General features: G+C 50.7%; 57 protein-coding genes (1 of these 57 only partly in view). 41 read left to right on the forward strand and 16 right to left on the reverse strand.

The annotated features are described in order from the left end of the window. The 11 genes from P2G88_RS19440 to P2G88_RS06960 form a co-directional block, all read left to right on the forward strand. The coding region (locus P2G88_RS19440) for an IS3 family transposase (protein WP_345798877.1) at nt 1-90 on the forward strand (90 nt) is incomplete at its 5' end. A gap of 419 nt (nt 91-509) precedes the next feature. Then, nucleotides 510-2,432: a nucleoside-diphosphate sugar epimerase/dehydratase gene (locus tag P2G88_RS06915; RefSeq protein ID WP_275795081.1), complete on the forward strand. Its 1,923-nt coding sequence runs from the start codon at nt 510-512 to the stop codon at nt 2,430-2,432. A gap of 42 nt (nt 2,433-2,474) precedes the next feature. Continuing rightward, on the forward strand, nt 2,475-3,821 hold the full coding sequence (locus P2G88_RS06920; RefSeq protein WP_275795082.1) for a UDP-glucose/GDP-mannose dehydrogenase family protein: 1,347 nt from the start codon (nt 2,475-2,477) through the stop codon (nt 3,819-3,821). 8 nt (nt 3,822-3,829) lie between these two features. Continuing rightward, entirely contained in the window at nt 3,830-4,711 is an 882-nt protein-coding gene (galU, locus tag P2G88_RS06925) for a UTP--glucose-1-phosphate uridylyltransferase GalU (protein ID WP_275795324.1), read from the forward strand. A 29-nt stretch (nt 4,712-4,740) separates the two neighbouring features. Next, nucleotides 4,741-5,319, forward strand: a complete 579-nt coding sequence (locus P2G88_RS06930) for an NAD(P)H-dependent oxidoreductase (protein ID WP_275795084.1) — start codon at nt 4,741-4,743, stop codon at nt 5,317-5,319. Nucleotides 5,320-5,321: 2 nt separating this feature from the next. Next, entirely contained in the window at nt 5,322-6,290 is a 969-nt protein-coding gene (gene zntB / locus P2G88_RS06935) for a zinc transporter ZntB (protein WP_275795085.1), read from the forward strand. Nucleotides 6,291-6,727: 437 nt separating this feature from the next. After that, on the forward strand, nt 6,728-7,315 hold the full coding sequence (locus tag P2G88_RS06940; RefSeq protein WP_275795086.1) for a CBS domain-containing protein: 588 nt from the start codon (nt 6,728-6,730) through the stop codon (nt 7,313-7,315). Between the two features lie 114 nt (nt 7,316-7,429). After that, nucleotides 7,430-9,052, forward strand: coding sequence for a S41 family peptidase (locus P2G88_RS06945; RefSeq protein ID WP_275795087.1), 1,623 nt, complete (start codon nt 7,430-7,432; stop codon nt 9,050-9,052). A 122-nt stretch (nt 9,053-9,174) separates the two neighbouring features. Further along, a protein-coding gene (prfB, locus tag P2G88_RS06950; RefSeq protein ID WP_275795088.1) for a peptide chain release factor 2 occupies nt 9,175-10,273 on the forward strand; the annotation gives its coding sequence in 2 pieces (ribosomal slippage) (nt 9,175-9,249 and nt 9,251-10,273; 1,098 coding nt in all). Nucleotides 10,274-10,286: 13 nt separating this feature from the next. Next, nucleotides 10,287-11,828 (forward strand): lysine--tRNA ligase, encoded by a 1,542-nt coding sequence (lysS, locus tag P2G88_RS06955; protein ID WP_275795089.1) that lies wholly within the window; start codon nt 10,287-10,289, stop codon nt 11,826-11,828. A gap of 116 nt (nt 11,829-11,944) precedes the next feature. Then, nucleotides 11,945-12,697, forward strand: a complete 753-nt coding sequence (locus P2G88_RS06960) for a transporter substrate-binding domain-containing protein (RefSeq protein ID WP_275795090.1) — start codon at nt 11,945-11,947, stop codon at nt 12,695-12,697. Nucleotides 12,698-12,756: 59 nt separating this feature from the next. Here the strand turns inward: P2G88_RS06960 and P2G88_RS06965 are convergent, their stop codons facing one another. Further along, on the reverse strand, nt 12,757-13,242 hold the full coding sequence (locus P2G88_RS06965; protein ID WP_275795091.1) for a peptidylprolyl isomerase: 486 nt from the start codon (nt 13,240-13,242) through the stop codon (nt 12,757-12,759). A 1-nt stretch (nt 13,243) separates the two neighbouring features. Then, nucleotides 13,244-14,203: a tRNA-modifying protein YgfZ gene (ygfZ, locus tag P2G88_RS06970; protein ID WP_275795092.1), complete on the reverse strand. Its 960-nt coding sequence runs from the start codon at nt 14,201-14,203 to the stop codon at nt 13,244-13,246. A gap of 142 nt (nt 14,204-14,345) precedes the next feature. Here ygfZ and P2G88_RS06975 point away from each other — a divergent pair, with 142 nt between their 5' ends. Genes P2G88_RS06975 through P2G88_RS06985 form a run of 3 tightly spaced genes read left to right on the forward strand, consistent with a single transcriptional unit; the run spans nt 14,346 to nt 15,875 of the window. Then, nucleotides 14,346-14,597: a succinate dehydrogenase assembly factor 2 gene (locus P2G88_RS06975; RefSeq protein WP_275795093.1), complete on the forward strand. Its 252-nt coding sequence runs from the start codon at nt 14,346-14,348 to the stop codon at nt 14,595-14,597. Continuing rightward, nucleotides 14,575-15,018: a protein YgfX gene (locus P2G88_RS06980; protein WP_275795094.1), complete on the forward strand. Its 444-nt coding sequence runs from the start codon at nt 14,575-14,577 to the stop codon at nt 15,016-15,018. Before P2G88_RS06975 ends, P2G88_RS06980 begins: the two co-directional genes overlap by 23 nt. After that, the gene (locus P2G88_RS06985) at nt 15,015-15,875 is read left to right on the forward strand and encodes a MaoC/PaaZ C-terminal domain-containing protein (protein ID WP_275795096.1); all 861 of its coding nucleotides are present in this window, start codon (nt 15,015-15,017) and stop codon (nt 15,873-15,875) included. The genes P2G88_RS06980 and P2G88_RS06985 overlap by 4 nt, the downstream gene beginning before the upstream one ends. Before the next feature lie 22 nt (nt 15,876-15,897). Here P2G88_RS06985 and nadB read toward each other — a convergent pair whose 3' ends face one another. Then, on the reverse strand, nt 15,898-17,487 hold the full coding sequence (gene nadB, locus P2G88_RS06990; RefSeq protein ID WP_275795097.1) for an L-aspartate oxidase: 1,590 nt from the start codon (nt 17,485-17,487) through the stop codon (nt 15,898-15,900). A 294-nt stretch (nt 17,488-17,781) separates the two neighbouring features. On the opposite strand from nadB, the gene rpoE reads away from it, so the two are divergent. The 10 genes from rpoE (at nt 17,782) to P2G88_RS07040 (ending at nt 26,433) form a co-directional block, all read left to right on the forward strand. Beyond that, a complete protein-coding gene (rpoE, locus tag P2G88_RS06995; protein WP_275795098.1) occupies nt 17,782-18,360 on the forward strand; it encodes an RNA polymerase sigma factor RpoE in 579 nt (192 codons plus the stop codon). Between the two features lie 62 nt (nt 18,361-18,422). Next, complete coding sequence (locus tag P2G88_RS07000) at nt 18,423-19,016, forward strand: RseA family anti-sigma factor (RefSeq protein ID WP_275795099.1); 594 nt, start codon at nt 18,423-18,425, stop codon at nt 19,014-19,016. Nucleotide 19,017: 1 nt separating this feature from the next. After that, entirely contained in the window at nt 19,018-19,977 is a 960-nt protein-coding gene (locus P2G88_RS07005; RefSeq protein WP_275795100.1) for a MucB/RseB C-terminal domain-containing protein, read from the forward strand. Continuing rightward, entirely contained in the window at nt 19,970-20,434 is a 465-nt protein-coding gene (locus P2G88_RS07010; RefSeq protein WP_275795102.1) for a SoxR reducing system RseC family protein, read from the forward strand. The genes P2G88_RS07005 and P2G88_RS07010 overlap by 8 nt, the downstream gene beginning before the upstream one ends. A 189-nt stretch (nt 20,435-20,623) precedes the next feature. Beyond that, nucleotides 20,624-22,420 (forward strand): translation elongation factor 4, encoded by a 1,797-nt coding sequence (gene lepA, locus P2G88_RS07015; protein ID WP_275795325.1) that lies wholly within the window; start codon nt 20,624-20,626, stop codon nt 22,418-22,420. Then, nucleotides 22,421-23,344 carry a signal peptidase I gene (lepB, locus tag P2G88_RS07020; protein WP_275795103.1) on the forward strand — a complete coding sequence of 308 codons (924 nt, stop codon included), beginning with the start codon at nt 22,421-22,423 and terminating at the stop codon, nt 23,342-23,344. Then, on the forward strand, nt 23,345-24,022 hold the full coding sequence (gene rnc, locus P2G88_RS07025) for a ribonuclease III (protein WP_275795104.1): 678 nt from the start codon (nt 23,345-23,347) through the stop codon (nt 24,020-24,022). Continuing rightward, on the forward strand, nt 24,015-24,923 hold the full coding sequence (gene era / locus P2G88_RS07030) for a GTPase Era (protein ID WP_275795105.1): 909 nt from the start codon (nt 24,015-24,017) through the stop codon (nt 24,921-24,923). Before rnc ends, era begins: the two co-directional genes overlap by 8 nt. A gap of 75 nt (nt 24,924-24,998) precedes the next feature. Continuing rightward, entirely contained in the window at nt 24,999-25,643 is a 645-nt protein-coding gene (gene pdxH / locus P2G88_RS07035) for a pyridoxamine 5'-phosphate oxidase (RefSeq protein WP_275795106.1), read from the forward strand. Between the two features lie 13 nt (nt 25,644-25,656). Then, nucleotides 25,657-26,433: a TatD family hydrolase gene (locus tag P2G88_RS07040; protein ID WP_275795107.1), complete on the forward strand. Its 777-nt coding sequence runs from the start codon at nt 25,657-25,659 to the stop codon at nt 26,431-26,433. Here the strand turns inward: P2G88_RS07040 and P2G88_RS07045 are convergent. Then, nucleotides 26,419-27,036: an AhpA/YtjB family protein gene (locus P2G88_RS07045; protein ID WP_275795108.1), complete on the reverse strand. Its 618-nt coding sequence runs from the start codon at nt 27,034-27,036 to the stop codon at nt 26,419-26,421. The two genes, P2G88_RS07040 and P2G88_RS07045, sit on opposite strands and share 15 nt — an antisense overlap. Nucleotides 27,037-27,088: 52 nt before the next feature. Then, the gene (locus P2G88_RS07050; RefSeq protein ID WP_275795110.1) at nt 27,089-28,318 is read right to left on the reverse strand and encodes a CaiB/BaiF CoA-transferase family protein; all 1,230 of its coding nucleotides are present in this window, start codon (nt 28,316-28,318) and stop codon (nt 27,089-27,091) included. Nucleotides 28,319-28,442: 124 nt separating this feature from the next. On the opposite strand from P2G88_RS07050, the gene serB reads away from it, so the two are divergent. Both serB and P2G88_RS07060 read left to right on the forward strand, forming a co-directional pair. Continuing rightward, complete coding sequence (serB, locus tag P2G88_RS07055; protein WP_275795112.1) at nt 28,443-29,531, forward strand: phosphoserine phosphatase SerB; 1,089 nt, start codon at nt 28,443-28,445, stop codon at nt 29,529-29,531. Beyond that, the gene (locus P2G88_RS07060) at nt 29,531-30,439 is read left to right on the forward strand and encodes an alpha/beta fold hydrolase (protein WP_275795113.1); all 909 of its coding nucleotides are present in this window, start codon (nt 29,531-29,533) and stop codon (nt 30,437-30,439) included. Before serB ends, P2G88_RS07060 begins: the two co-directional genes overlap by 1 nt. Here the strand turns inward: P2G88_RS07060 and P2G88_RS07065 are convergent. Both P2G88_RS07065 and P2G88_RS07070 read right to left on the reverse strand, forming a co-directional pair. Then, a complete protein-coding gene (locus P2G88_RS07065; protein ID WP_275795114.1) occupies nt 30,427-32,919 on the reverse strand; it encodes a PilZ domain-containing protein in 2,493 nt (830 codons plus the stop codon). The genes P2G88_RS07060 and P2G88_RS07065 overlap by 13 nt on opposite strands. Beyond that, a complete protein-coding gene (locus P2G88_RS07070; RefSeq protein WP_275795115.1) occupies nt 32,874-35,396 on the reverse strand; it encodes a PilZ domain-containing protein in 2,523 nt (840 codons plus the stop codon). The genes P2G88_RS07065 and P2G88_RS07070 overlap by 46 nt, the downstream gene beginning before the upstream one ends. Before the next feature lie 165 nt (nt 35,397-35,561). On the opposite strand from P2G88_RS07070, the gene radA reads away from it, so the two are divergent. Beyond that, complete coding sequence (radA, locus tag P2G88_RS07075; protein WP_275795116.1) at nt 35,562-36,926, forward strand: DNA repair protein RadA; 1,365 nt, start codon at nt 35,562-35,564, stop codon at nt 36,924-36,926. A gap of 31 nt (nt 36,927-36,957) precedes the next feature. Here radA and P2G88_RS07080 read toward each other — a convergent pair whose 3' ends face one another. Beyond that, nucleotides 36,958-37,347 carry a PilZ domain-containing protein gene (locus P2G88_RS07080; protein ID WP_275795118.1) on the reverse strand — a complete coding sequence of 130 codons (390 nt, stop codon included), beginning with the start codon at nt 37,345-37,347 and terminating at the stop codon, nt 36,958-36,960. 285 nt (nt 37,348-37,632) lie between these two features. Continuing rightward, nucleotides 37,633-39,300, reverse strand: coding sequence for an energy-dependent translational throttle protein EttA (gene ettA / locus P2G88_RS07085; RefSeq protein WP_275795119.1), 1,668 nt, complete (start codon nt 39,298-39,300; stop codon nt 37,633-37,635). 281 nt (nt 39,301-39,581) lie between these two features. On the opposite strand from ettA, the gene glyA reads away from it, so the two are divergent. Continuing rightward, nucleotides 39,582-40,838 carry a serine hydroxymethyltransferase gene (gene glyA / locus P2G88_RS07090; RefSeq protein ID WP_275795121.1) on the forward strand — a complete coding sequence of 419 codons (1,257 nt, stop codon included), beginning with the start codon at nt 39,582-39,584 and terminating at the stop codon, nt 40,836-40,838. 73 nt (nt 40,839-40,911) lie between these two features. Further along, complete coding sequence (locus tag P2G88_RS07095) at nt 40,912-41,415, forward strand: GNAT family N-acetyltransferase (RefSeq protein ID WP_275795123.1); 504 nt, start codon at nt 40,912-40,914, stop codon at nt 41,413-41,415. Here the strand turns inward: P2G88_RS07095 and P2G88_RS07100 are convergent. Continuing rightward, on the reverse strand, nt 41,409-41,876 hold the full coding sequence (locus P2G88_RS07100; RefSeq protein ID WP_275795124.1) for a DUF6265 family protein: 468 nt from the start codon (nt 41,874-41,876) through the stop codon (nt 41,409-41,411). The two genes, P2G88_RS07095 and P2G88_RS07100, sit on opposite strands and share 7 nt — an antisense overlap. An 86-nt stretch (nt 41,877-41,962) precedes the next feature. Here P2G88_RS07100 and nrdR point away from each other — a divergent pair, with 86 nt between their 5' ends. The 8 genes from nrdR (at nt 41,963) to P2G88_RS07140 (ending at nt 47,807) form a co-directional block, all read left to right on the forward strand. After that, nucleotides 41,963-42,412, forward strand: a complete 450-nt coding sequence (gene nrdR, locus P2G88_RS07105; RefSeq protein ID WP_275795125.1) for a transcriptional regulator NrdR — start codon at nt 41,963-41,965, stop codon at nt 42,410-42,412. 1 nt (nt 42,413) lies between these two features. Continuing rightward, entirely contained in the window at nt 42,414-43,529 is a 1,116-nt protein-coding gene (ribD, locus tag P2G88_RS07110; protein WP_275795126.1) for a bifunctional diaminohydroxyphosphoribosylaminopyrimidine deaminase/5-amino-6-(5-phosphoribosylamino)uracil reductase RibD, read from the forward strand. A gap of 29 nt (nt 43,530-43,558) precedes the next feature. Beyond that, nucleotides 43,559-44,221 carry a riboflavin synthase gene (locus tag P2G88_RS07115; RefSeq protein WP_275795127.1) on the forward strand — a complete coding sequence of 221 codons (663 nt, stop codon included), beginning with the start codon at nt 43,559-43,561 and terminating at the stop codon, nt 44,219-44,221. A gap of 48 nt (nt 44,222-44,269) precedes the next feature. Continuing rightward, a complete protein-coding gene (ribBA, locus tag P2G88_RS07120; protein ID WP_275795128.1) occupies nt 44,270-45,376 on the forward strand; it encodes a bifunctional 3,4-dihydroxy-2-butanone-4-phosphate synthase/GTP cyclohydrolase II in 1,107 nt (368 codons plus the stop codon). Between the two features lie 77 nt (nt 45,377-45,453). Then, complete coding sequence (gene ribE, locus P2G88_RS07125) at nt 45,454-45,927, forward strand: 6,7-dimethyl-8-ribityllumazine synthase (RefSeq protein WP_275795129.1); 474 nt, start codon at nt 45,454-45,456, stop codon at nt 45,925-45,927. Between the two features lies 1 nt (nt 45,928). Further along, entirely contained in the window at nt 45,929-46,351 is a 423-nt protein-coding gene (gene nusB, locus P2G88_RS07130; RefSeq protein WP_275795130.1) for a transcription antitermination factor NusB, read from the forward strand. 6 nt (nt 46,352-46,357) lie between these two features. Then, the gene (thiL, locus tag P2G88_RS07135) at nt 46,358-47,320 is read left to right on the forward strand and encodes a thiamine-phosphate kinase (RefSeq protein ID WP_275795131.1); all 963 of its coding nucleotides are present in this window, start codon (nt 46,358-46,360) and stop codon (nt 47,318-47,320) included. Between the two features lie 7 nt (nt 47,321-47,327). Continuing rightward, a complete protein-coding gene (locus P2G88_RS07140) occupies nt 47,328-47,807 on the forward strand; it encodes a phosphatidylglycerophosphatase A (RefSeq protein WP_275795132.1) in 480 nt (159 codons plus the stop codon). 33 nt (nt 47,808-47,840) lie between these two features. Here the strand turns inward: P2G88_RS07140 and dxs are convergent, their stop codons facing one another. The 3 genes from dxs to xseB are packed head-to-tail and all read right to left on the reverse strand — an operon-like array spanning nt 47,841 to nt 50,858. Further along, entirely contained in the window at nt 47,841-49,709 is a 1,869-nt protein-coding gene (dxs, locus tag P2G88_RS07145; RefSeq protein WP_275795133.1) for a 1-deoxy-D-xylulose-5-phosphate synthase, read from the reverse strand. 6 nt (nt 49,710-49,715) lie between these two features. Next, nucleotides 49,716-50,612 carry a (2E,6E)-farnesyl diphosphate synthase gene (gene ispA / locus P2G88_RS07150; protein ID WP_275795134.1) on the reverse strand — a complete coding sequence of 299 codons (897 nt, stop codon included), beginning with the start codon at nt 50,610-50,612 and terminating at the stop codon, nt 49,716-49,718. Then, entirely contained in the window at nt 50,613-50,858 is a 246-nt protein-coding gene (gene xseB / locus P2G88_RS07155; protein ID WP_275795326.1) for an exodeoxyribonuclease VII small subunit, read from the reverse strand. 330 nt (nt 50,859-51,188) lie between these two features. Between xseB and pomA the strand changes: the two genes are divergently transcribed. The 3 genes from pomA (at nt 51,189) to thiI (ending at nt 54,441) form a co-directional block, all read left to right on the forward strand. Next, on the forward strand, nt 51,189-51,950 hold the full coding sequence (pomA, locus tag P2G88_RS07160) for a flagellar motor protein PomA (RefSeq protein ID WP_275795135.1): 762 nt from the start codon (nt 51,189-51,191) through the stop codon (nt 51,948-51,950). A gap of 8 nt (nt 51,951-51,958) precedes the next feature. After that, nucleotides 51,959-52,891: a flagellar motor protein MotB gene (locus tag P2G88_RS07165; protein ID WP_275795136.1), complete on the forward strand. Its 933-nt coding sequence runs from the start codon at nt 51,959-51,961 to the stop codon at nt 52,889-52,891. Between the two features lie 95 nt (nt 52,892-52,986). After that, the gene (gene thiI / locus P2G88_RS07170; protein ID WP_275795137.1) at nt 52,987-54,441 is read left to right on the forward strand and encodes a tRNA uracil 4-sulfurtransferase ThiI; all 1,455 of its coding nucleotides are present in this window, start codon (nt 52,987-52,989) and stop codon (nt 54,439-54,441) included. Here the strand turns inward: thiI and P2G88_RS07175 are convergent. The 3 genes from P2G88_RS07175 to P2G88_RS07185 are packed head-to-tail and all read right to left on the reverse strand — an operon-like array spanning nt 54,438 to nt 56,592. Next, the gene (locus P2G88_RS07175; protein WP_275795138.1) at nt 54,438-55,325 is read right to left on the reverse strand and encodes a 2-dehydropantoate 2-reductase; all 888 of its coding nucleotides are present in this window, start codon (nt 55,323-55,325) and stop codon (nt 54,438-54,440) included. The genes thiI and P2G88_RS07175 overlap by 4 nt on opposite strands. Then, nucleotides 55,322-56,041 (reverse strand): TIGR01621 family pseudouridine synthase, encoded by a 720-nt coding sequence (locus P2G88_RS07180; protein WP_275795140.1) that lies wholly within the window; start codon nt 56,039-56,041, stop codon nt 55,322-55,324. The genes P2G88_RS07175 and P2G88_RS07180 overlap by 4 nt, the downstream gene beginning before the upstream one ends. Then, nucleotides 56,038-56,592 carry an Hpt domain-containing protein gene (locus P2G88_RS07185; protein WP_275795141.1) on the reverse strand — a complete coding sequence of 185 codons (555 nt, stop codon included), beginning with the start codon at nt 56,590-56,592 and terminating at the stop codon, nt 56,038-56,040. The genes P2G88_RS07180 and P2G88_RS07185 overlap by 4 nt, the downstream gene beginning before the upstream one ends. A gap of 255 nt (nt 56,593-56,847) precedes the next feature. On the opposite strand from P2G88_RS07185, the gene P2G88_RS07190 reads away from it, so the two are divergent. After that, nucleotides 56,848-57,459: the 5' portion of a pitrilysin family protein gene (locus tag P2G88_RS07190; protein ID WP_275795142.1), read on the forward strand. Its footprint extends 2,235 nt past the window's final position; the window shows 612 of its 2,847 coding nt (coding positions 1-612); its start codon is at nt 56,848-56,850; its stop codon lies off the right edge, out of view.

The raw sequence follows: 57,459 nt of genomic DNA on the forward strand, positions 1-57,459 counted from the left end.
TACATTGAAGTTGATTACAACCGGCAAAGAAGGCACAGTGCTCTGGGCTACCTGAGCCCGGAAAACTATGAGAAAAAACTAGCAGCTTAACCGGTGTCCACTTTTACTGGTGCAGATCAAAGTAACTGATTTTCCATATCTTATTGTTGATGCATTAACTTTTGTTAGTGTCTTGTCAACTTAATTCAACATGAAAGGTTCAATCTGGAGCTAATTGTTGAGAGAGAAAAGCTACCCTGCTGCAAGGGCCGTGATAAACTACATGTACTAAAATTGCCGTGGCATAAAAATGGTGGTTACGGCGCCTCTCTGGCAATGATAATGATGTGTTGATAGCGCCCGTGCTTCAACGTCATCGCGCGAAATCCATGCGAAGTAAGACAAACCGGTTAATATTTGATTGGCAGATTGGTGTAAGAACGTGAATTGGTTATCTTAGTGCGTCCGTCAACGCCTCTTTAAAAACGTAAGTGCCAGCCTGCAAAAACATAAAGACTAAAAAGAATATGATGGACTCAATCTATAACCTGTCGAAGTCTCTAAAACAAGGGGGGTTGATAACGGTTGATATACTGCTAGTGGCCTTCTCAAGTTACTGCGTTGTCTACCTCTATTCAAAAGGTGAAGTTCCGTTTTCAGTATGGTTAACCATTGCTTCTGTCACTAGTATTATCGCCATTTATACATATCATCGGGTAGGTTTATATGATTCTGTTCTCCGATTTATAACCGATGATTTGTTCAGGTCTATTATTGTCGGAACAAGTTTTGTTTCCGCATCTTTTTTGATTGTGTCTCAGTTTATTTCTGACAGTATTCCTGTTGTCGGTAGTCTTGTTTTTGGTTCGATCGCCTTTTTATTAACCAGTGTTCTGCGGTTTCTTTTGAGAGATTATATTAAAAGCAGGAGCACTGGTCATTATCCGGTAATAGTATACGGTGCCGGGTCTGCCGGCAGACAATTGGTCTCCGCATTACATGCTGGTGATGAGTATAAGGTAGTAGCCTTCCTCGATGACGATAAGAGGGCGCAAGGTAAGCGAATTCAAGGGCTTAAAATTTATGGAATTTCTTCGATTTCACGCCTTATAAACGAGTTCGGGGTCCGAAAGGTTTTGTTGGCCATTCCTTCAGCTACGCCGAAACAACGTAAAAGGGTGATCTCTCTGTTAGAGAAATATCCTGTTGAGGTAAAAACTGTTGCCGGCGCTGCAGAGATCATTAGTGGTTCTGTTCAGATTACCCAATTGCGCGATGTGGCAATAGAGGATTTGCTTGGGCGTGAACCGGTGAAGCCCGTCAATCAGTTGATGCGGGAGTGTGTGGAAGATAAGTCTGTGATGGTCACGGGCGCAGGTGGCTCAATTGGATCGGAGTTATGCAGGCAGTTATTGCTTTGTAATCCATCCAAGCTGGTATTGTTTGAAATGTCAGAGTTCGCCTTGTATTCCATAGAAAGAGAGCTTCGACAGCGCCTAGTTTCATTGGCTTATGATGTTGAAATAGTCCCAATTTTGGGTTCAGTTCTGAATAAGCAACTCCTGGAAAGAATTATGGCCTCTGCTAGAGTCGACACTGTCTATCATGCGGCGGCCTACAAACATGTACCATTGGTAGAGTATAACGTGGCTGAGGGGGTTCAGAACAATGTCTTTGGTACTCTTTACTGTGCTCAAGCAGCTCGAGAATCAGGAGTGAGTCATTTTGTTCTGGTTTCAACTGATAAGGCAGTAAGACCTACTAACTTTATGGGAGCTACTAAGAGAACCGCTGAACTTGTTTTGCAAGCAATGGCACTGGAGAATAGCCAGACCAAGTTTTCCATGGTCAGATTTGGAAATGTATTGGGTTCCTCAGGATCTGTAGTGCCTCTGTTTAAAGAACAAATAGAAAGTGGTGGTCCGGTCACCGTTACTCACAAAGATATCACGCGCTACTTTATGACTATCCCGGAAGCCTCACAGCTAGTAATTCAAGCTGGCGCTATGACCAAGGGCGGGGATGTATTTGTTCTAGATATGGGTGAGCCAGTAAGAATTGCCGATCTGGCTGAGAAAATGATTCACCTGATGGGCTTTAAGGTTAAAGACCCTAATCTTGGGGGAGATGGCATAGAGATTGTGTATACAGGATTGCGGCCTGGTGAAAAACTTTACGAAGAACTTTTAGTTGGTACTGATGTTGAGGGAACCATTCACCCAAGAATAATGACCGCCAATGAGGTTTCGGTCAGTCTACATGACTTAAGCTTGAAGCTTGAGCAGCTATTAGCCGCATGTGAAATAAATGACTGCAACAGAATTAGAGATATATTCTTCAGTCTACCAATTGAATTTTCTCACAAGAAAATTAGTGATTACTTGTGGGATGATGATTTGCAAACCATACCAAGACGTGTTGGTAATGTTGTAACAATAAATACTCAAGGATAGGTTATATTGCCTTTAACTTGGGTGTGGTGAGGCAATGAAAGGATGAAAGTAACAGTATTTGGGGTTGGCTACGTAGGCTTGGTTCAAGGAGCGGTGCTGGCTGAAGTGGGGCACAACGTGGTTTGTGTGGATGTGGATCCGGCCAAAGTGGAACTGCTGAATAAGGGCGGCATTCCTATTTATGAACCTGGGTTGGAGAACCTGGTTAAACGCAATGCCCAGGAAGGGCGTCTGCGCTTCACCACCGACGCTCGTGAAGGTGTCGAGCATGGTGAAATTATTTTTATCGCCGTCGGAACTCCCCCCGATGAAGATGGTTCAGCTGATCTAAAGTATGTGCTGGCGGTGGCAAAGACGGTCGCCGAACAGATGAGTAAGCCCCGCATCGTCGTGAATAAAAGCACCGTACCTGTAGGTACGGCCGACAAAGTAAAAATGGTGTTGGCGGAGACGCTGGCGGCCCACGGTAAGGCGCTCGCTTTTGATGTGGTCTCCAATCCTGAATTCTTAAAAGAAGGCGCGGCGGTCAGCGATTGTATGCGTCCGGACAGGATTATCCTGGGGACCGATTCGGCAACCGCTGAAAAAAAGCTGCGTCAACTCTATGCGCCATTCAATCGTAACCATGACAAAATCTTTGTGATGGATGTTCGCAGTGCCGAACTAACAAAGTATGCGGCAAACTGTATGCTCGCCACCAAAATCAGCTTTATGAACGAAATGGCCAACCTGGCCGAGCAATTTGGTGCCGATATTGAGAACGTACGCCGTGGCATTGGCTCTGATCCCCGAATTGGCTACCACTTTATCTACGCCGGTTGTGGCTATGGAGGCTCTTGTTTTCCAAAGGACGTGCAAGCATTGGTCAGAAGCGCCACAGCAGTGGGGTATGAGTCAAAAATATTACAGGCTGTGGAAAGCGTTAACCAGGCACAGAAGCACAAGCTGTTTTCCTACATCCATAAGCACTTCGATGGTCAGTTAAAGGGTAAAACGGTAGCGTTATGGGGGCTCTCCTTTAAACCAAACACCGACGATATGCGTGAAGCATCAAGCCGTGTTTTGATGGAGCAGCTATGGCAAGCAGGTGCTAAGGTGCAGGCTTTTGATCCCCAGGCCATGGAAGAAACTCAACGAATCTATGGCCATCGGGAAGACTTAAACTTGGTTGGCACCAAGGAAGCGGCGCTGTCAGGTGCCGATATGTTGGTGGTGTGCACGGAATGGCAAATGTTTAAAGCGCCGGATTTCGATTTTATTAAAGAACGCTTGAGCCAACCTGTAATATTTGACGGCCGTAATTTGTATGAACCTGAGCAGATGCAGGAATTAGGTTTCGACTACTATGGCATTGGCCGTGGCAAGTCAATTCAAGGAGCAGTTCTGTGAAATCAAAGATGAAAGCGGTTATCCCCGTTGCCGGACTAGGCACACGCATGCTGCCAGCCACCAAAGCTATCCCCAAGGAAATGCTGCCGGTGGTGGATAAGCCGCTGATTCAATATGTGGTTAGTGAATGTATTGCTGCGGGTATAAAGCAAATCGTGCTGGTCACCCACGCCAGTAAAAACAGCATTGAGAACCACTTCGATACCAGCTTTGAACTGGAAGCCACCCTTGAAAAACGGGTAAAACGCCAATTGCTAGACGATGTGAAGGCCATCTGTCCTAAAGATGTGACCATTATGCATGTGCGTCAGGGCGTCGCCAGGGGATTAGGCCATGCCATTCTGTGCGCCCGGCCCTTGGTCGGCGATCATGAATTTGCAGTGGTATTGCCGGACGTTTTGATTGATGAAGCCAGCAGTAACCTCAGGCAAGATAACCTGGCTGAAATGGTGGTGCGCTTTCAGGAGACCGGGCACAGCCAAATTATGGTTGAGCAGGTCCCTCATCATCTCATCAGCCAGTTTGGGGTGGTGGATATTGGTGAACATAAACCTAAAGCCGGAGAATCGGCACCTATTACCAAAATAGTGGAAAAGCCTGCCGCGGATGAGGCGCCCTCCGACCTCGCAGTCGTGGGACGTTACGTATTGTCTTCAGCTATCTGGGATTTGTTGGAGTACACGCCCCCCGGAGCTGGCGATGAAATTCAACTGACCGATGCCATCGCTGCACTGATGAAAGTAGAGCAAGTAGACGCTTACTATATGAAAGGGAAGAGCCACGATTGTGGCAGCAAGCTGGGCTATATGAAGGCCAGTGTGGAATATGCGCTGCGCCACCCGGAACTCGGAAATGACTTTGCAGATTATTTAAAGTCGCTCAGACTCTAGATACAAGTCAGTTATTCAAGGGAATTGGCATGATCAAGGTTTTGGCATTTTCAGGCAGCGCCCGTCAGGGTTCTTTCAATCAAAAGCTGGTGGCCATCGCTGCCGAAGGTGCCAGGCAGGCTGGCGCCGAAGTGACGTTGATTTCCCTGGGTGATTTCCCGATGCCAATTTACAACCAAGACCTGGAAAAACAGCAAGGTTTGCCCGAAAAGGCCCTGGCGTTCAAACAGCTGTTGCAAAGCCATGACGGCTTACTGATAGCCTCCCCTGAATACAACAGCGCCTTTAGTCCCCTGCTTAAAAACGCCATCGACTGGGCGTCCCGCACCCACGAGCAAGGTGAGCCTGGTCTATCTGCTTACCAAGGCAAAGTTGCCGGCATTATGGCCGCTTCCCCCGGCGCATTAGGCGGCCTGCGCGGTTTAGTGTTTTTGCGCATGCTGTTGGAAAATATCGGCGTGATGGTGCTGCCTGGTCAGCGTGCAATCGGACAGGCCGCTCAGGCATTTAATGAAAAAGATGATCTCAAAGATGAAGCACAGCGTCAGGCGGTAATGGCAATTGGCTCCAAGCTGGTAGATACCTTAACAAAGCTCAGAGGAAGATAGCTATGGAGCATGGTCTGATTCACGCTTTTTTGCTGGACGGGAAAGGGGGCGCGAAGGCACTTAACTGGCCAGAAGTCAGGGAGTGGCAGCCATCTCAGGGACTGTTGTGGGTTCATCTTGATTACAGCCAGCCTCAGGTGCAAAGCTTTTTGGAGGAGCAAGCGGCAATCAATCCGTTGGTCGCTGAAGCACTGCAAAGCGGTGAAACCCGTCCCAGAGCCACACGTATCGATAATGGCCTGCTAATGGCCCTTCGCGGTATCAACCTGAATCCCGGCGCAGAGCCAGATGACATGGTGTCAGTGCGCATCTGGGCTGAGCAAAGCAGGGTGATCAGTACCAGAAAAAGGCGCCTGATGTCGGTTACCGATGTGGCTGAGGAGCTGATTGCCGGAAGCGGTCCCCGTGCCATCGATGAGCTACTCTCTGCATTGCTGGACAGGTTGGTTTCACGGATGTCTGACACCGTGGATGTGTTCGAGGATCAGGTTGCCGAGTTTGAAGAGCAGGCCTTGGAGAAGCAAACCCCCGAGATGCGCGCTGAATTGGGGCATTTTCGTCGCCAAATTATAGCTCTTCGCCGCTATTTAGCCCCTCAACGAGAAGCCATTTCGCAGCTTCTTAATGACAAATCCGAATGGCTGAGTCGTGATACTCGCCTGCAAATGCAGGAAACCCAAGACCGTCTCATCCGTCATATTGAAGACTTGGATGCGGTGCGTGAACGTGCGGCGGTGACACAGGAAGAAATTGGCAATCAGCTGTCAGAGCAGCTCAACAGCCGTATGTATGTGCTCTCCATTGTGGCGGCTTTCTTTTTGCCGTTGGGTTTTCTGACCGGGTTACTGGGGATCAACGTAGGCGGCATCCCAGGGGCCGACAGTGAATTGGGCTTTGGTATCTTTATTGGCATGCTCATCGCCATTTGCATAGTGCAAATTTTTTGGTTTAGGCGTAAGGGCTGGATGTAGTCAGTTTCTTCGCACAGCCACTGGTCTCAGTTTTTCAGCTATATTTCTCACAACAGATTGTTTTCGTCGGTCACCCGGCGCTACTATAAAAACTCCCATTAGGGATCAACAGGTGTTTAAGTGTTCGCCTTACTCCAATGCCTATTTAGCATAGGCATGCTTTGCCTGATTAGCGACCTGACCATTGAGTCGTTGAATCAGGGAGATTCCTCAGCACAAGTTCTGCAAATTGCAGATCCAGAATTTCTCGACGCCGATGATTCGGACAAGCCTGTTGTTGCATGTGCTGACCACACAGCCGTAACGCTTCAAGTTCAATTGCATGGTGCCTTTGCTTCTGTTTTCCTGATTAAACGATGGGCAGAATGGCCTAGCGTCCGAGGTCCCCCCCATTTCTCCTGAAAATTCGTTATCTTTTTTATTATCAGGAGAAATTTATGAAGCATTATCAAGCTATTAAGACGCTGCCACTAGGCTCAGTTAATCGTTTTTGTCATCCCAATAGTATGCCAGCGCTGACGCTGGACAGTCCTGCAACCCTTGTTGTCACCGACTTTACCCGGCGTCAGGCGCAAATCATCGATAAGGATGTCTCCATCGACCAGGCCTTATTTATGATGAAAAAAGGCCATGTGAAATCGAAGCTGGTCGTCGATATCGATGGTGGTTTTTTGGGGATCGTTTCCTATAACGATTTGATTAGCAGAAAAGTATTAATGACTGCAGTAGAGCGTGGATTAGAGCGCGCTGACCTTTGTGTGGCCGATGTGATGGTTGATAAGCAGCACCTGCACGGCATTCCCTATGAAAAGGTCACTCAGGCTTGTATCGGAGATGTGCTTAATACCCTTCAATCACTTGGCGACCAGCACATTCTGCTATTGGATAAAGATCAGCAATTACGTGGATTGATATCTGCCAGCGATATCGCTCGCGCCCTGCAGATCCCCCTGGATATCAACTCAAAAGCGCACAGCTTTGTGGATATCTTCAAGGTCCTGCACGACCATCGCGAACTGGCTTAAGCCCCTTTTGGGGCAAGTCAGTCTTGCCCCAATCCTTGTCTTTTGAATAAACTACCTCCTGTCCCGCAAGGAAGCACAGGACTTGCCTTGTATGCTCAACCTAGAAGGAATCTTATGTTGAACCCGGTGAAATCCCGTTTTTGCATTGTCTTTGTCGCATTTGTCATGCTCACAGCTTGTGGCGGAGGCGGCAGCAGTTCATCCCCCGCGCCAATTATTACGCCTACCAATCCGGGCAATACCGATGTTGTGTCTTGGCAGGCTGGGGTCTATCCATCATCGGAAAACCTTAAGGATTTTTGCCAAGCGCCCAGAGCCGGTATCGATCCTTTTGAACAACAACCCTATCCGGATAAAACCGGCAGCGCGCTGCAGGAAAAGCTGTGGCTGCGTTCATGGAGCCATGAAAGCTATCTCTGGTATCAGGAATTGCCAGACATAAATCCCGCCAATTACAACGTTCAGGATTACTTTGAGCTGCTGCGTACTGACGCGCTCACCGATTCGGGGAATGCCAAGGACAATTTTCATTTTTATATGGACACAGCTGAATATCAGCGCCAGACCCAGACTGGCATCAGTTCTGGCTATGGAATTGAGTGGAAGGTAGACAGTACCCGCCCACCGCGCAGTTTCTACGTGGCCTTTGTGGAGCCTGACTCTCCGGCACAGACTGCCGGAATTAAACGTGGTGACAAGTTAACGGCCGTCAACAATGTGGATTTTGTCAATGACAATACCCAATCTGGAGTCAGTGCGCTCAACGATGGTCTGTTTCCGTCTGATGTAGGTGAGTTACATGTCTTTGAATTCGAAACTATGGAAGGGGAGTTGGTGACCCATGAGCTGGTCTCTGCCGATGTGCTGAGTATGCCCGTGCAGCATGTCAAAATTCTCGATGCTGCGGTTGGAAAAGTCGGATATATGCTGTTTAACAGTCATATTGCCATGGCTCAGGCGCAACTGATTGATGCTGTGCAGCGGTTCCAAAGCCAAGGGATAAGCGAATTGGTAGTGGACCTTCGTTATAACGGCGGCGGTTTGCTGGCATTGGCCTCCCAGCTTGCCTATATGGTTGCCGGCAATGATGCTATTCAAAATCGTCCTTTTGAAACCACCCAATTTAATGGCAAGTGGCAGCGGGATGAGGCTTTGCCTTTCCTCGATGAAGTGGTGGACTACGATCGTTTTGTCACCACAGGTCAGTTGCTACCCAGCTTACATCTTAACCGTGTCTTCGTGCTCACCACCGATGCTACCTGCTCGGCCAGCGAATCCTTTATCAATGCCCTGCGCGGTGTTGATCTGGAGGTCATTCAAATTGGCGGCACCACCTGCGGCAAGCCTTACGGCTTTTATCCCGAAGATAACTGCGGCACCACCTATTTTACTATTCAGTTTAAAGGCGTGAATGCCAAGGGTTTTGGCGAATATGCCGATGGTTTCAGTCCGGTCGAGGCCCCTGTTTATAATGCCGATGTAAGAGGCTGTCCGCTGGCCGATGATCTCAGTCATGACTTAGGCGATCCTGGCGAGGGATTGCTGGCCACGGCATTGTCATTTGCACAAGAGGGGAGCTGTCCGGTTGTACCCGCGAAATTCGATGCGGTGGTGCAGAGATCTGTGGCTGAGAGTGAATTCAACGCATCCGGCAAAGCGGTGCGGGATCCCAGAACGCACTTTAGGGTGCGTGAGAATGCTATCAAGCAACCGGTGCGTCAGAGCGAAGCGAACTAATCCTTTATCCGGCCCCTGCTGCGGGCCGGTTTTCTCCTTTTTCAAGCTTGCTCCGACTGTCATTCGCCAACGAAATCCGCTAAGATTCGCCTCCTTCCAAAGAGTAAGTGAATTGCGGATTTATGTTTGAAATCAACCCGGTAAAAAACGCCATCCTCGATGTCCGGGAGCGCACTGCGGCGCTTAGGGGGTATCTTTGACTTCGATACCAAGCAAGAGCGTTTGGAGGAAGTCAGCCGTGAACTGGAAAGTGCCGATGTCTGGAATACACCGGAGCGCGCACAAGCCCTAGGCAAAGAAAAGGTCGCCCTGGAAAAAGTGGTGGAAACCATTGTTGAGCTGGAAAAGGGCACTGAAGATGTCGAAGGTCTTTTGGAGTTGGCCGTTGAAGCCGAAGACGAGGAAACCTTCGAAGAAGCCAAAAGTGAGCTGGACGGACTGATTGCCAAGCTTGAAGATCTGGAGTTCCGTCGTATGTTCTCCGGCCCCAATGATAGCAACGATTGTTATCTGGATATTCAGTCCGGCTCTGGCGGTACCGAAGCCCAGGACTGGGCCAATATACTGCTGCGTATGTACCTGCGTTGGGGCGAAGACCATGGCTTTAAAACCGAATTGATCGAGGTCTCAGAAGGGGAAGTGGCCGGTATCAAGAGTGCTACCATCCGCTTCGAGGGTGAGTATGCTTTTGGTTGGCTGCGCACCGAAACCGGCGTTCATCGTCTGGTACGTAAGTCGCCGTTCGATTCCGGCAACCGACGCCATACCTCATTTGCCTCGGCCTTCGTGTATCCGGAAATCGATGACGATATCGAAATTGAGATCAATCCGGCAGATTTACGCATCGATACCTACCGTGCCTCAGGTGCCGGTGGTCAGCACGTTAACCGGACCGATTCAGCGGTACGTATTACTCACGTGCCCTCAGGTATTGTTGTGCAGTGCCAGAATGACCGCTCGCAGCACAAAAACAAGGATCAGGCCTTTAAACAGCTCAAAGCCAAGCTGTATGAAATGGAAATGATGAAACAAAACGAGCAGAAGCAGGCTTTAGAAGACAGCAAGTCGGATATTGGCTGGGGCAGCCAAATCCGCTCTTATGTGCTCGATGATTCCCGTATCAAGGATTTGCGTACCGGGGTCGAAACCAGAAATACCCAGGCAGTATTGGATGGCGGTCTGGATAAGTTTATTCAAGCCAGCCTTAAATCAGGCCTCTAAGCGGAACAAGCAGATGACAGATATTCAGCAAGACGAAAATAAGTTGATTGCCGAGCGACGTGCCAAATTGGCGGACATTCGCCAAAAATGTAAGGCCAATGCGCATCCTAATGAGTTTCGCCGAGAGCATTACAGTGGCGATCTGCAAGCCGAATACGGTGATAAAACCAAGGAAGAGTTAGAAGCTCTGGGCAAAGAGGTCACTATTGCGGGTCGGATTCTGGCAAAGCGCGGCCCATTCTTGCTGCTTCAGGATATGAAAGGCCGTATCCAGGCATATGCAGACAAAGCCGCACAACAGGCTATCAAAGAGCGCTACGGTAGTTTAGATATCGGCGATATCATCGGCGTTAAAGGCATGTTGCATAAGTCCGGCAAAGGCGATCTATATGCGAATATGGAAACCTTCGAGCTGCTGACTAAGTCTCTGCGCCCGTTGCCTGAAAAATTCCACGGGCTGGCCGATCAGGAAACCAAATATCGTCAGCGCTATGTTGATCTGATCATGAGTGAGCAGACCCGCGAAACCTTCCGTGTGCGTAGCCAAATTATCAGCGGCATCCGTAAGTTCCTGACCGAAAGGGAGTTTATGGAAGTGGAAACGCCGATGCTGCAGGTTATCCCCGGCGGCGCCAGTGCCAAGCCTTTTGTGACGTATCACAACGCCCTGGACTTGGATATGTACCTGCGTATCGCTCCCGAGCTGTATCTGAAGCGCCTGGTGGTGGGCGGCTTTGAGCGTGTGTTTGAGATCAACCGTAACTTCCGTAACGAAGGCTTGTCCACTCGTCATAACCCCGAATTCACCATGATCGAATTCTACCAGGCCTATGCCGACTACCATGATCTGATGGACTTGACTGAAGACATGCTGCGTACCCTGGCCAAAGATGTACTGGGTACCACTGAGGTCATCAACACCGTCCGAGACAGCGAAGGCAATGTTCTGGAAGAGAAGCGTTATGACTTTGCGCAGCCCTTCACGCGCTTAAGCATGGCGGATGCGGTGCTGAAATACTGGCCTGAAGCGGACGAGAAAGCCATTCGTGACCCGCAAAATCATCTGGACAGTCTGCGCGCCATGGCTAAGAAGCTACACATCAAAGAGCCAGCGGTGGAAGGTATATGGGGACCAGGTAAATATCTGTGTGAGATTTTTGAGGCAACCGCCGAGCATAGGCTCGACCAGCCTACTTTTATCACCGAATATCCCTGGGAAGTGTCGCCCTTAGCCCGTCGTAATGACGACAATCCTTTTGTCACCGACCGTTTCGAGTTCTTCGTTGGCGGCCGCGAGCTGGCTAATGGCTTCTCTGAGCTCAATGATGCCGAAGATCAGGCCGCCCGCTTCCGTAAGCAGGTGGAAGAGAAGGATGCCGGTGATGATGAAGCCATGCATTATGACGATGATTATATCCGTGCCCTGGAATATGGATTGCCGCCAACGGCCGGTGAAGGCATAGGTATCGATCGTCTGGTCATGTTGTTCACCGACAGCCCCAGTATCAAAGACGTTATCCTGTTCCCGCATATGCGTCCTCAGGCTGCCGAATAGAGCGCGACAAGACCATGATTGAGAAAAATGCCGCTTCAGCGGCATTTTTTATGTCTGCAAACTTTTATTGCTGCTTTTTTGTGCCAAGCTTTCAAAGAGTTACATTTGGAGGCGTTATGAAAACCAGTATTCTCTTATCAACAGCTGCCGCCGTTTTTTCGGCAAGTTGTATGGCCGACACCATCAGTATCCGGGCTGACGATTGGTTTCCCATCAATGGCCAGCCGGATGCCGCCAAACCCGGTTTTATGATTGAACTGGCCACCCGTATATTCACCGAAGCAGGGCATGAAGTGGATTACAAGCTGATGCCTTGGGAGCGGGCTGTGGACTCGGTACGAAAAGGAGAATTCGATTGTGTGGTTGGTGCCTATAAAGAGGATGCACCGGATTTTATATTTCCCAATGAAAACTGGGGCATTGACGATACTGGCTTTTTCGTCAAAGAGGGGGATAGCTGGACATATTCAGGTCCAGATTCCTTGCTGCAGCGCAAAGTGGCGGTGATCAACGGGTACGCCTATGGCGACACGCTGGACAAGCTTATTGAAGATAACCCCTCGGTTTTTCAAGGCTTAGGTGGCAGTGATGCGCTGGAGAAAAACGTTAAAAAACTGGAGGCGGGCAGAGCGGATGTCATCATAGAAAGCCCCAGTGTGATGCAGGCCAAGCTTAAAGAAATGGGGGTGTCGGGCATAGTGCTGGCAGGCACCCTGGATGAGCCTTCTGAGATTTATATTGCCTGCTCTCCGGCGAAAGACAGCTCCAAGCAGTATATGGATTTGGTTGATAAAGGAACGGCAAAACTACGGGCATCAGGAGAACTTGCCAAGATCATGGAGAGCTATGGTCTCGAAGACTGGAAATAACTGACAGTAATGGCAAAAAGAAGGCGCGGATATCTGCGCCTTCTTTGTTTCAACAGAGATTAATGATGGTGACCGCAGCCATCGCCACTGTGCACATGGCCGTGAGCCAGCTCTTCTGCCGTAGCCTCTCTTACTTCAATGATTTCCACATCAAAGTTCAGATCAACACCAGACAATGGATGGTTACCATCCACTATTACCTCGTCATCGGTCACTTCGACAATCATCACAGACTGCTCGCCATCGTCGGTGGTAGCTCGAAATTGCATGCCTGGCTCCACTTCCATGTCTTCAAATAAGGTTTTGGAAACCACCTGTACCAACTCATCCTGTCTTTCACCATAAGCATCTTTGGCCGCCACGTTCACGCTAAAGGCATCGCCAGCAGATTTGCCTAGCAATGCATCTTCCAATCCCTGAATCAGATATCTTTGGCCATGGATAAAGCTCATGGGGTCGCCATCGCGAGAACTGTCGATTTGTGCCCCTTCAGCGGTGCTGACGGTGTAGTGCATGGTGACGACTTTGTTGGGGGATATTTTCATCTTAGACTTCCAATTGATAAGGGAGAGGTTGCACCTCAAGCAACGTCTCAGGATAACTCTTGCTGCGAAGCTGCTCACCTGCCGGAGTGTCATTGGCCAGCACGGCGATAAGCCAGGTTTGTTCTTTCCAGGTGGCACAGCTTAACACAGTGCCGCCCGGACGCCAGTTGTCACCCGCGCGACTTTCCAGGAGTTCGCCGGGCGCAAGTTTTAACAGGGTTTCAGCACCAAGCACAAAGGCCGCACGCTTGTTGCGTCCCAGATATTTGGCTCGGGCAACCACCTCCTGACCCATGTAGCAGCCTTTCTTAAAGCTGATGGCGTCAAGCACATGCATATTCAGCATCTGCGGAATAAATTCTGCTTGTGTGGATTCACAAATAACCGGCTCACAGGCTCGGATGTCAAGCAAGGTCCACAGGTTGGCCGAGGCAAGCAAAGGCTCAAGTTGCTGTTTTAATTCAATCGCACACTTCTCTGTAAGCAACAGCAGATAACGTGGCGATGGCGCCGGCAGATAGATGGCTACGCCCTTGTCCTGACTTACCACCGGAGTTTGCGCATCCGGCAGTTTGTCAAATTGGTCGATGATCCAAGCTTGCAGCCGTGGACCTTGGCCACCAAAAGCCTCTAAAGCGCTCTGCATGGCGATATCGACCTTGGAAAAAACGCCATATTTTTTAAGTTCAGCTAAAGAGCGTGGCAAGGCACTTTTATCGGCTAACAGTAATAAACTCTCCTGCCAGGCAACCAAGCGGTAGACGGCCCATATTTTGCCCTTGGCATCGCAATGACAAGCCAGGGCGGTTTGCGCAGACGCTGGCTCGCTGAAGTAGCGAGTGAGGTCCTGTGTAAGTTGGCTTTGCAGGTAAGTGATCTTGTCAGTACCTGAAACAGAAACCAGGCCCAATTGCGGCAAAGGACAGACAAAATCTTGAGGTAGGGGCGGAAACTGAAGCATAGAAAAACAGAACAGCGATAAATGAATTCAATGGCCTTATTATGGGGGCATGTCAATTGGATACAAGCCAAGGTAAGTTGATACTGTTAAACTACCGGCATAAGTTTGACATCCGCTTGGATAGCGATGAAAAGGATACTAAATGTTTTCAGAACAAAGAGCTAAGCGAATAGGGTGGGCATGCCGTCGCGGTATGCTGGAGTTAGATGTTTTATTTCGACCTTTCTATGAACAGCAGTTTCTGACATTGGACGATGAGGACAAAGAAACCTTTGAACGTCTCCTGACTTGTGACGACCCCGATTTATATGCTTGGGTGATGGGACATCAGGCCTGTACAGATGCCAAGCTGGCGGCCATGGTAGACAAGATTGTCAACCGAGGCAGAGTATAGGATCAGCACGCGCCGCTCCAGACTCAGCTTCTATGCTGTGCTGGCGGTTCATGCGTTGCTGCTGGGCGCTATATTATTGTGGCAGCCGCAGGTGTGGCATTGGCAGAGCTTTGCTCAGTGGGGGTTGGCACTTGCAGTGGTGCTTTCGGCAATAACGTCCGCATTCAGGAAAACCCGGACCCGGGTGTTTAATCTGGATGAGCAAGGCCACTGGCTATATCTTGATGAAGAAGGGCAACCTCTGCAAATTGATCCAGATTCAAGAATCAGCCCATTGATGCTGTGGATTTGTCTGAGGCCACGCTTCAGCCATCAGCCAAAACAGTGGTTCTGGCTGTTTCGCGATGCCGTATCTGAGACTGATTACAGGCGTTTATGTCGCATTATCAGGCGCATCACCGTTTCCAAGGACGTTTCATGAGCGCCAAGCTTTTTACGCCGCAATCCCTGCCTTACATACCCACTTTGCTACTAAAAGCAGCGCTTAAACGTCCCCAACATATTGCACATCCTTGCCTGCCGGATACGGTATTACGCTGCCAGGGAATGCAGGTTGCTGGTGATCGGCAGCGCGCCTATCAAAGCTTACTTCCCTGGCCTCAGCAGGGTGCTGTGCATCCCGCTTGGATCCACTGCCTGGCAATGCCTCTGCATCTGATGTTATTGCTGGATAAAGGTTTTCCATTTCGGGTAATGGGCCTGGTGCATATGGAAAATCAGATCACGCAATACCGTGCGTTGGGTCTTGATGAGAAGCTGGATATTGTCTGTGAATTGGCGGACCTCCAACCTCACCGGTTGGGCTGGCAATTCAGTATTGTGACCAAGGTGACCTCTGCCGATGTGCTGATCTGGGAAGCGAAGAGCATTAACCTGGCTCGTCACGGCAAAGCCCCTGCAAAAACACTATCTTCAGTACAAGATCTGCAGCAAGTTGATGAGATTTGGCATCTTGATGACGATCTTGGTCGACAGTACGCCAAGGTATCCGGTGACTATAACCCTATCCATTTGTACCCCTGGTCGGCACGCTTGTTTGGCTTTAACGCCCCCATCGCCCATGGTATGTGGAGTAAAGCTCGCTGCATCAGTGCTTTGTCTTCAGTGCTCGGCGAGCGATTTCGCATATCGGTCAGTTTTCGCAAACCCATACTCTTGCCTTGCGATATAGGATTTTATGCGCATTCAGAGCCGCAAGGGGGGCGCTTCGGTTTGCTATCAGCAGATGGTTTAAGTACGCATTTTAGCGGTGATTATGAGTGTCTGACTGGCCGCTAAACGGCGGCCAGCGTGCCATTGCCTAGGGTGTCAGTATGGTGGGGGTAGGGTTGTCTACTTGCTCGGGATAGTCGAGGTTATAGTGCAGGCCACGACTTTCTTTTCTTTCCATAGCACAACGCACAATAAGTTCGGCTACGGTTACCAGATTTCGCAGTTCCAGCAGATTATTGCTGACCCGGAAATTGGCATAGTATTCCTGAATTTCCTGTTTCAGCAGCTCGATACGGCGCATCGCCCGTTCCAAACGTTTGTTGGTACGAACAATACCCACATAGTCCCACATAAAAAGACGCAACTCATGCCAGTTATGTTGAATAACCACTTCTTCGTCAGAGTTACCTACCTTGCTCTCATCCCAGGGGGCAATGTTTTCTTCCCGCTCGTCCTGAGTAAGGCGCGATTGAATATGCTCAGCCGCCGCATGGGCAAAAACAACACACTCCAGCAGCGAGTTACTGGCCATGCGGTTAGCGCCATGTAAGCCGGTGTAGGCCACTTCGCCAATGGCATAAAGGTTGTCGAGATCGGTACAGGCATTGAAGTCTGTCATTACGCCACCGCAACTATAGTGGGCCGCTGGTACCACCGGGATAGGCTCGCGGGTGATATCAATCCCTAACGAGCGGCATTTACGGTAGATAGTCGGAAAGTGCTTCACAATAAAATCAGCACTTTTGTGGCTGATATCCAGATACATACAATCGGCACCGAGGCGTTTCATCTCATAGTCGATGGCCCTGGCGACGATATCTCTGGGGGCAAGTTCTGCCCGCTCGTCAAACTTAGGCATAAAGCGGGTACCGTCGGCATGCTTTAAATAAGCGCCTTCACCGCGTAAAGCCTCAGTGATCAGGAAATTTCTTGCCTGTGGATGATACAAACAGGTGGGGTGGAACTGATTAAATTCCATATTGGCCACCCGACAGCCCGCACGCCAGGCCATAGCAATACCGTCGCCACTGGAAACATCAGGGTTCGAGGTATACTGATAAACCTTGCTGGCACCGCCTGTGGCGAGGGCCACAAAGCGGCTGCGAATAACCTCTACATGTTCACGGTTGCGGTTCCAGACATAGGCCCCGAGCACTTTCTTTTTGTGCTGACGGCTTTTAATCAGATCGACCGCGTTATAACGCTCAAACAGATGAATGTTGGGATGCTGGCGTACGGCGTCGACCAGGGTAGTTTGCACTGCCGCACCGGTGGCATCGGCTGCGTGCAGGATGCGCCTGTGGCTGTGTCCGCCTTCGCGGGTCAGGTGAAAACGTGAGCCACCATGGGGATCTCTCTCCTGATCGAAAGGCACACCGAAATTGATCAACCATTCAAGCGCCTTCTTGGCGTTGGAGGCGGTGAATTCCACAGCAGCCTTTTCACACAGACCGGCACCTGCTTCCATGGTGTCCTGCACATGGGAGTCAATAGAGTCATCCTCGTCAAACACCGCCGCGATGCCGCCTTGGGCATACATGGTCGAGCCCTCAGCAACCGGTCCTTTACTCAACACAATAATTTGGCAATGGTTGGCCAATTTCAGAGCAAGGCTCAGGCCGGCAGCGCCACTACCGATGATCAGAAGATCGCAATGATGTTCAACTGCTTGATTCATGAGTAAACTGTTCGGGTTCCGTTGGTCTCAGTTAGTCTTTTTTGGACACCATCAGAGCATTAGCCGAAAGAGGCCGTTTGCCAGCTGCTGCGCCAAGCGTATCAGGCTTGCGCCATGATACTATCGAATGGTCCAGGTATATACACTAACTCGCTGAGACTGGATGACGAGAAGCATATTTTTTGCGGTTAGCAACTTTTTTCCGAACTTTTAATCAACTGCACAGTCTACTTAGGTGCTTGTATGAGCCTAAGCATCAAATAAAAAAGCAGTTTAAGGGAGATGTGGCTCTAGATGAGCGAGCAACAGACAGATCAGCAACTGGTAGAACGGGTGCAGCAGGGTGATAAGAACGCCTTTAATTTGTTGGTGATTAAATACCAACACAAAGTGGCTCACCTGGTATCCAGATATGTGAAAAACACCGGCGATGTTGCAGATGTGGCCCAAGAGACCTTTATTAAGGCTTATCGGGCGCTCCCCAGTTTTAGAGGGGAGAGTGCGTTTTACACCTGGCTTTACAGGATTGCCGTTAACAGCGCCAAGAATTATTTGGTTGCTCAGGGACGCAAGCCGCCGGCCAATGATGTTGACGCCGAAGAAGCAGATTTTTACGATGGCAGTGATGCGTTAAAGGAAAATAGTTCACCTGAACGCACACTGATGTCGGAACAAATGGAGAAATTGCTGTTCGAAGCAGTGGATGCTTTACCTGAGGAATTACGTATGGCGATTACCTTACGTGAATTGGAAGGATTAAGTTATGAAGACATCGCGACTGTCATGGATTGCCCGGTAGGCACCGTTCGTTCGCGTATCTTCAGGGCGAGGGAAGCCATTGATAAGGTGATTCAGCCTCTCTTGCAACGCTAAGTGGTTCGTGAACCACTGCAATGTTTCACGGGCATAGTGATGCAGAACCAGGAAAAAACGATATGACGCAACAACAATCAGAACATTTGTCATCCATGATGGATGGGGAGCTATTGGATAATGATCAGTTCAATGCTCTTGCCAAAGACAGTCGGGTGGCCGACAAATGGCGCAGTTATCACCTGATTAGAGACGGTTTGCGAAAGGAGCTTCCGCCCACTTTGCATCTGGATATCAGTGCCAGGGTGGCGGCGGCTATCGAAGCTGAACCAGCCATTCTGGCCCCCCAACGCAAATCCAAATCCTTACCTTTGGTTGGGCACGTCATCCCTTGGATCCGGCAGGGCGGTCAGTTCGCCGTCGCCGCCTCGGTAGCTGCAGCGGTTATTTTGGGTGTACAGCAATTTAATCAGCCAACCCCGGAACAGCCCTTCAGCTCAGCCCCTGCCTGGCAATTGCCTGGTACGCAGATGGGCGGGTTGTCTCCCGTGAGTCTTGAACAGACTCATGTGATGCCAAGAGCCGATACCTTGGAGCAGAAACGTCGCATCAATGCTTATCTTGCCGATCATCAGCGGCAAATGCGGCTGAAGGCCGAAGAGCAAGCCGCTGCCCAGAAGCAGGAAGCCGAAGATTCCACTCAGCCTCAGCAATAATATGAAATCTATTCGTATCATCACACTGGTCCTTTGGGGCTGGTGTGGTTTTTTGTTCGCACAACCGGAAGGGACGCCCGAGGACTGGCTGCAGAGAATGGCCTCGGCTCTTCGTGGTTTAAATTATCAGATTTCGTTTGTGGTACTTCAGCCCAATGGGGAATTTGAACCCTACCTGTGGCGTCATGCACTGGTAGACGACATCGAAATGGAGCATCTGAGCCTGCAAAACGGACCTGGGCGGGAAATTGTGCGGGTGGATGATTTGGTCAGTTACTTTGAACCTAATGTACCCGCCTTCTCGCTGCGCTCAGATGTGATAAACGGCCCATTACCTGCAGAATTATTCAGAAATCCCCATGCCCTTGAGCATGCTTATGACTATGTGATGATTGGACGCAGCCGGATTTCCGGTCGTTCGGCGCAGCAGATTCGTATCGTCAGTAAGGATAAAAGCCGTTATGGCTTTAATCTGTGGCTTGATCAGGAATCCGGGTTGTTGCTGAAGCTGGATATGACCGATGTGCAGGGCGAAGTGCTTGAGCAAGTGCAGGTGACGTCGTTGCAGGTTACTGCAGAGCCCGATGAGTATTTTTCTCGTATTGAGAAGTCGAAATTACCGGAATTGGTTGAGATGAGCGATACCGGTCCATTACCAATCCGCTGGCAAATTGGCTGGTTACCCGAAGGGATGCAGATCCTGCGTCGCGATATTCATCGCCTGCCCATGACCGGTCAGATGGTCGAGTACGCCATGCTCAGTGATGGTTTGGTGGATGTCTCGGTCTATTTGCAGGCAGTTGATCCCGGCACATCCGAGAATGGTTGGCTACGCTACGGCGCCAATACCCTGTTGTCTCTTCAGCAAGGCGCACTTGAAGTCACTGTGGTGGGCAAGGTGCCGCCACAAACTGCCAGTACCATCGCAAACTCTATTACCCTGGTAAAAGGCAATGATTGAAGAAGTAGGCGTAATTAAGGCCGTGGACGGTGACCATATTTGGGTTGAAACAGAGATTAAAACCACCTGTGGTGGCTGTGTTGCTCAGGAGACCTGTGGCACCGGCGCTATCGCTCGCTCTTTTTCGCCCAAAAAACAGACCCTTATCTTCCGCTGCCAGCAGCCTGCTCAAGTCGGACAAAGGGTGAAGTTGGGAGTGCCTGAACAGGACTTACTCGGGGCGTCCATGCTGGTTTATCTGCTGCCACTACTGGCCTTGTTAGGGGCGGCTTTTGTCAGCCACTTGGTATTGCAGATGCTGTCTATTCAAGGAGAAGGTTGGATTATTCTGTCTTCCTTGAGTGCGATGACACTTTGCTTCCTGGCCGTGAGACGCAACCTCAATCGTGCGCCAAACCAGCGTTATCATCCCAGGTTACTGGAAGTGATTTCCGGTAGCGGAGCGCCCAGCAATTAGGCTGTTAACCTATCTCGCCTCTCTGCTTTGTACAAAGACACACAGATCCAGATCGCCAAAAGACCAAGAAAACGGTAAAATCGCCGCCAATTTCAGTGCGCCAAGGCGTGGAAAGTCCAACGCCGGGTAACCAAAGCGGCCGGTTTACGGCTATCGTATTTAAGTAGCAGGTACATGTCAGATAACAGCATGCAACATAAGCATATTCGCAACTTCTCCATTATTGCCCACATTGACCATGGCAAATCCACGCTCTCAGACCGCTTGATCCAACATTGCGGTGGTTTGACTGACCGTGAAATGGCAGCTCAGGTATTGGACTCCATGGATTTAGAGCGTGAGCGTGGCATCACCATCAAGGCCCAAAGCGTCACCCTCAAGTACAAGGCCAAAGATGGGGAAATCTACCAGCTTAACTTTATCGATACGCCCGGGCACGTGGACTTTACCTATGAAGTTTCCCGTTCACTGGCGGCTTGCGAAGGAGCTCTGCTGGTGGTGGATGCGGGTCAGGGCGTAGAAGCGCAAACGCTGGCCAACTGCTATACCGCCATCGAGATGAACCTGGAAGTGGTACCGGTTCTGAATAAGATTGACCTGCCGCAGGCCGATCCGGATCGCGTTGCCGCCGAGATTGAAGATATCGTAGGTATCGATGCCATGGATGCGGTGCGCTGTTCGGCCAAAACCGGTGTGGGCATTGTTGACGTATTGGAAACCATTGTAAAAAGGGTACCGCCACCAGAGGGCAATGCTGAAGGCCCACTGCAAGCCCTTATCGTTGACTCCTGGTTCGATAATTACCAAGGCGTGGTATCACTGGTTCGCGTAATGCACGGTGAACTTAAAGCCGGTGACAAAATCAAGATTATGTCTAACGGCCAGACCCATTTGGTCGACAAGATTGGTATGTTCACTCCCAAAGCCACCGACATGGGCGTACTTCGCACTGGCGAGGTAGGCTTTATTATTGCCGGTATCAAGGAAATTCATGGTGCGCCGGTGGGGGATACCATCACCCTGGCCAAACAACCCGCTGAAAAAGCATTGCCTGGCTTTAAAAAAGTTAAGCCCCAGGTGTATGCGGGTATGTTCCCCATCTCCTCAGACGATTACGAAGACTTTCGTGATGCCCTGAACAAATTAAGTTTAAATGATGCCTCTTTGTTTTTTGAGCCAGAGAACTCCACCGCCTTAGGTTTTGGCTTTCGTATCGGCTTCCTTGGCATGTTGCATATGGAGATCATCCAGGAACGCCTGGAGCGCGAATACGACCTGGATTTGATTACCACCGCACCGACCGTGGTCTATGAGGTCACCACCTCCGATGGCCAAACGATTTATGTGGACAACCCTTCCAAGTTGCCACCGATAAACAACATTGAAGAGATCCGCGAGCCGATCGTAGAAGCCAATATCCTGGTGCCTCAGGAATATCTGGGCAACGTGATCACACTGTGTGTGGAGAAGCGCGGCGTCCAAACCAACATGACCTACCATGGCAATCAGGTGGCCATTACCTATTTGCTGCCTATGGCGGAAGTGGTGATGGACTTCTTTGACCGTCTCAAATCCACCAGTCGCGGTTTCGCCTCTTTGGATTACAACTTCAAGAAGTTCCAAACGGCGGATATGGTGCGTTTGGATATCATGATCAACGGCGAGCGCGTGGATGCCCTGGCGGTGATCACCCACAGAGAAAATTCGCAATATCGTGGTCGTGACCTGGTCGATAAGCTAAAGGAATTGATCCCCAGACAGATGTTCGATATTGCTATTCAGGCAGCGATTGGTAACCACGTCATCGCACGAAGCACGGTAAAGCAATTACGCAAAAACGTATTGGCCAAGTGTTACGGTGGTGACGTCAGTCGTAAGAAAAAACTGTTACAGAAGCAAAAAGAAGGTAAGAAGCGGATGAAGCAGGTGGGTAATGTGGAATTGCCACAAGATGCCTTCCTGGCCGTGCTTAAAGTAGGAAAGTAAATGGCAAACTATTTCTCGATTTTCCTGGTCATCGTCACTGTGGCGTCGGGCCTGATTTGGTTGGCTGACAGCCTGTTGTGGGCACCTAAGCGCAAGGAAAAGCTGGCTGTTGCCCGCGCCAGCACGCAAGGTGCGCTGGATGAGGAAACATTGCAGAAAGTGGCGCCGGTTCCCTACATCGTGGATACCGCACAGCAGATTTTCCCGGTCATCGCTTTTGTACTGGTGCTGCGCTCTTTTTTGTATGAGCCTTTCCAGATTCCGTCAGGATCAATGATGCCGACGCTGTTGGTGGGAGACTTTATCCTGGTGGAGAAGTTTTCTTATGGCCTGAAAGATCCGGTTGCCCGGCACAAATTTATCGAAACCGGCAGTCCTCAGCGCGGCGATATTGTGGTGTTTAAATATCCTGAAGATCCCAATGTGGACTTTATTAAGCGTGTGGTTGGTCTGCCAGGAGATCGGGTCATTTATCGTGATAAGCAGGTATTTATCAAACCCGCCTGTGCTCAAGCCGATCCCAAAGAGTGCCCACCGATGTCACCGGTGGACTTAAGCTTCCAAAAACGCGGTGAGTTCTATCAGGATATGGTGCCGTTAGAGCGCTTCAGCGAAAAGCTGGGTGAGGTTGAACATGAGATTTTGCGTAATCCTGCCATATTACCCCACCCACAGTTTTACCATAGTCAGCCTGGTACCGAGCCAGGTGAGTTCCTGGTGCCTGAAGGGCATTACTTCGTGCTAGGTGACAACAGGGACAACAGCCGAGACAGCCGCTATTGGGGCTTTGTGCCTGATGAAAACCTGGTTGGTAAAGCCGTGGCCATTTGGATTAGTTTTGAGTTTGATCGTCCGCCCAGCAGTTGGGTACCTGGTTGGATCCCAACCGGCGTGCGCTTCGAGCGTATCGGTGGTATCCACTAGATGGGGGGATCGTATCACGCCCTGTATAAAAAGCTTGGATATCGCTTTGCCGATGAGGCGGCATTAGAGCTTGCCCTGACTCACAGAAGCGCCAGTAAGCAGCATAATGAGCGTTTGGAGTTCCTCGGGGACTCGGTGCTTGGGATGGTGATTGCCAAGGAGCTTTATCAGCGTTTTCCGGGTCAACCCGAGGGCAAACTCACCAGAATGCGTTCCACTCTGGTAAAAGGGGAAACCCTGGCAGAACTGGCCAGGGAGTTTGAACTGGGGGACCTGCTTAAGCTGGGCCCGGGTGAGCTGAAAAGCGGCGGTTTTCGCCGTGAATCGATTCTTGCTGATGCGGTGGAAGCAGTGATCGGTGCAATATTTTTGGAAGCCGGTCTTAACGTGGTCAACGATCTTATATTGACCTGGTATTCTGAACGCATTGATAACCTCGATCCGGATGAACATCCCAAGGATCACAAAACCCGTTTACAGGAGATTCTGCAGGGCCGCAGGCTGCCACTTCCGGACTATGAAGTGGTGGATGTGAAAGGCAAATCTCATGATCAGACATTTGTGGTGGAATGCCGCGTATCAGGCTTAGATGAGCCTGTGGTGGCGCGCGGAAATAGTCGCCGCCGCGCCGAACAACAGGCCGCTAAGATGGTACTGGAGAAGCTGAACCATGAATGAGCAAGCGCATAGTTATTGTGGCCTGGTGGCCATCGTCGGACGCCCCAATGTGGGTAAATCGACCCTTTTAAATAAACTTTTAGGGCAAAAGGTCAGTATTACTTCCCGAAAACCACAGACCACACGCCATCGTATTCTGGGTATTGATACCGAAGAGGAATACCAAGCTGTTTATGTGGATACACCGGGGCTGCATAAAGAAGAAAAACGCGCCATCAACCGCTTAATGAACAAGGCCGCTGCCAGCTCGCTGGGTGATGTTTGTCTGGTTCTGTTTATTGTCGAAGGTACCCGTTGGACCGAAGATGATCAGCTAGTGCTGGACAAGATCCGCGAAGCCGGCGTGGAATGCTGGGTGTTGGTCAATAAAATCGACCAAATCAAAGACCGGGACTTATTGCTACCCCATTTGAAGTGGCTGTCGAAGCAATATGACTTTAAACAGATTATGCCGGTATCCGCTAAGCAAGGTAGCAATGTGGAATCGTTGCGAAAGTTGGTACAAAAGTCACTGCCTGAAAGTGAACATTTCTTCCCGGAAGATTACGTGACGGATCGTTCCTCTCGCTTTATGGCGGCAGAGATTATTCGTGAAAAGCTGATGCGTTTTACCGGTGATGAGTTGCCCTATTCTGTGACGGTAGAAATTGAGCAATTCAAACTGTCGGAGAAAGGCGTTTACCAGATTAACGGCCTTATTCTGGTTGAACGTGACAGCCAAAAAGCCATGGTTATCGGTAAGCAAGGGCAACGACTGAAAACCATTGGTCAGGAAGCCCGACAAGATATGGAACGCTTGTTTGATAACAAAGTCTTTCTGGAATTGTGGGTCAAAGTGAAATCAGGTTGGGCCGATGACGAAAGAGCCCTGCGTAGCCTGGGATACGGTGAAAACGATTGAGGAGGCGAGTGTAGGGGCTGAGGGGATATCCTTCATTTCTTGCACCTGACTCCTCATTACGACTAAGGGGAGCAAATGCTGGACAATCTTGCCGATATGCGCCGCGAATATACCCGTGGTGGACTTGAACGCACCGATCTGAATGATGATCCCATTGTGCAGTTCGAGCTTTGGCTTAAGGATATGATCAAAACGGGTCTTCCCGATCCGACCGCCATGACAGTGGCAACCGTGGATAAGGATGGCCAGCCCTCTCAGCGCATCGTGCTGCTCAAAGATGTTTCCCATCGTGGCTTTGTTTTTTATACCAATACCGGTAGTCGCAAAGCCAACGAGCTGAGCGCCAACAACAAGATATCGCTGCATTTCCCTTGGCATTTGATTGAGAGGCAGGTCAAAGTGTGCGGACGTGCCGTGCCGCTCTCCACTTTGGAAGTGAGTCGCTATTTCCTTTCCCGACCCAGAGAAAGTCAGATTGCGGCCTGGGCATCGGAACAAAGTCGTCCTATTTCCACTCGTCAGGTGCTGATAGGCAAGTTTCAGGAAATGAAGGACAAGTTCGCTAAGGGGGAAATCCCGCTGCCCAGTTTCTGGGGCGGCTACCTGGTGGTGCCTCATGAAATTGAGTTCTGGCAGGGCGGAGAGCATCGCTTACACGACCGCTTTGTCTATCGTTTGCAAGCTGAGGGACAGTGGGCCATCGAACGATTAATGCCCTGATAGCGGCAACTCAATGATAGACAGCCATTGCCATCTTGATTTTGAGGCCTTTGATGCCGATCGTCAGCAGGTGCTGAAAAAGGCTAAAGAAGCCGGAGTCGACCAGATCATTGTGCCCGGTGTCAGAAAATGTCAGTGGCAGGGGCTTATTGCACTTTGCTTGCAGCAGCCGGAAGAAAATATTCCAAGATTACACTTCGCACTGGGACTACATCCTTATTTTTTAGAGAATTTTCATCCTGCCGATTTGCGCCAGTTAGCACGATTATTAGATCAGCACCGTGACAGCGTCCTCGCTGTTGGCGAGATTGGTTTGGATGGCCACCTACAGGTGGATATGTCATTTCAGCAAAGGGTGTTTGCTGCACAGCTTAGGCTTGCCAAGCGTTTTACCTTGCCGGTGATTATTCATCACCGCAAAAGCCATCATTTGATTATGCAATGCCTCAAAGAAAGCCAATTCGCGCTGGGTGGCGTTATCCACGCTTTTTCCGGCAGTCTGGAGCAGGCAAAACGCTATATTGAACTTGGTTTCAAGCTTGGGGTGGGGGGGACAATCACTTATCCAAGAGCGGCTAAAACCCGACAGACGCTGGCTGACGTTCCTTTATCTGCGCTCTTATTGGAAACCGATGCCCCCGATATGCCACTGATGGGACGCCAGGGAAGACGCAACAGCCCTGAATACCTGCCAGTGGTTTTCGATGTGCTGTGCTCGCTTCGAGCAGAATCGAAAGAGCTGATAGCTAAGACCTTGGAAGAGAATGCTAAAGCGCTATTCCGCTTGTAAGATTTTACGTTTGCGCGCCTTGGTGCGACGATAACGGATCTTATAGAAGGCTCGGGTCAGCATCACGCCGATACCAAAGGCAATGGCTAATAACAACTGACTTTGCTGACGTCTGTTTTCCTGGTATTGCTGGAAGTACTGCAATACTTGGTTTCTGTCTAACAGCAATCGCAGATAGGCCTGTAACTCGCCGCCTACGATCACTTCCTGCACATAGACCAAAGGAGGCTCCCCTGGTTGGGCGAACCATCCCACTAACGCATCGTCTTTACCTGCACGGTAGAGCAATTCTCCTTTGGCGTTGTGGTAGGAAGCCGACACCACATGATCATCGTCAATCAGTTGCTGCAGGCTTTGTTCTATGGCGGCTGGGTTGTTTTGAGTAATCCAATGTGCGGCAACTTTGGCGCTATGGCGAATAAGACTGTGTCCAAGCTGATTTGCCTGTGCTTGCAGGATCTCCTGATCTTGCCCGGCGCTGAAGATCCAAAGCTGAATGCCTACATAAATGGCGGCAAAGGTCAGCCCCAGGTTGGCCAGGCGTTTATAGATGGAATAAGTGCTGGGTAACTCCAGCTGATCTTGCAGTAAAGGCTTTTGCATCATGGCCGCAACAATAGGTGATCCCTAATAAAAAGCAAAGCTTAGTCTGCTATTACTCTTTGATATTAGTCGCTTTTACAACCCCGGTAAGAGACAGTTGCTGGATTTCCTCAGAGGATAAATGCAGCCACTCCTGCAGGATGTCTTGGCTGTGCTCGCCAAGTTGCGGCGGCGCCTTGGCATACTTAACCGGTGAAGCGCTGAAGTTAATCGGGTTGGCCACAAAGGGGATAGATTGCCCCTGACTGTCATTAAACGCTTGCTGCATCTGTCTGAACTGCACCTGTGGATCGGCAAACACCTGCTGAATATCGTTTACCGGACCACAGGGGACCCCTTCGTTTTCTAAATGTTGTAACCACCAGGCACAGGAAAATTGCTTAAGGATCGGCTCGAGCAGGGGAACCAATATTTGGCGGTTTTGCACCCGGGCGGCATTGGTGGCGAAACGGGGATCCAGCGCCAGTTCATTCTGTTTGGCCAAGGCGCAAAAGCGTGCAAATTGCTGATCATTGCCGATGGCCAAAATGATATAGCCATCCATGGTTTCAAAACTTTGATAAGGCACGATATTGGGGTGCGCATTGCCGAGCCTTTGTGGGGCCTTGCCACTGGCTAAATAATTCATGGCCTGGTTGGCCAGACAAGCCACTTGCACATCCAGAAGCGCCAGGTCGATATGCTGGCCCAAACCGCTTTGCTGGCGGTACAACAAGGCAGCCTGGATGGCATTGGCGGCATAGAGTCCGGTGAGAATATCCGTCAGTGCCACACCGGCTTTCATCGGCGAACCCTCTGGCTCACCGGTGACACTCATCAAACCGCCGATGGCCTGGATCATAAAGTCATAACCTGCGCGGTTTTTGTATGGGCCGCTTTGGCCAAATCCGGTGATAGAGCAATAGATAAGTCTGGGATTTAGCGCAAAGAGGGAAGAGTAATCCAGTCCGTATTTCTGCAGGCCGCCGGTTTTAAAGTTTTCTACCAGTACATCGGCTTTACTGGCCAGGGCTTTGATGATTTCCTGTCCCTTAGCCTGGCTGATATCCAGGGCTAAAGAGCGCTTATTGCGATTGGCTGCACAGAAATAGGCCGCTACGGCGTTTTCATCCTCTCCCACATAGGGCGGCCCCCAACCGCGGGTATCATCGCCTTTTTGCGTGGCTTCTATTTTAATCACATCGGCGCCCAAGTCGCCGAGCATCTGGGTTGCCCAGGGCCCCGCCAAAATGCGGCTTAGATCCAGTACTTTGATGCCCGATAGGGCGCCTTGTAACGACATGCTCTCTCCTGTTTAGCCTATGCAATCCTACTACGGGGCGGGGGTTACGAAAAGATTGCCAACGCCTGGGCCTAATGGCCGGAATTGGTTACACTGCAAACCCCAAATCAATTAGGTAGATTCTGTGACCGAACTGCAACTGACCCCTGCTCAGCACGCTTCCAGTCATTTTTTAAGACAGCTTTTTGCCATCGATGCCGTGCAACTGTATGACCTTAAATCGGATCGCGTGTGCACCAATCTCAGTGGGGAGCAGCTTGGCGGTTTGGCTTGTCAGCCGGCCAGTGTCGCTCTTGCACAAAGTGAGCAGGATTGGCTATCGGTTAAATTGGTAGTCAGGGCCCAGGCGTTGTCCTTGGAGAAAATTCATGCCATTCAGGACGCACTAGCGGAACATTTGCACGTAAAAGCCCTGCGTATGGTAAGTCCTGGCGGCCAAACGAAAATTCTCCAGGGGGAGGAGTTTGGTGTGGTATTGGAGGCTAAGTGTTCGCCGCAGGGGGTGCCGGCAGATTGTCTGGAAACACTGAGCCGTCGCCATCAACTGGAGCTGAATCTGCTTAAAAGCTCGCCTTCATTGTCCAAGCCCGGTTTATTGGTGATGGACATGGACAGCACTGTAATCGCCATGGAATGTATTGACGAATTGGCCAAACTGGCTGGCGCCGGTGAGGAAGTGGCGGCGGTCACTGAACTGGCGATGCAGGGCAAGCTGGATTTTGTGCAAAGCCTGCGTCAGAGGGTGTCTTGCTTAGCGGGTGCCGATGTCAGTATTTTGGAGTCGGTGCGTACGGCCATGCCACTGATGCCGGGGCTGGAAAAAATGCTACTGACCCTCAAAGCCAAAGGTTGGAAAGTGGTGCTGGTATCAGGTGGTTTTACGATTTTTGCCGAGCATTTAAAACAGCGCCTGGGCTTGGATCATGTGTTTGCTAATACCCTTGAAATTGAAGATGGTAAGCTGACTGGCAGGGTGCTCGGCGATGTGGTGGATGGTAAAGCCAAGGCCGATACGTTGGTGCGACTGGCCCAGGAATACGAGATTGCCAAAGCACAGACCATTGCCATGGGTGATGGCGCCAACGACCTTTTGATGATGTCCCAGGCCGGGCTGGGGGTTGCCTTCCATGCCAAGCCTGTAGTTTTGGCTAAGGCCGATGCCGCCATTCGCTTTGGTGGTCTGGACGAACTGTTGTATCTGCTGGAGGCATGATGACGGCTTTACAGCAACAGCCTCTGTATCTGGATGTGGATGAGCATAAGCTGCATCTTCGACATATTCGAAGCGATGCTGCACAAACTAAAGGCGCAGTGTTAATGGTGCATGGCTCCATCGAGAATGGCCGGATTTTTTACAACGATAAGGGCAAGGGGCTGGGCTGTTTTCTCGCAAACCAAGGTTTTGATGTCTATGTGCTGGATTTGCGCGGAAGAGGCTTAAGCCAGCCATCCATCGCAAAAGGTCATCGCCACGGCCAGCAAGAATCGATTTTAAAAGATATACCCAGGGCCATCGAATACGTGGCTAAGCGTCATCACCAGAAATTGCATTGTGTTGCCCACTCCTGGGGGGGCGTCCTGTTGATGGCTGCACTGATAAGGCTGCCCCATCTGCTGGATTTGATTGACCGTCAGGTGTTTTTTGGTACTAAACGCAGTGTCCGGGTGCATAATCCTGAGCGCTGGTTAAAGTTGGAACTGGTATGGAAGCGGTTGGGACCAATACTTAACCTGATATATGGCTATTTCCCGGCCAAAAAACTGGGCATTGGTGCTGACAATGAACCCGCAGCGGTGATCAGAGAAATCAGCCGATGGCTAAGCCAAAGCGCCTGGCGTGATAGCGATGGTTTTGATTATCAGGCCGCTGCTGCCAAATTAACCTTACCGTCCACCTGGTTTATTACCGGCAGTCATGACAAGGCATTGGGGCATGCCAGGGATATGCGCCGTTTCGCCCATGAATTGGGGATGGCTCATCATCCGGTCACCGTCTTGGGTAAGGAAGCAGGTGCCCGGCGTGACTATGGGCACGTTGATATTCTCACTCATCCTGCCTGCGCAGAAGATCACTTCCCGGCAGTTGCCAGCTGGCTGGAGAATGGCACTCAGGTGAGCTGAAACTGGCTGGCATTGGATTGGATCTGATGGGTATTGAAGGCATAGCGAAACATCACTTCATTAGTAATATCCAGCAGATCTGCCATGGCATATACGGCCCAAAGCTCCTCTTCCATTGATTTCGCTTTGTGTACCGCATACACCCCTACATAGTTAAGTTCTGCGTGCAGGAAGCTGGTGTCCGGCCGGCCCGTTCTGCTAATAAAAACGCGCATGGCAATAAACTTGCCTCCACCCATGGCGGTGCCAATAAAATCACGCCGCTGTGCTTCATTTTCAAACTGCTCTGGTAACCGCACCTGAATCGCTTTCCTGATCTCTTGCTGTCTGGGATTAAAAGCCACCCAAATTTCCAGGCTGACAGGTTTGTCATGGGTGCGCAGAGACTTGAGGGTCTTTTCCATCAGGCTGCGGCCTTCTGCATGGGCACTATACAAGGCATACAGATTGAAATGATCGGGCTGATTAAGATGGGAGATCAGTGGTAACAGGGGATGGTCCGAGGGCGGCACACTGATGTTCTCTGGTACCAATTCAATGCCGTTTTTACGAATAAAAAGACCAATATTCAGTAAGTTAGCTGTATAGATATTGCGCAGCGCCTCACCAATGCCGGTCAAATCCTCACGGCTGCCGGTCGGCTTAAGACTGGCACGGTTTTGCTTGATCAGGGCCTCAAAAAACTCCCGGGTCTGCTTTTCTAATCTTTCGTCGAGCAGCATCAGGTGGAGGACGGTTTTATCCGGGCTTACTCGCATCACCCGATAGGGCAAGGATTGCAGCTGATATTTGCGGCCAAGGGCCTGTAGCTTTGGTAGACTGACTTCCAATCGCCCCCCTTCGCTTGAGGGAAACGGGTGCTTCAATTCAAGACGCAAACCGCTGGGGGAGATATCTTCGGTAATAGCCTCAAGCTCCGAGCCACCCTGATAAAGCAATACCGGGGTGCGCAAGGTGTAACGGGTTTCATGCCGAAGCTCCTGATAGCGGAAGCGGTAAGGCATGATCATCTCAGGTGGCCGGTTACGCGGATGACAAAAAACGTGCAACGCCGTCAACTGTTGTTTTACCAACTTGTGTTTCTGGTAGGTTTGGGTATTCCAGTGGTTGGTGATGTCGGTCAACAACACAATATATTTAAGCGCTTTGAGATTGGACAACAACCGCGCAGAGGGTGGCTGGTTTAATCGTTTGATGTGCTCACCGACGTTATCCGGCAAGGACAAGGGATCATGGCACTGATCAGGATGCATTGGTGTCATTTGCATCTTGTATACCCGCCAACTGGCTTTCCGGGAGCCGTAGGCCAGATAGGTGCTGTGCAGTTTACGCTGCTCTGCCAGTTCTTCGAGACTCGCCGAGTAAAAGTAGGTGTGATCCTGGGAACTGTGGGTAAACACAAACAAGTAGGTTTCGGTCAGATGCGGTAGCTGTTTGCTCCATCTGGCGAGGCGCTCCTGACTGAGCAAATAGCCCAGACGCTGCTCTCCCTCCTCATCGTGCCAGAAATGCAAGGTGCGCGGGTTACAGTCGTTGGTCATCACAAATTTAGGATGCAGTTTGTCACCCTGTGCCTCAATAAACACCGGTAGCGAAGTGATTTGCGGCACGTAGTATTGCTCATAGCCCTTGATGCGAATGGCTTCAATGGTGTTTTCCATATTCACCTTGTAGCGCCGCTTATTACCTTGGATAAAGCGCTCCAGGAAGCTGTCCAGATTTTGCTGTCCCTGCTCAAATAACCTTTTCAGGGAAATGCGCTGTTCGTCGCGACTGCGATCGATGTCGGCGATCACATAGTGCACCACCTCGCCTCGTTTCAGGCCGTAGTCCTGCTCCAACCCGCGAAAATGCACCGACACTTTCTCTCCGGGCTTAAATAAATGGCGCTTCGGGGCTTTCACTTTCAGGCCGCCCACAGAAATATCGATGCTGGTGGCGTGCACCGATTCTTTGAGTTCGGTGAACAGCTCAAGCGGGGCGACAAAATTCATGCGCTCTTCATTGCGCTGCAAGACGGAGCCTAGCTTGATGGTGGGCGTCAAGTAGCGCCTCTCCGGGCTTTCTTCGGCGCTACTGTGCAGTCCAGAAATTGTATCGATATCGGTACCTTGCTCCAGCGCTTTTTGGTGCATCACCCGAAAGTTATTTTCGGTGTTGGTGACCGCCTCATAGACACCCAATGTGTAGTGCCCGAAGCTGCGCACCTGGCGCTCAAAGACCTCTATCGCAACATCGTCTAAATGATGGGTAATGCCTTCAAATTCATAGGGTTGGCACTGACCGTCTACCGTACCACGCAGATCAATGGGGCGCAGACAAGGTTTGGCCTGGCGCTTCAGCTCCATCTTCAGGAGGAAACGTTTGGGTTTTGGCAGGTTGGACGCTACCTGAGATAAGATTTGGTTAAAGTCCGGCTCGCCGACAACGGGTTTCAGCTGTTCGATAAGCTCCTGGTATTGTTCGATGCCTGCTGCCATGTTCCTTCCATCTGTGGCATTTGCGCCCTGTAGTCTGTATCGGTCACTTTCGATTTTTCTTTGATAATCAAATCATAGCGTAAGAAAAACTCCTCAGAGATATCCTGAATTTCACACAAATAGCGAATATTCCACAAGCGCTCTTCAATGGCCTTAGCCTTGTGTACGGCATAGACAGTGATATAACGAAGCTCCGATTCAATGGCGCTGATATCTGGTTTGCCGGTTTTTTTGAGCGTTAACCGATAAGCTTTAATATTGCCCTTTTGCATACCTTCTTCAACCACTGCCTGCTTGGCAGGCGCGTCCTGCAACTCATTGGCAAACAGCCAATTACTGATATTGCCAGGCTGTTCTGGATTGGAGAGTGCAAGTAACTCCAAATACAGCGTGTCTTCATCGGCGCGATTGGCTTTGAGCGCATCTTGTAACACTCTGCCGCGCGGACCGGTAAAGAGTGCGCTCAGATCTGCTTGTTGCTCAGGGTTATCCTGGTGTACTGATGCAACGAAGGGGTGTGCAAAAGACGGCACGGCAAGGGAGTCCGGTACAAACTGGGTTCCCTGACGCGAGAAGTACATATTGGGGTTGGCGGTGAATGCCAGAAACAGATTTTTAAGCGCTTCCCCAAGCTCCAGTGACGACTGGTGTTCAAGGTCACGGGAAAGCTTACGCCTGTTGCGATCGATTAGCTCGGTGAAGAAACGGCTGGTTTGTTCGCCTTTGTATTCGCTTAGATCGAGTTTGAGGCTGATCTGTTTCTTGTCACCCTGGAATTTGACCATCTCATAAGCGATATCTTTAAGCTTATATTTGCGTGTCAGTTCCTGCAGACCTGGAAAGCTGACTCTGACCTCAGCATGGTAGTCAATGGGCTTGTCCAGCATCACTTTGATGCCTTTGGAGGAGATATCCACCGTTGTTCCGCTGCGCTTATGTTTTTTGCCAACGACCACAGACACCGGAGAATTCAGTTTATAACGAGACTCCTGCCGTAAACTGCGATATTGAAAGCTGATCCCCTCTATCTGGTATTTCTGTTCATTGCGTGGATGAGTCTGACCACGCAGTAGGCGTAAATCTGCTTTGCTGTATTCAAACTGCTGATAAGCTTGGGTACTGTGCTCTAGGGTTATATCCGTCAGAGTCAGCATATGACTGACCTGCTGTATTTGCGCCTGCACTTTGGGCGCCAGCAGTTTTTCCTTTTTCAGTTTTTCTTTTAGTAAAGTGGCCGGCAGACTTGACGGTGAGTGGGCTTGCTCGTTGTTGACCAAACAGGCCTGCACAAGATACACACGCCAACTGTCCTGCAACGAACCAAACCCTAAAAAGGCATTACGTAGCTGCGGATTGGCTTTTAACTCCGTCCCCGTAGCTGAGCACCAATAGCGCTTACCGTCGCGGATCAGATTAAAACTGTAGACGATGTCGGTAACCAAATGCTCGCTGTTGGTGAACCATCGTTCGATGCGTCTATCAGTAAATAGACCGCTGAGTCCGTTGTCATCATCAGCGCCAAGGTACTGAAACAGAGCTTTGTTGTAATCGTTTAGCAAGGCAAATCTGGGGTGCGCCTTACGCCACTCATCCCGTTGTATAAAAATCGGCAGGCTGCTGGTATGGGTTGCATAGTATTGCTCGAAGCCTTTGACCTGAACCGAGATCAACGTGTTGTCGAGGTTGACTTTGTAGCGGCGCTTATTCTCGGTAATCAGGGTTTCAAGGAAATCGTCGAATCTTGGATTCGGCAACTGCATGTCTCTGCACAAACTCAGGTAGCAAAACTCTTTCTTGGTTTTCTTTTGCACAACGGCATAGGCAACGCCGCCGGAGCCAAAGACATAGTCTTTTTCTAACCCTGTGAAATGAACTTTGAGCACTTGCCCTGCGGGAAATTCGAAATTGCAGCGGGTTTTGATTTGTAACCCGTTTACCGATAAATCAATGCTGGTGGCATTGAAACGGATCCCATCTGGCAGCTCCACATCCAACGCCACGGCGAAGTTCATGCGCTCTTCTTTACGATGTTCATAGCGGCGAAAGTGCAAAGCGTCCGCCATGTATTGATGGGAGTGAGCGTCAGAGGCAGCATCGCTGGTGCTGTCTTGGTCGGCTGCTCCCTCAATTTGCGGTAACTGATTTGCCGTTTCATGCAGTATGGTTTCGTATACCCCTTGGGTATAGCCGCCATACAATTTCACCAGGCGTTCAAAGCGATCGATGGAGCGTTCATCCATGGCATGAAAACGTCCTTGGAATTCGAAAATCTGGCATTTGTCGCCCAGCAGTTTGCGTAAATCGATCACCCGCATACAAGGACGTGCTAAACGTTGCAGTTCCATCTTAAACAGGAAACGCTTGGTTTTGTTTTGCTGTGGCAAAACCTTGTTTAAATACTGATCAAAACCAGGCAGGCTGAGGCGGGGGAGTAACTTTTCATACAGGGCATAATCTGAGGTGACAAACTGCGTCATCGTACTACTCTTTTTTGTTATGCCCCCTTACGGCGGCTACTGCTGTGCAAATAATAACCAAATCATGCCTGGGTGTCTATGCCAAAGGCACTCTTCACTTTCTGGCAGATCCCAACCTTCGCCCAATATGATAGGGTGTCGGGCAAAAATAATTGAAGACATTTCATGGCTAAACGCAAAACCGCCTATGTTTGCGCCGAATGTGGTGCGGATTATCCCCGCTGGCAAGGGCAATGCAATGATTGTGGCGCCTGGAACAGCATCAGTGAGTTTGTCATTTCGCCGGCTAAGGCTAACGGCGATGTGCGCCGCAGTGGCTATGCCGGGCAAACGGTGGCGCAGGTTCAGACCCTCGACAGTATCGACCTGACTGCACTGCCGCGATTCTCTTCCGGTTTCCTGGAACTGGACAGGGTGCTTGGCGGGGGCGTGGTGCCTGGCTCGGCTATTCTGATTGGCGGCTCACCGGGCGCTGGTAAAAGTACCCTGTTGCTGCAAACCATGTGTAAGTTGGCGCAACAGCATGAGGCACTTTATGTGACCGGCGAAGAGTCATTGCAGCAGGTGGCCCTGCGTGCCCACCGATTGGGACTGCCTACCAACAAGCTTAAGCTATTGGCCGAAACCAGTGTGGAGAGTATCTGTGAGATGGCTTTGGCACAGCGCCCCAAAATTGTGGTGATTGATTCCATCCAGGTGATGCATATGGCTGATGTGCAATCTGCACCTGGCAGTGTTTCTCAGGTACGTGAAAGCGCGGCCTACTTAACGCGCTTTGCTAAACAGCAACAAATTGCCATCCTGATGGTGGGGCATGTGACCAAAGATGGCAGTCTGGCCGGCCCCAAAGTGCTTGAGCACTGTATCGATTGTTCGATGATGTTGGAAGGGGATAGCGACAGCCGTTTTCGTACTTTGCGCGGCCAGAAGAATCGTTTCGGTGCGGTCAATGAGTTGGGTGTTTTCGCGATGACCGAAAAAGGCCTAAGGGAGGTGAGTAACCCCTCGGCCATTTTCTTAAGCCGTGAAGAGCAGCCTTCTCCTGGCAGCTCCGTGATGGTGGTTTGGGAAGGGACCCGGCCACTGCTGGTAGAGATCCAGGCGTTGGTGGATTACAGCCAGATGGCCAATCCCAGAAGGTTGGCCGTGGGCCTGGAACAAAATCGCCTGGCCATGTTACTGGCGGTGTTGCACCGTCATGGTAACGTGCAGATGAATGATCAGGATGTGTTTGTGAATGTGGTCGGCGGCGTAAAAGTGGCGGAAACGGGCGCTGATTTGGCCTTATTGTTGTCGATGGTGTCCAGCTTTCGAAATCAGCCTTTGCCCAAAGAATTAATTGTGTTTGGCGAGGTAGGGCTGGCGGGAGAGATAAGGCCGGTGCCTAATGGTGTGGATCGTTTGGCAGAAGCGGCCAAACATGGCTTCACCCGAGCCATAGTGCCCATGGCCAATGTGCCGAAGCAGCCCATTAAAGGCATGGAAGTGCGCGGCGTGAAAAGACTGGCAGAGGCGCTCGAAGCGCTGTGAATACAGGTGAGTGAAAGCAGTTAACCTGCTTTCACAGTTGACGCAATTCTTCTTCATTGGGAGACGCCAAGGCTTCCAGCTCACGCTTAAGCAAAGCGTCGTCCCCCACATTTAACTCCACCAGGCGGCGCAGGCTTGAGGCGCTGTCGATATCGATCATCTTGATCTGAATACCTAACTGTTCCTCTTCCTGGTGTCGGATAAGGCCTTCCAGCATGATGCTATTGGCCATTCCCGGCAGGGAAATTACCAACAATACCGGCTCGTCCGCCTTAACCTCAAATTTTTCAGGCTTTGTCAAAAGCACGCCTTTTAAGGAAATATCCAATAAGCTGCAGTGCCATTTTTTGGCGCCCTGACGCAGTTCCCCGGGAGCGGAAAACACTATCCGGGTAAATTGACGGCGATTGTTTGATGTCATCTTGGTTGACCTGATCATAGTCTTTTAAGCATAGACAGTTTATCTCTGAAAATACACCAAGATAAATATCTAATTGTCTGATTCGCATTGGGAAATCTTAACACCAGGTTGGGACCGGCATGGTCTGTTGTGGTGCTTCATTGACTCTGAATTACGCTGATTTAGGGGCCCCATTGAGGTAGCCTAAAAGCGCTCTCTGTCTTAAAGCACAAAGCCAGGCGTGAAGCCCGGCTTTGTTTGCTTTCCTATCGGAAAATACACGGCATCCATGCCGCGCGGTCTCGCTTACTTGCTGATCTTTTTATACTTAAGCCTATGCGGCTCGACCACATCCTTACCAAAGTTTTCTTTGAGCCAGGCTTCGTAGTCGGTGAAGTTACCTTCGTAGAAGTTAACCTGGCCTTCATCACGGTAGTCAAGGATATGGGTGGCCACACGGTCAAGGAACCAACGGTCGTGCGAGATCACCATGGCGCAGCCCGGGAATTCAAGCAGGGCGTTCTCCAGGGCGCGCAGGGTTTCTACGTCCAAATCGTTGGTGGGTTCGTCGAGTAGCAGCACGTTACCGCCAGCTTTTAACAGCTCTGCCAGATGCAAACGGTTACGCTCACCACCGGAAAGATCCTTGACGAATTTCTGCTGGTCATTGCCTTTGAAGTTAAAGCGGCTCACATAAGCCCGGCTGTTAATCTCAAAGTTACCAATACGCAGAATATCCTGACCGTTTGACACCTGTTGGTATACCGTCTTGTTGCCATCCAGGTGATCCCTGAACTGATCCACACTGGTCAGTTTGACGGTTTCACCAATGACAATCTCGCCGCTATCGGGTTTTTCCACACCGGACAACATACGGAACAGGGTAGATTTACCGGCACCGTTGGGACCGATAATGCCGACAATGGCGCCTTTGGGGATCTTAAAGCTGAGATCGTCAATCAGCACCCGGTCACCATAGGTCTTTCTAAGGTGATTAACCTCGATAACCTTATCGCCCAAACGTTCACCGGGTGGAATAAAGAGTTCGTTGGTCTCGTTACGCTTCTGGTAATCGTTGCTGGCCAGTTCTTCAAAGCGGGCCATACGGGCTTTGCTCTTGGCCTGACGACCTTTGGCATTACTGCGTACCCACTCCAATTCCTGTTTAATAGAGCGCTGACGGGCCTGTTCGGATTTTTCTTCCTGCTCCAGACGCTTGTCTTTTTGCTCCAGCCAGGAGGAGTAATTGCCTTCCCAGGGAATACCATGTCCACGGTCGAGTTCCAAAATCCAGCCTGCGACGTTATCCAGGAAATAACGGTCGTGGGTAATGGCGACGACGGTGCCTTCGTAATCGTGCAGGAAGCGCTCCAACCAGGCTACGGATTCGGCATCCAGGTGGTTGGTCGGTTCGTCCAGAAGCAGCATATCGGGCTTTTCTAACAGCAAACGACACAAGGCCACGCGGCGACGCTCACCACCAGAAAGTTTGGAGACATCGGCATCCCAAGGCGGCAAGCGCAGGGCATCGGCGGCTCGATCCATGGCATGGTCAAGGTTATGACCGTCTTTGGCCTGAATAATGGCCTCTAATTCGCCTTGCTCTTTGGCCAGGGCATCGAAGTCGGCATTTTCATCGGCATAGGCGGCATAGACTTCGTCCAGACGCTTCAGGGCGTGGACCACGTCGGCAAAAGCACCTTCGATATTGCCGCGCACGTCTTTGCTTTCATCCAGCTTTGGCTCCTGGGGCAGGTAGCCGATTTTAATGCCTGGCGCGGGGCGGGCTTCACCTTCGATATCTTTATCGATGCCGGCCATAATGCGCAACAGCGTTGACTTACCGGCGCCATTTAAACCCAGCACGCCGATTTTGGCGCCGGGGAAAAAACTTAAGGAGATATTCTTCAGAATTTCACGCTTAGGCGGGACGATCTTTCCCACCCGGTGCATGGTATATACATATTGAGACATAGAATTGGTTAATTCCCTGTTTGAAGTGGCGCCTATTCTAAACCAAAAGTTTTTGAAAGTGTGAGGTGATAGGGGATTGAATTTTTCTGCTTTCTGGCGTTTTGTCAGACACACGGGAATGACTTCAAACCAAGCCTCATGCCTCACAGCTTAGACCTCACACTAAACTGATTAACGCTGTACTTGTGAGGCAAAATGACTAGAATATGGGCTCTTTTCTGCCCACCCCAATCGGGCTGCACCAATCACCGGCCAGGCCGGTTAACCTCCGAGGAGAGACGATGCTTTCACGTGATATGAACATTGCCGATTTCGATCCAGAACTGTGGCAAGCCATTGAGAACGAAACCCGCCGCCAGGAAGAGCATATCGAGCTTATCGCCTCAGAGAACTATTGCAGCCCGCGCGTATTAGAGGCGCAGGGTTCACAGCTGACCAACAAGTATGCCGAGGGTTATCCCCATAAGCGTTACTACGGTGGCTGCGAATATGTCGACGTGGCAGAAGATTTGGCCATCGAGCGTGCTAAACAGCTTTTCGGTGCCGATTATGCCAACGTGCAGCCACACTCCGGCTCTCAGGCTAACAGCGCGGTGTTTATGGCCCTGCTCAATGCTAACGACACAGTATTAGGGATGAGCCTGGCCCATGGTGGTCACCTGACCCATGGCTCTCATGTCAACTTCTCCGGCAAAACCTACAAGGCCGTGCAGTACGGTCTTGATGAGGCCACCGGCATCGTTGACTATGCCCAGGTAGAAGCCCTGGCCATGGAGCATAAGCCGAAAATGATCATCGCCGGTTTCTCTGCCTACTCTGGCATAATGGACTGGTCTAAATTCCGTGCCATCGCCGATAAAGTGGGTGCCTACCTGCTGGTGGATATGGCCCACGTTGCAGGTTTGGTAGCTGCTGGTTTATACCCCAATCCGTTGCCTCATGCCCATGTGGTTACTACCACCACTCACAAAACTCTGGCCGGTCCGCGCGGTGGTTTGATTCTGTCTTCTTGTGGCGACGAAGAGATTTACAAGAAGCTCAATAGTTCCGTATTCCCCGGTAATCAGGGTGGCCCGCTGTGCCACGTAATCGCGGCCAAGGCTGTGGCTTTCAAAGAAGCGCTGCAACCAGAGTTTAAGGCTTACCAGCAACAAGTAGTGACCAATGCTAAGGCGATGGTCTCTGTGATGCAGGAGCGCGGCTATAAAGTGGTGTCCGGTGGTACCGACAACCATCTGTTCCTGATGGATTTGATTGACAAGGACATCACCGGTAAAGACGCCGATGCCGCACTGGGCCGCGCCTATATCACCGTGAATAAGAACTCTGTACCTAACGATCCGCGTTCACCTTTTGTGACCAGTGGTCTGCGTATCGGTACCCCAGCCATTACCCGCCGTGGTTTCAAAGAAGCCGAAGCCAAGCAAGTTGCAAACTGGATTTGTGATGTGCTGGACAATATGGGTGATGAGTCCGTGGTCGATAAGACCCGCGAAGCGGTTAAAGCCCTTTGCGCCAGGTTCCCTGTTTATGCATGATTAGGCTATTGGCCAAAGCATAAGAAAAACGCGGCTTATTGCCGCGTTTTTTGTTTAATGGGAGTCCGAAAGAATGATTTTTGAAACGGCACGCCTTCAGTGCCGGATGTTAGATGAAGAAGCAATAGCACCGCTTCAGCACTTACTGGGTGACCCCCAGGTGATGCAATTTTCCGTTCGTGGTGTGCAAACGCCAGAGCAAGTGGCGGATTATGTGCAGCAACATTTGCTTCAGCACCAGCAATTTGGTTACGCCCACTGGGGACTGTGGATCAAAGAACGGACGGAATTTGCCGGGGTGGTGGGATTTAATTGCCATGAAATAGAAGGGCAGGAGATCCGCCATATTACTTACCGTTTGCTACGCGAAAAGTGGGGCCAAGGGTTGGCTCAGGAGGCTGTTAGGGGAGCACTTGGTTTTGCTCATCATCAACTGGGCTGGAAGGAAGTCAGTGCCTTGGTGGAACCGCAAAACAAGGCTTCAGCAAGCGTATTGTTACGCTGCGATTTCAACTTTGTACGCCACAGTTTGTTTGTGGGCAGAGTTGTTGAATTGTATCATCAAGCCTTTCAGTGACGCTTTTGAAAGCGTAAGGCAAACCCCTTGCCGTTTAAGTCTTCCACCTTTACATCCAAGGTATCGGTACCCTCAAGTTGATAGTGCAGGCGCTGTGGATAATCATGTTCTGGGTTTTCAAAGATGGCCTGGTTGGCCGAGCAGGTTGTCAGCAAAAAAGGCACCGGCATAGGGTTCTCAGTGACCTTGGCCAGATAAAAGATCTTATCTTGCATTTGCACCAGACGCAGATCTTCGCTGCGACTGACTTCTCCTTGTTTAATGCTCCAGCCCCTGCCCTCGTAGCTGTTGTCACTGACTTGTTGCCAGGCTTCCAGTACCTGACCTTTTTCGGTTGGCATTTGCCAGGTGGCGAGCAGCCAGGAAAGATCGGTTAACCGGCATGTCGCTTGCGCCTGGATGGGGGCGCCGAGCAGGGCTGTTAATAAAAGATAACTATATTGGCGCTGAAATAGGTTCACAATTGCTGCCTCGAAAGGGGTTTTATGCTAGCTTAACCGCACTTTTTTCATAGTCCACTGCAGAATTTCCAACAGCAGGAATCCCTATGTTTTGCCCCTTTTGTTCTGAACAGGAAACCAAGGTAATAGATTCACGCCTGGTGGCAGAAGGCCATCAGATTCGTCGCCGACGTGAATGTCTGGCCTGCCATGAACGTTTTACCACCTTTGAAACGGCTGAGTTGGTTATGCCTCGAGTCGTTAAGCGCGATGGCTCCCGTGAGCCGTTTAACGAAGATAAGCTGCGTGCCGGTCTGCAACGTGCGCTGGAAAAACGTCCGGTCAGCACCGAACAGGTTGAGCAATGCATCAATCGTCTCAAGTCAGAGCTGCGTGCCACTGGTGAGCGTGAAGTCGATAGCAAATTGATTGGTAATTTGATTATGGATGCACTCAAAGACCTGGATAAGGTTGCCTATGTGCGTTTCGCCTCGGTGTACCGATCGTTTGAGGATATTCGGGAGTTTGGCGAAGAAATCGCCAGACTTGGAGACTGATATGGGATTTTCGCACGCGGATCATCAGCATATGGCCAGAGCATTACGCCTGGCAGAAAAAGGGCGTTTTACTACCAGTCCTAATCCCAACGTGGGCTGTGTGTTGGTTTCCCCATCAGGAGAGATCATCGGAGAAGGCTGGCATCAACAAGCAGGCGGTCCCCATGCCGAAGTCTTTGCTTTGCGTGACGCCGGAGATTTGGCCAAAGGCGCAACGGCCTATGTGACCCTGGAGCCATGCAGTCACCATGGTCGCACTCCTCCCTGTGCCGATGCGTTGATTAAAGCCGGTGTCGCCCGTTTGGTCTGTGCCATGCAGGACGCTAATCCCAAGGTGGCGGGGCAGGGAATTCAGCGTCTGATAGATGCCGGTGTGGAGGTGCAAGTGGGCTTGATGGAATCTGAATCACACAAGCTGAATCATGGATTCTTCACCCGTATGACCAAAGGGCGCCCCCACATTACCGTTAAAATGGCGGCGAGCTTAGATGGTAAAACCGCGATGGCCAATGGCCACAGTCAATGGATAACCAGTGCACTGGCCCGCGCCGATGTGCAGCGTCAACGGGCGCAGAGCTGTGCCATCTTAACCGGCTCCGGCACGGTGCTGATTGACAATCCTTCGCTGAACGTCAGGTTAAGTGCAGAAGAACTGGGCCTGGTTGATTTGGCGGTGCGTCAACCTTTGCGCGTGATAGTGGATAGCCGTAATCAGTTGGATCCAGACAAGCAAATTTTTCAACTGCCAGGTGACATTCTGCTTGCGAACAAACAGGTCAGTCCCCACCTCTTCCCAAAATCTGTGCGTCAGTGGCATTGCACCTCCAAGGGCAGTCGTGTTGATTTGGCGGCATTGATGATGCATTTGGGTGAACTTGGCATCAACAACTTGTGGGTTGAAGCCGGTGCCGCCTTAACAGGTGCCTTATTGGAGCAGCAGTTGGTGGATACACTGGTGCTGTACCAGGCCCCCAAATTGATGGGCGATAAGGCCAAAGGCCTGGCGCTGCTGCCCAGCTTGACCCATATGGAACAGGCTATCAGTCTTAAATGGCAGGATATTCGCCAGGTCGGGGAAGATTTACGCCTGACTGCTGACGTACAATATCAATCCTAGCTTCTAGGCCAGTTAAACAGGAGAGCAATATGTTTACCGGCATCATCCAGGCGGTGGGCACCATCAGCGCTATGCAACCAACCGGCGGCGACATGCGTCTGCGCGTAGAGACAGGCAAGCTGGATATGAGCGATGTGGCCTTAGGTGACAGTATCGCTACCAATGGCGTATGCCTGACGGTGGTGGAGTTTTCCAATCATCATTATGTGGCCGACTTATCCTCTGAAACCCTGAAACGCTCAGGCTTTGCTCATTATCAGCTGGGGCAAAAGGTGAATCTGGAAAAAGCCATGTTGGCGTCCACCCGATTTGGTGGCCATATTGTCAGTGGTCATGTGGATGGGGTGGGTGAGGTCTTGTCTGTGACACAAAGCGCCCGTGCCTGGGAAGTGTGGGTGAAAGCCCCTGACGAGCTGGCCAAATACATTGCCGAGAAAGGCTCGATTACCGTGGATGGCGTGAGTCTAACCGTCAATGGCGTGGATGGTGCCAAGTTCAGGTTGACCCTGGTCCCTCATACCATGCAGGAAACCAATATCGGCACGTATCAAGCCGGCACCAAAGTCAATTTGGAAGTGGATGTGGTGGCCCGTTATCTGGAACGCCTGATTCTGGGTGATAAAGCCGCACAGTCCAGTGCCGGAAAAGAGATTAGTCTGGCCTTTTTAGCCGAACACGGCTATCTCAGATAGCACCGATTATTACAACAATATTTTGACCCTACAGCATTGAGAGAAACGATGGCATTGAACAGTACCTTGGAGATTATCGAAGACATTCGTCAGGGCAAAATGGTAATCCTGATGGATGACGAAGATCGGGAGAACGAGGGCGACCTGATTATGGCTGCGGAGTATGTGACGCCACAGGCCATCAATTTTATGGTGACCCATGCGCGGGGTCTGGTTTGCCTGCCGATGACCCCAGAGCGTTGTGCCCGTTTGAAGTTGCCGTTAATGGTGAACAATAACGGTGCCCAGTTTTCTACCAACTTTACCGTATCCATCGAAGCGGCCACTGGCGTGACCACAGGCATTAGCGCGGCAGATAGAGCCCGCACTATCCTGGCGGCAGTGGCCAAAGATGCTAAGGCTGAAGACATTGTCCAGCCCGGACATATTTTTCCATTGATTGCAAAAGACGGCGGCGTGCTTAATCGCGCCGGTCATACCGAAGCCGGCGTCGATCTGGCGCGTTTGGCTGGCGCAGAACCAGCCGCTGTTATTGTCGAGATCCTTAACGAAGACGGCACCATGGCCCGTCGCCCGGAGCTCGAAAAGTTTGCCCAGAAGCATGATCTTAAGATTGGTACCATTGCCGATCTTATCGAGTATCGGAACCTGAATGAGACCACCATCGAAAAAGTGGCTGAGTGCAAGCTGCCTACCGACTTTGGTGATTTTGATTTAATCACTTTCAGGGATGATATCGACAAACAAGTGCACTTTGCCCTGCGTAAAGGGGAGATCAAAGCCGATGAACCGGCATTGGTTAGGGTGCATTTGCACGATACCTTTGGTGATTTACTTGGCTCCACCCGCGGCTTGGATCGCAGCATGGGACTGCATCAAGCCATGGCGCGCATTGCTGATGAAGGCGGTATTTTATTGCTGCTCGGCAAAGAAGAATCCCGGGATGATTTGATTGCCAAGGTGCGCCAGTTTGAAGCCGAAGACAAAGGCGAACAGCCACCAGGGCGCTCCTGGCAGGGCACGTCAAGAACCGTGGGTGTTGGCTGTCAGATTTTGGCCGCGCTGGGCGTAAAGAAAATGCGACTATTGAGTAAACCCAGGAAGTACCATGCATTGTCTGGTTTTGGCCTGGAAGTGGTGGAGTATGTTTCCTAAAGGCAGGGTGTATTAATACATTCACCTGATTGGTGGCTGTGGTATCATACGCGCCATTTTTATTGCGGGAATAAATCATGAACATCATTGAAGGTAACCTGAGGGCAACGGGCAAGAAGTTCGCCCTGGTGGTGTCAAGATTCAACAGCTTTGTCGTTGAAAGTTTGGTGGACGGTGCGCTGGATACATTGGAGCGTGTGGGTGAAGTCAATGAACAAGACATCACCCTTGTGCGTGTACCTGGTGCCTACGAGCTGCCACTGGCGGCCAAGAAACTGGCAGAAAAAGGCCAGTTCGATGCCATTATTGCCTTAGGTGCTGTGATCCGCGGTGGTACGCCTCACTTTGATTTTGTTGCCGGTGAGTGTAACAAAGGTTTAGCTCAGGTCTCTTTGGAATTCGGTGTGCCGGTTTCTTTTGGTGTGATCACCACTGACAATATCGAGCAGGCTATTGAGCGCTCTGGCACCAAAGCCGGTAACAAGGGCGCTGAGGCTGCCATGGGTGCGCTGGAAATGGTTAACGTTGTTGACCAGATTGCAGGAGCCTGATGTGAAAGCTTCCTCCCGTCGATTGGCCAGAGAACTGGCGCTACAGGGCGTTTATTCCTGGCAGATGAGTAAAAACCCGGTGTCGCAGATTGAGTTGCATCTGGCAACCACCAATAACGTGGAACAGGTCGATATGGCCTTTTTCCAGGAGTTATTACGCTCGGTGATAAAGGACTATGAAAGACTGGATGCCAGCATTAAGCCTTATCTTGGCCGCTTACCCGAAGAGCTTGATCCTGTGGAGAAAGCGATTTTGCGCCTGGCCACCTATGAGCTGCTGGAAAGACTGGATGTGCCTTTCAAAGTGGTTATCAACGAGGCTATCGAACTGGCCAAATCCTATGGCGCAGAAGAAAGCCATAAATTCGTCAATGGTGTACTCGACAAAGCTGTACGTACGCTTCGCAAACACGAACAATCCTGATCCAACGTGAAAGAATTTGATCTTATCGCGCGCTTCTTTTCCAACAGAAGCCATCAGCGCCGTGATGTGCAGATTGGTATTGGAGACGACTGCGCCATCGTCAATGTGCCCCAGGGACAATCCCTGGCCGTCACTACCGACACTTTAGTCAGTGGTGTGCATTTCCTCGAAAATACGCCAGCACGCGCTATTGCCCACAAGGCTGTGGCCGTGAATCTGAGTGATTTGGCGGCCATGGGCGCGGAGCCGGCGTGGATAAGCTTGTCTATATCTATGCCCGTATCCGACGAAGCCTGGTTGGAAGAGTTTTCCCTGGGCTTGCAGGAAATCTGCGAGTATTACTCGGTACAGCTTATCGGCGGTGATACAGTGCAGGGGCCTCTTTGCGTGACCATTACTGCCCAGGGTTTTATCCCTAAAGATCAGGCACTAACGCGCTTTAAGGCCAAGCCCGGTGACTGGCTGTATGTTACCGGCACATTAGGGGATGCCGGTCTGGCCTTGGATATGGCCAGGGGAAAGGTCGATGTGCCGACAAAATATCGCAACTACTTACAGAGTCGTCTTGATTATCCAACCCCCAGAGTACTCAGCGGTACCTTGCTAAGACGCATTGCCAGCGCCTGTATTGATATCTCCGATGGCATCATTGCTGACTTAGGGCATATCCTTAAAGGCTCTCAGTGTGGTGCACTTTTGCAGGTAGATAAATTGCCGATGTCTGAGGCTATGCATGAATCGGTGTCAGCGGAGCAGGCCATTCGTTATGCGCTTACCGCAGGGGATGACTATGAATTGCTTTTTTGTGTGTCGGAAGAGCAAAAAGGTAACCTGGATTTGATGCTGGCAACCGCCAATGTTCCGGTGACCTGTATCGGTCAGTTAAGCGGCCACCATGCCAAGATTGAACTGCGCCACGGCAAAGAGCGTTATGCCTTCGAAGGTAAGGGGTATCAGCACTTTGCCTGAGCCAAAGATGTCTCCTCTTTCTCGTCTGACACTGACTAACCCCTGGCATTTTCTGGCTCTGGGGTTTGGTAGCGGCCTGTCCCCTAAAGCCCCTGGCACTTTTGGTACGCTGGCCGCTTTGCCTTTGGTGTGGTTGGCCTTGCAACCCGGCCCATGGTTTTACCTTGGGTTTACGCTGCTGGCTTGTGTTATCGGCGTTTATATCTGTGGTAGGGCAGCACAAGACATGGGCGTACATGATCATGGCGCCATTGTGTGGGATGAAGTGGCAGGAATGCTGTTGACCATGCTGTGGGTACCGTTGTCCTGGTCGACGCTATTAGCAGGCTTTATCCTCTTTCGCCTGTTCGATATTCTCAAGCCTTGGCCCATCAGCTACTGTGATAAGCAGGTGCATGGTGGCCTGGGAATTATGCTGGATGATATTCTGGCTGGCATTGCTGCCTGCATCAGCCTGCACGCGCTGCTGCAATTTGGCTTTCTCTAATCAAAAAGGCCCTTAAAGGGCCTTTTTTGAAATCTATTGTTTTTCGTTAAAGGACTGTATCTGCGAGACGATACCGGGGCCGTCAATACCGTGCACGGCATACATCTGCTCTTGCGTGCCTTGCATAATAAACTGATCCGGTAAACCCAATTGCAGCAGTCGGTTACCTAATTGCAGCTTATGCAGACATTCGCCCACAGCACTGCCGGCACCACCTACAATGGCGCCATCTTCCAAGGTCACCAGTAGCTCATGGTTTTTGGCTAATTCGGCCACCAAGGCTTCATCCAGGGGCTTAACAAATTTCATATCGGCGAGGGTTGCGCCCAACTGTTCGGCGGCTTGTCTGGCACCGGGTAGTAAAGTACCAAAGTTGAGGAGAGCAATATGCTGTCCCTGTCGCAGAATTTCACCTTTACCTAAGGGCAGGGCGGTCATGGTCTGTTGGATTTCAGCTCCACAGCCTTGACCGCGTGGATAGCGCACTGCCGCAGGTTGATTGAGTAAATGGCCGGTATACAGCATCTGGCGACATTGATTTTCATCACTTGGGGTCATGATCACCAGATTCGGAATACAGCGCATAAAAGGAATATCAAAGGCGCCCTGATGGGTCGGACCATCGGCACCCACTACACCCGCCCTGTCGATAGCAAAGAGTACCGGCAGATTTTGCAGCGCCACATCATGGATCAGCTGATCATAGGCCCGCTGCAGAAAGGTAGAATAGATGGCAACTACTGCGTTGAATCCCTCTTTGGCAAGGCCTGCACCGAAGGTAACCGCATGCTGCTCAGCAATGGCCACATCGAAGTATTGCTGCGGATATTCCTGTGAAAAGCGCACCATACCAGAGCCTTCGCGCATGGCCGGGGTAATGGCCATAAGCTTGGGGTCCTCGGCAGCCATATCGCACAGCCAGTCACCAAAGACTTTCGAGAAATTCGGACCACTAGCCTTGCTCTTAGGCAAGCTGCTATCCAGCGGGTTAAACTTGGGCACCGCATGGTAGTTAATGGGATCTTTTTCGGCCAGCTCGTAGCCTTTACCCTTCTTGGTAACCACGTGCAGGATATGGGGACCTGACATCTGGCGCATATTGCGCAAGGTATCCACCATACCGTTGACATCATGGCCATCAATCGGGCCAATATAGTTAAAGCCCAGCTCTTCGAAAATGGTGCCGGGTACCACCATGCCTTTAATATGCTCTTCGGCACGACTGGCAAATTCTTTGATGGGCGGCACGTTGCTCAGCAGTTTTTTACCGCCGTCTCGAATGGAGTTGAAGAAGCGCCCAGTCAGCAGACGGGCTAAATGGCTGTTCAGTGCGCCAACGTTTTCAGAGATCGACATCTCGTTGTCGTTAAGCACTACCAATAAATCTTTTTTGATATCACCAGCGTGGTTCATGGCCTCAAAGGCCATGCCCGCGGTCATGGCGCCATCACCGATAACGGCGACAATTTTGCGCCCCTTGTCCTCTTTTTCTGCGGCCACCGCCATACCCAAGGCAGCACTGATGCTGGTGGAGGAATGTCCTACTGCAAAGGTGTCGTATTCACTTTCGGGCGGCCAGGGAAAGGGATGCAGTCCGTCTTTTTGACGAATACTGGGCATGCGCTCACGCCGTCCGGTCAGGATCTTGTGCGGATAAGCCTGATGACCCACATCCCAGATCAGACGATCAAAAGGCGTGTTGTAGACATAATGCAAGGCCACGGTCAGTTCTACCGTTCCCAGACCAGAGGCGAAGTGCCCGCTACTCTGGCTTACGCTGGTCAGCAAATATTGACGCAATTCCTTAGCGAGCTGCTTCAGTTTTTCCTGTGGCAGTTCCCGAAGTTGCTGTGGCGTATCGGCTAAAGCCAATATGGGGTAATGGGCGAGATCCAACGTCATGTGGTGCTAGTGATTCCTGTTGACTATATAGCCGGCGAAAGATTGCAAAACCGCCGTATTGTAAGGCAAACCCTGCAAGGCTTGAAGGGCTTGCTGATAAAGTTGCTGGGCCAAGACTTTCGCCTCGCTCAATCCCAACAGCGCTGGATAGGTACTTTTATTCAGCTCCAAATCCGCTCCCTGGCGTTTGCCGAGGGTTTGGGTATCTGAGGTGATATCCAAAATATCGTCCTGCACCTGGAAGGCCAGACCAATCGCATCCGCGAATTGATGCAGTTTGGTCTGCGTTTCTGTTGCGCAATCAGACATACATGCTGCCATCTGCAAGGCAGCTTTGAGTAAGGCACCGGTTTTATGTTGGTGCAAGGTTTCTAATTGTACCAGATCGATGACTTTGTTAGTGGCGGCTAAATCCAGTGCCTGCCCGCCGCACATACCTTGATAGCCGGAAGCTTTGGCAAGATAACGGACCAATCGGATGCGTCTGTCTTCAAGCCTATCCCTTAGTGGATACTCAGCCAAAATCTCAAAAGCCAGGGTCTGTAGGGCATCCGCCGCCAATATGGCGGTCGCTTCATCAAACGCAATATGGCAGGTTGGTTTTCCCCGTCTTAAATCGTCGTTGTCCATGGCCGGCAAGTCGTCATGTACCAAGGAATAAGCATGGATACATTCCAACGCCATGGCAGGGCCATCCAAATCTTCTATGGCAACGTTGAGCATTTCGCCGGCGGCATACAATAAGGCAGGGCGAACCCGCTTCCCGCCAATCAACAGCGCGTACTCCATGGCGGCTTTTAGCTGAGGCGCCAGATCCGGTAATGTGTTGACATGCTGTTGCAACAACTTATTTATGCGTTGCAAATAAGCGCTATGGGCGCTTTGCCATTGCTCAGACATCATTTATTCCTGGTCTGAGTCAAAAGGCACCAGGTCTGCTTGGCCTTGCTGTTCCATCAGTACCTGCACTTTTTGTTGTGCCTGTTGTAATTTTGCCTGACTGATCTTAGTCAGTTGGATGCCGCGTTCGAACTGTTGCAAGGCTTCCTCAAGAGGTAGATCACCTTGCTCCATTTTGCTGACTATGCCTTCCAATTCGGCCAATGCAGCCTCAAAGGACAATTCATCGTTTTTCTTTCTGTTGGTCATTGCACTATCACAAGGGTAGATTGGGTGTTGCGCCACGGGCTCTGGGTCGTCGCGGGTCTGTATTTCCCCGCCCAGTAACACAGGATACCAGCGGTTTGACGGGCTTTGCACCTTACCTGAGGGGAAAATGAGGGTCAAACACTTTCACCGGCGCTAAAATGTCACTATAGAATATGGTAGAAACGTCGATAAATTGGTGAAATATGTCAATGACTTATGCAGGTAAACTGACTTGCTGTATGGTTCGGCATAATCTTTGCTGTAATGATTAATAAAACGATAAGGGCAAGCGGTGATGACAGACTTCCCGCGCTTTGATTGGAGGCCGCTGTGGATTTAGCGACGTTAGTGGGTATTTTAGGCGCATTCGGGTTCATCATAATGGCGATGATCCTCGGTGGCGATATCGGCATGTTTGTCGATGTGCCCTCGATTCTTATCGTATTTTGCGGTTCCTTGTTTGTGGTGTTGGCCAACTTTACCCTTGGACAATTCTTTGCCGTGGGCAAGATAGTGGCCAAGGCCTTTATGTTTAAGATTGAAACACCCGAAGAGCTGATTCAAAAAATCGTCGAAATGGCCGATGCGGCCCGTAAGGGTGGATTCCTGGCTTTGGAAGAAGCCGAAATCACTAATGCCTTTATGCAAAAAGGCGTGGATATGTTGGTGGACGGCCATGATGTGGATGTTGTCCGGGCTACACTGTCTAAAGACATCAGCATGACCACTCAGCGCCATGAATTTGGCGCCAGCTTTTTCAAGGCGCTAGCCGATGTGGCGCCGGCCATGGGTATGATCGGTACGCTTATAGGTCTGGTGGCGATGTTGTCTAACATGGACGACCCCAAGGCTATCGGTCCTGCGATGGCGGTGGCCTTGTTAACTACCTTGTATGGGGCAATGCTGGCAAACGTTGTGGCCCTGCCCATTGCCAGTAAACTATTGAACCGCTCAAACCAGGAAAAATTGAATCAAAGTTTGGTACTGGATGGCGTTTTGGGCATTGCCGATGGTCAAAACCCCAGGGTAATTGAAAATCTGCTGAAGAATTATCTGTCAGCCGGTAAGCGTGCAGTGGCTGAATCGGAGTAGGGGGGAGCATGTCTGACGAACAGGAATGTCCCAAATGCCCGGCCGGCTTACCGGCCTGGATGGCTACCTTTGCCGATCTGATGTCACTGCTGATGTGTTTCTTCGTGTTGCTGCTGGCATTCTCCGAGATGGACGTACTTAAGTTCAAGCAGATTGCCGGTTCGATGAAGTTTGCCTTCGGTGTACAAAACAAAATTGAGGTAAAGGACATTCCCAAAGGCACCAGTGTGATTGCCATGGAGTTTCGTCCGGGACGTCCCGACCCTACACCCATTGAGAATATCCAACAGCAGACCATTGAAATGACCCAGCAGATGCTGGAATTCCAGGCCGGTGATGAAGATTCGGCCGGCGGTCGGCAAAAACAGCGTGGCACCCAGCGCGGTGGTCAGTCGCAACAAACGGCCCAGGATTCTGCCTCCAGCTCTACTCAAGCAGCTCAGCAACAGCAGGTGAATGAGCAGGTGAAGAAAATTGCCCAGCAGTTAGAAAAGCAAATTCTCGATGGCGCTATTGAAATGGAGTCTTTGGGACAACAAATCACCATTCGTATCCGTGAAAACGGGGCTTTTTCGGCAGGTTCGGCATTTTTACAACCTCAGTTTATTCCTGTGTTGCGTAAAGTTGGCTCCTTGTTGGCGGATATTCCCGGCAAAATTGAAATATCAGGTCACAGTGACAATGAGCGTATTTCCAATGAGCTTTATCGTTCGAATTGGGATCTGTCTGCGCAGCGTGCGGTGGCGGTAGCCGAGGCGATGGCGAAGGCGCCGGATTTTGACGAGTCCCGTATGTCGGTGGTGGGAATGGCGGATAATAAGCCGCTGGCCAGCAATACGACCGCCGAAGGGCGCAGTCGCAACCGCCGCGTGGAGATCGCCATCAATCAGGGTGAGCCCATGGAGTCCAAGCCTATTTCAGTGGTTGAACCCGAGCAGTGAGTTGACCCTCTCAATAAAGTTAGCAGCTGGCCAGCATAGGCTGGCCGCTAATCTTTTGCTATAATGCCGCGCTTTTTTGCCGCTGCGTCCAATTTATGAAATTTATCCTCAAGCTTCATCCCGAGATCTCCATCAAAAGCGATTCGGTGCGTCGTCGATTTACCAAAATCCTCGAAGGTAACGTTCGCAATATCTTCAAGGCTTACGATTTTAAAGTGGCCGTATGGAATAAATGGGACAAACTGATCCTTGAAGCCCGCACCGAAACGCCTGAACAGGACGCGCAGGTAATTGATCAACTTAAGCGTATTCCGGGCATCGAACAGTGTCTGCAGGTTCGTCAAAGTGAATACAAAGACTTGCATGATATTTATGAGCAGGTCAAAGCGGTATGGCATGACAAACTTGCGGGTAAAACCTTTGCGGTGAGGGTGAAGCGTCGCGGTGAGCATGACTTTACGTCCATGGATGTGGCTCGCTATGTCGGTGGTGGGCTGAATCAGCACTGTGTCAGCGGCGGCGTCGAGCTAAAACGTCCCGATGTACAAATTGAACTGGAGATTGATAAAGACCAGTTGCTGTTGATTGACCATCGTTTCCGCTGCTTAGGCGGTATGCCGCTGCCTACTCAGGAAGATGTGCTGTCACTGATATCAGGTGGCTTTGATTCCGGCGTGGCCAGTTACCAGATGATCCGTCGTGGCGCCCGCACCCATTATTGCTTCTTTAACTTAGGTGGCCGGCAGCACGAGATTGGGGTTAAACAAGCCTCGTATTATCTGTGGAAACGTTACAGCGCGTCCCATAAGGTCAAGTTTATTGCGGTAGACTTTGAGCCGGTGGTGGCGCAGATCCTTGAGCGAGTCGATAACGGCCTGATGGGCGTGGTACTAAAACGCATGATGCTAAGAGCCGCAAGCATGGTGGCCGATAACCTGGCGATTACCACTCTGGTTACCGGTGAGTGTCTGGGCCAGGTGTCCAGTCAAACCCTGACCAATTTGCACGTAATCACTCAGACTACTGATAAATTGGTGCTGCGCCCCATCGTATGTATGGATAAATCCGAGATCATCAGTATTGCCAGACAAATTGGTACCGAAGATTTTGCCAAGAGCATGCCCGAGTACTGCGGCGTGATCTCCAAAAAACCCACAGTGCACGCCATTCTCGAACAGGTGCAAGAGCAAGAAGCCAAGTTGGATGAGGATTTGATTACCAAGGTGGTCAGAGCCTCGAATGTGTTGGACATTCGCCGTATCGCCGAGGATACCGAGAAGGAAGTCGCTCAAGTCGAGGCGGTGGAAGCCATGCCTGAGGGGGCGGTGGTTTTGGATATACGTGCACCGGAGGAAGAGGAGAACAAGCCTCTTTCTGTGCCTGACCATCAGGTGCTGCATATTCCGTTTTTCCAGCTTGCCCGCAAGTTTGCCGATTTAGATCAGAGTAGGGCTTATTTCCTATATTGCGAGCGTGGTGTAATGAGCAATATGCAGGCGCTGTTGTTGCACGAGCAGGGCTACCAAAACGTTAAGGTATACCGACCTTAAACCGTTCTTGAGCTGACGGCTTGCCACAACTCCTTGTTCAGCGGTGCCGGCAGACCCAAAGATTCGGCTGTAGTGACGACAAAACCACTAATGTAATCAATTTCAGTGGGGCGTCCATGTGCTATGTCCTGGTGCATGGATGAGTAGTTGGTTGCTGTGGCATTGATCACTTCATACACCCGCTTTTCAATGTCTTTGGCGCCCTCAATTGCTAATGTATTCATCAGCGTTGCGATTTCAGCACAAAGCCCCTGAATAAGACTGGCAAAGCGCGGATCGGCCAACTCGCCATTGCGGATATTGTGTAGCGCCGTTAAGGGGTTGATCACAGCGTTGACCGCCAGCTTCATCCATAAAGCCGGGTTGATATCCTGATGCCACTTGCAAGGGGCCAGCAACGCTGAGAGCTGCTGTTCTACATCAGCATGACGGCGAGCATCGTTTTTGTGGCTGATCCAACCCAGATCGGTAATCCCGGCACCGGTTTCAGTGACCAAATCCTCCTTTTTAAGGGAAGCCATACGGGTTATCCCGACCAACAAAGGGTTTTGGGGAAAAAGGGATAGCGTTGGTGTCACTGTGCCCATACCATTGTGCAGAAGCAGTAAAGCCTGCTCTGTGATATTGGGCTTCAGCGCTTCTAACGCCGGTAATATCTGGTAGGCCTTTAGCGCAAGCAATAGGATTTCGTTACCCCTTAGCTGCTCAGGAGTAATCAGAGACGGACTTACTTCTACAGCCGCGCTTTGTAATGGCTGAAAGCGAAAAGAAGTGACCTTTCCACTTCTTGTCATCACCCCATAATCCATGCCCAAATGGTGGCAGCGCGCCGCGAGTAGGCTGCCAATAGCACCTTGTCCCAAGATCACCAGCTTGGCTTTCATTTTGCCTGTTCCTTTACTTCAGGCCAGGGGAGCTGCCAGGGCGTCTGCCATTGGCTCAGGCTCTGCTGGCAAAGGGAGGCAATAAAGTGTTGTCCTGCCGTCGGTAGCTGCACGTAGCTGTAGAGTTGTCCGCTCAGTTCAAAACGTAGCGCATAGGCATGCAAATACATGCGATCGGCCCGTTCCCCTTTATACAGGCTGTCACCCAGAATAGGGCTGCCCAGACTTTTCGCCATCACCCTTATCTGGTGCGTTTTACCGGTGCTGGGTTTGACCAGCAGCAGTCTTAAGCCATCACCCAGTCCACAACTGAAAAATTGACTGACCGCCGGCGCCTCTTTGCTTTGGGTTAGCATCCATTGCCCATCACGGGATTTGACCATATCGCCGATAACGGCACCTTGTTTCTTTTTGGGCTTGCGGTTGCTAAGGGCCAGATAGAATTTTTGCACTTGCCGCTGTTCGAATAATTTGCCAAAAGCGGCAGCAGTATGTGCATTTTTAGCCAGCAGGAGTAGGCCGGACGTTTCTTTATCCAGCCGGTGCACCAACCAAAGCTGAGGGTAACCGGTTTGGCGACATACCAGAGTTACAAGCCCGTCTAGCTCACCTTCCTGATGCACGCCGATGCTTGCTGGTTTATCAATAACCAAAAAATCAGGCTGCTCATCTACGATAGTGATCGACGGTCCGTTAAGTGCAGGGGATGGGCTCATTCCGGGAGAGCTGACAGAAGATCAATCGCGGCGTCGTACTCAAGATTGTCCACCAGTCCTGCGATTTGTTGCTTTACGGCATCCTCAGCCTTGATGCCTGCAAGATAGCCTTGCAGGCTATCGGCTGTTATAAACTCCCTGTCACTCAAGGCATTTAACAATGCTTGTTTAGCCATCGGTGTAGCCTTCACTGCTTGTTGTGCAGTCTTTTCGGTTTCCTGATTGGCAAGCACATTCAGAGTTTGTTGCAGGATGTCGCCGAACTCTTTGCACAGGGGCTGAGCGCCGGGATCTTGCACCTTGAGCAAGGTATCCAATGTCACACTGGTCAGGTAAAGGCGTTGTAAACCCAGATTACCGGACACGCCTTTTATGGAATGCACCAATTGCTGCGCTTCATGCCATTCTCCCTTATCCAAATACGTTTGGGTTTGAATGGCCGTATCGGCATAGTCTTCTAAAAACCGCTGATGCAAGCGCTGCAAAAGGTCTTGATTGCCGCCCAGTTGCAACAGGGCATTTGAGATGTCGAGAAGAGGCGCTTGGCTCACAACTTTATCCTATTGTTACTCGATGGCGCAGGTGTCGTCGGCACCCGAAGTTTGGCCTTTAGCCTTTGCACAGGCAAGTATTGTTTGGCCATACGTGCTATTGCTCTTAATACTTGTGCTAATACAACTACTTAATTTATTACAATTTTCATAACAGATCACGGATGCGTAACAGCCAAGAGCATGAAAACTGTTATAAGATGTGGGATTACCTCATGTTGTCGGTATGACTTTAGACAGGAATTCTTGACCCCGATGCGTACCCTTAAGACTTTCGCCAGCCTTTTTTTACTGACCCTGGGCGCCTGCTCTCAGTCTCCTTCACCCGAGGTGTTGCCGCCCGGTATTCAACTTGTTGAGCAACACCAAAATACCGGCTCGCAGGGACTCGCATTTAAAAAATACCGTCTGAATAATGGCCTTACTCTGATCTTACATGCCGACCATTCCGATCCGCTGGTGCATGTCGATGTCACCTATCATGTGGGCTCTTCCCGGGAAGAACCAGGTAAATCCGGTTTCGCTCACTTTTTCGAACACATGATGTTCCAGGGCTCAGACCATGTTGCTGACGAGCAGCACTTTAAGATTATTACCGAAGCGGGCGGCACGCTGAATGGCACCACCAATAGTGACCGCACCAATTACTATCAAACTGTGCCGGCCAATCAGCTTGAAAAAGTGCTGTGGCTGGAAGCCGATCGTATGGGGTTCCTGCTGCCTGCGGTGACGCAGGAAAAATTTGAAATTCAGCGCGAAACAGTAAAAAACGAACGGGCACAGAACGTTGACAACCAACCCTATGGTCTGCGCTTAGAACGCACCGCTGAAGCACTCTACCCCGCGGGGCATCCTTATTCCTGGCCC

It is taken from the genome of Aliiglaciecola sp. CAU 1673 (genome assembly GCF_029223185.1).
Taxonomy (GTDB): Bacteria; Pseudomonadota; Gammaproteobacteria; order Enterobacterales; family Alteromonadaceae; genus Bowmanella.

Excerpts from the sequence above, each read along its gene's own strand:
- P2G88_RS06915 (WP_275795081.1), top strand. The coding sequence starts at position 510 with ATGGACTCAATCTATAACCTGTCGAAGTCTCTAAAACAAGGGGGGTTG.
- P2G88_RS06920 (WP_275795082.1), top strand. The coding sequence starts at position 2,475 with ATGAAAGTAACAGTATTTGGGGTTGGCTACGTAGGCTTGGTTCAAGGA.
- galU (WP_275795324.1), top strand. The coding sequence starts at position 3,830 with ATGAAAGCGGTTATCCCCGTTGCCGGACTAGGCACACGCATGCTGCCA.
- P2G88_RS06930 (WP_275795084.1), top strand. The coding sequence starts at position 4,741 with ATGATCAAGGTTTTGGCATTTTCAGGCAGCGCCCGTCAGGGTTCTTTC.
- zntB (WP_275795085.1), top strand. The coding sequence starts at position 5,322 with ATGGAGCATGGTCTGATTCACGCTTTTTTGCTGGACGGGAAAGGGGGC.
- P2G88_RS06940 (WP_275795086.1), top strand. The coding sequence starts at position 6,728 with ATGAAGCATTATCAAGCTATTAAGACGCTGCCACTAGGCTCAGTTAAT.
- P2G88_RS06945 (WP_275795087.1), top strand. The coding sequence starts at position 7,430 with ATGTTGAACCCGGTGAAATCCCGTTTTTGCATTGTCTTTGTCGCATTT.
- lysS (WP_275795089.1), top strand. The coding sequence starts at position 10,287 with ATGACAGATATTCAGCAAGACGAAAATAAGTTGATTGCCGAGCGACGT.
- P2G88_RS06960 (WP_275795090.1), top strand. The coding sequence starts at position 11,945 with ATGAAAACCAGTATTCTCTTATCAACAGCTGCCGCCGTTTTTTCGGCA.
- P2G88_RS06965 (WP_275795091.1), bottom strand. The coding sequence starts at position 13,242 with ATGAAAATATCCCCCAACAAAGTCGTCACCATGCACTACACCGTCAGC.
- ygfZ (WP_275795092.1), bottom strand. The coding sequence starts at position 14,203 with ATGCTTCAGTTTCCGCCCCTACCTCAAGATTTTGTCTGTCCTTTGCCG.
- P2G88_RS06975 (WP_275795093.1), top strand. The coding sequence starts at position 14,346 with ATGTTTTCAGAACAAAGAGCTAAGCGAATAGGGTGGGCATGCCGTCGC.
- P2G88_RS06985 (WP_275795096.1), top strand. The coding sequence starts at position 15,015 with ATGAGCGCCAAGCTTTTTACGCCGCAATCCCTGCCTTACATACCCACT.
- nadB (WP_275795097.1), bottom strand. The coding sequence starts at position 17,487 with ATGAATCAAGCAGTTGAACATCATTGCGATCTTCTGATCATCGGTAGT.
- rpoE (WP_275795098.1), top strand. The coding sequence starts at position 17,782 with ATGAGCGAGCAACAGACAGATCAGCAACTGGTAGAACGGGTGCAGCAG.
- P2G88_RS07000 (WP_275795099.1), top strand. The coding sequence starts at position 18,423 with ATGACGCAACAACAATCAGAACATTTGTCATCCATGATGGATGGGGAG.
- P2G88_RS07005 (WP_275795100.1), top strand. The coding sequence starts at position 19,018 with ATGAAATCTATTCGTATCATCACACTGGTCCTTTGGGGCTGGTGTGGT.
- P2G88_RS07010 (WP_275795102.1), top strand. The coding sequence starts at position 19,970 with ATGATTGAAGAAGTAGGCGTAATTAAGGCCGTGGACGGTGACCATATT.
- lepA (WP_275795325.1), top strand. The coding sequence starts at position 20,624 with ATGCAACATAAGCATATTCGCAACTTCTCCATTATTGCCCACATTGAC.
- lepB (WP_275795103.1), top strand. The coding sequence starts at position 22,421 with ATGGCAAACTATTTCTCGATTTTCCTGGTCATCGTCACTGTGGCGTCG.
- rnc (WP_275795104.1), top strand. The coding sequence starts at position 23,345 with ATGGGGGGATCGTATCACGCCCTGTATAAAAAGCTTGGATATCGCTTT.
- era (WP_275795105.1), top strand. The coding sequence starts at position 24,015 with ATGAATGAGCAAGCGCATAGTTATTGTGGCCTGGTGGCCATCGTCGGA.
- pdxH (WP_275795106.1), top strand. The coding sequence starts at position 24,999 with ATGCTGGACAATCTTGCCGATATGCGCCGCGAATATACCCGTGGTGGA.
- P2G88_RS07040 (WP_275795107.1), top strand. The coding sequence starts at position 25,657 with ATGATAGACAGCCATTGCCATCTTGATTTTGAGGCCTTTGATGCCGAT.
- P2G88_RS07045 (WP_275795108.1), bottom strand. The coding sequence starts at position 27,036 with ATGCAAAAGCCTTTACTGCAAGATCAGCTGGAGTTACCCAGCACTTAT.
- P2G88_RS07050 (WP_275795110.1), bottom strand. The coding sequence starts at position 28,318 with ATGTCGTTACAAGGCGCCCTATCGGGCATCAAAGTACTGGATCTAAGC.
- P2G88_RS07060 (WP_275795113.1), top strand. The coding sequence starts at position 29,531 with ATGACGGCTTTACAGCAACAGCCTCTGTATCTGGATGTGGATGAGCAT.
- P2G88_RS07065 (WP_275795114.1), bottom strand. The coding sequence starts at position 32,919 with ATGGCAGCAGGCATCGAACAATACCAGGAGCTTATCGAACAGCTGAAA.
- P2G88_RS07070 (WP_275795115.1), bottom strand. The coding sequence starts at position 35,396 with ATGACGCAGTTTGTCACCTCAGATTATGCCCTGTATGAAAAGTTACTC.
- radA (WP_275795116.1), top strand. The coding sequence starts at position 35,562 with ATGGCTAAACGCAAAACCGCCTATGTTTGCGCCGAATGTGGTGCGGAT.
- P2G88_RS07080 (WP_275795118.1), bottom strand. The coding sequence starts at position 37,347 with ATGACATCAAACAATCGCCGTCAATTTACCCGGATAGTGTTTTCCGCT.
- ettA (WP_275795119.1), bottom strand. The coding sequence starts at position 39,300 with ATGTCTCAATATGTATATACCATGCACCGGGTGGGAAAGATCGTCCCG.
- glyA (WP_275795121.1), top strand. The coding sequence starts at position 39,582 with ATGCTTTCACGTGATATGAACATTGCCGATTTCGATCCAGAACTGTGG.
- P2G88_RS07095 (WP_275795123.1), top strand. The coding sequence starts at position 40,912 with ATGATTTTTGAAACGGCACGCCTTCAGTGCCGGATGTTAGATGAAGAA.
- nrdR (WP_275795125.1), top strand. The coding sequence starts at position 41,963 with ATGTTTTGCCCCTTTTGTTCTGAACAGGAAACCAAGGTAATAGATTCA.
- ribD (WP_275795126.1), top strand. The coding sequence starts at position 42,414 with ATGGGATTTTCGCACGCGGATCATCAGCATATGGCCAGAGCATTACGC.
- P2G88_RS07115 (WP_275795127.1), top strand. The coding sequence starts at position 43,559 with ATGTTTACCGGCATCATCCAGGCGGTGGGCACCATCAGCGCTATGCAA.
- ribBA (WP_275795128.1), top strand. The coding sequence starts at position 44,270 with ATGGCATTGAACAGTACCTTGGAGATTATCGAAGACATTCGTCAGGGC.
- ribE (WP_275795129.1), top strand. The coding sequence starts at position 45,454 with ATGAACATCATTGAAGGTAACCTGAGGGCAACGGGCAAGAAGTTCGCC.
- P2G88_RS07140 (WP_275795132.1), top strand. The coding sequence starts at position 47,328 with ATGTCTCCTCTTTCTCGTCTGACACTGACTAACCCCTGGCATTTTCTG.
- dxs (WP_275795133.1), bottom strand. The coding sequence starts at position 49,709 with ATGACGTTGGATCTCGCCCATTACCCCATATTGGCTTTAGCCGATACG.
- ispA (WP_275795134.1), bottom strand. The coding sequence starts at position 50,612 with ATGATGTCTGAGCAATGGCAAAGCGCCCATAGCGCTTATTTGCAACGC.
- xseB (WP_275795326.1), bottom strand. The coding sequence starts at position 50,858 with ATGACCAACAGAAAGAAAAACGATGAATTGTCCTTTGAGGCTGCATTG.
- P2G88_RS07165 (WP_275795136.1), top strand. The coding sequence starts at position 51,959 with ATGTCTGACGAACAGGAATGTCCCAAATGCCCGGCCGGCTTACCGGCC.
- thiI (WP_275795137.1), top strand. The coding sequence starts at position 52,987 with ATGAAATTTATCCTCAAGCTTCATCCCGAGATCTCCATCAAAAGCGAT.
- P2G88_RS07175 (WP_275795138.1), bottom strand. The coding sequence starts at position 55,325 with ATGAAAGCCAAGCTGGTGATCTTGGGACAAGGTGCTATTGGCAGCCTA.
- P2G88_RS07180 (WP_275795140.1), bottom strand. The coding sequence starts at position 56,041 with ATGAGCCCATCCCCTGCACTTAACGGACCGTCGATCACTATCGTAGAT.